The following is a 57,368-nucleotide window of genomic DNA, read 5'->3' as shown; positions in this document are numbered from 1 at the left end:
GCCTCGCCGTCTTCCCCGACCACGCGCTGGACGCGGAGGGCCTGCTGCGGCGCGCGGACGTGGCGATGTACCAGGCCAAGCGGGACCGCACGGGCGTGGAGGTGTACGAGTCCAAGCGCGACAGCAACACCCCCGACCGCCTGGGCCTCCTCGGCGACCTCCGCAGAGCCCTCGACGCGGGCGAAGTGGAACTCCACTACCAGCCGAAGGTCCGTTTCGACGGACAGGTCGCCGGACTCGAAGCACTGGTCCGATGGGTCCACCCGGAACGCGGCCGGGTGCCTCCCGACGAGTTCATCGCGATCGCCGAGACCTCCGGGCTGATGCCGCACCTGACGGAGTACGTGCTGGAGACCGCCCTGGCCCAGGTGGCCCGCTGGCGGGCGCAGGGCCTCAAGGTCCCCGTCGCCGTCAACGTCTCGCCGCGCGACGTCCACACCCCCGGCTTCGCCGGCGCGGTGGCCGCCCGGCTGGCCCGCCACGGGGTCCCGGCCAGCGGCCTGCAGCTGGAGATAACGGAACACGTCCTGCTGGAGGACCCCCAGCGGGCGGCGGACACCATGGCCGGCCTCACGGGGCACGGCGTGAAGATGTCCCTGGACGACTTCGGCACCGGCTACTCCTCCCTCGTCCACCTGCGCCGCCTGCCCGTCAGCGAGCTGAAGATCGACCGCTCGTTCGTGGGCCGGCTGGCCGTCGACACGCAGGACGCGGAGATCGTCCGCTGCACCGTGGACCTGGCGCACTCGCTCGGGCTCCTCGTCGTGGCGGAGGGCGTCGAGGACGACGAGACCTGGGAGCGGCTGCGGGACCTGGGCTGCGACGCCGTACAGGGATGGCTCGTGGCCGCCGCCATGCCCCCGCAGGAGGCCACGGCCTGGCTGCTGGCCCGCGGCGAACGCGGCTGGCGCCGCCCCGCGGACATCACGGCGGAACTGGCGGCGGCCGAGGCCGACGCGGTCTGACCGCCGGCGGGCCCGTCCGGCGCCCCGCCGACGGTCGGGAACGGGGTCGGGCACGAGCCCGGTGGGTGGGCGGCACCGGTGAACGGGGCGTGGGTCCGGGCGGAGCCGCGGGGCACCCGCGCGGCGGACCCGCGCGACCGCCCGCGCCAAACCGTTTCGCAGGGCGGGCGCCGTGCCCCATAGGATTGAGCCCGAAACTACACATCCACCCACCCCCAGAGGATCGCTGCATGCCTGGCATTACGCGCGAGGAGGTCGTCCACCTCGCACGGCTGGCGCGCCTTGAGCTGTCCAGCAACGAGCTGGATCACTTCGCCGGACAGCTCGACGACATCATCGGCGCGGTCGCCCGTGTCTCCGAGGTCGCCGACCAAGACGTCCCGCCGACCTCCCACCCGCTGCCGCTGACCAACGTCATGCGCGCGGACGAGGTCCGTCCGTCGCTCACCCCCGAGCAGGCGCTCTCCGGTGCTCCCGCCCAGGAGCAGCAGCGTTTCAAGGTGCCGCAGATCCTGGGGGAGGACTAACAGCCATGGTCGACATCATCAAGCTCACGGCCGCAGAGACCGCCGAGAAGATCGCCTCCGGCGAGCTCACGGCCGTCGAGGTGACCGAGGCCCACCTGGCCCGCATCGACGCCACCGACGAGAAGGTCCACGCCTTCCTGCACGTGGACCGCGACGGCGCGCTCGCCCAGGCCCGCGCCGTCGACGCCAAGCGCGCGGCCGGTGAGAAGCTCGGCCCGCTGGCCGGCGTCCCGCTCGCCCTCAAGGACATCTTCACCACCGTCGGGGTCCCCACCACCGTCGGCTCGAAGATCCTCGAAGGCTGGATCCCGCCCTACGACGCCACCCTGACGCGCAAGCTCAAGGAAGCCGACGTCGTCATCCTCGGCAAGACCAACATGGACGAGTTCGCCATGGGGTCCTCCACCGAGAACAGCGCCTACGGGCCCACCGGCAACCCGTGGGACCTCACCCGCATCCCCGGCGGTTCCGGCGGCGGCTCCGCCGCGGCCCTCGCCGCCTTCCAGGCCCCCCTCGCCATCGGCACGGACACCGGCGGCTCCATCCGCCAGCCCGCCGCCGTCACCGGCACGGTCGGCGTGAAGCCCACGTACGGCGGCGTCTCCCGCTACGGCATGGTCGCCTTCTCCTCCTCCCTCGACCAGGGCGGCCCCTGCGCCCGTACGGTCCTGGACGCGGCCCTGCTGCACGAGGTGATCGCCGGGCACGACCCGCTCGACTCCACCTCCATCGACGCCCCGGTCCCGCCGGTCGTCGAGGCCGCCCGCAACGGCTCGGTCGCCGGCATGCGCGTGGGCGTCGTCAAGCAGTTCGCCGGCGAGGGCTACCAGGCCGGCGTCGTCCAGCGCTTCAACGAGTCGGTGGAGCTCCTCAAGGAGCTGGGCGCCGAGATCGTCGAGCTGGACTGCCCGTCCTTCGACCTCGCGATGGCCGCGTACTACCTGATCGCGCCGTCCGAGTGCTCCTCCAACCTGGCCCGCTTCGACGCCATGCGCTACGGCCTGCGCGTCGGGGACGACGGCACCAAGTCCGCCGAGGACGTCACCGCCCTGACCCGCGAAGCCGGCTTCGGCGACGAGGTCAAGCGCCGCATCATCCTCGGTACGTACGCGCTCAGCTCCGGCTACTACGACGCGTACTACGGCTCCGCCCAGAAGGTCCGCACGCTCATCTCGCAGGACTTCGAGAAGTCCTTCGAGCAGGTCGACGTGATCGTCTCCCCGACGACCCCGACCACCGCCTTCGCCATCGGCGAGCGCACCGACGACCCGCTCGCCATGTACCTCGCGGACCTGTGCACCATCCCGACCAACCTGGCCGGCAACTCCGCCATGTCGCTGCCCTGCGGCCTGGCACCGGAGGACGGTCTCCCGGTCGGCCTGCAGATCATCGCCCCCGCCATGAAGGACGACCGCCTCTACAAGGTCGGTGCTGCGGTCGAGGCCGCCTTCGTCGCGCGCTGGGGTCACCCGCTGCTCGAGGAGGCACCGTCGCTGTGAGCACCAGTGCACTGTCCAAGGCCAAGGGCTTCAAGAAGTCCAAGACCGGCACCTACCTGTCGATCGGCACCACCGCCTTCGGCGCCATCAGCGTGCTGAAGCAGGTCAAGAAGGCCCGCAGCGAGCACGACATGCTGAAGCTGGTCGACGCCGCCGTGTCCGCCGCCGCCATCGTCACCGGCCTCGCGATCCTGTACCGCGAGCTCAAGCGTCTGGGCGACGACGACGTCCTGCTGGGCTGAGAGGGAAAGTTTCACCGTGACCACCTTCACCGAACTGCTGTCGTACGAGGACGCCCTGGCGTCGTACGACCCCGTCATGGGCCTCGAAGTCCATGTCGAGCTCGGCACCAGGACCAAGATGTTCTGCGGCTGCTCGACCGAGCTCGGCGCCGAGCCGAACTCGCAGACCTGCCCCACCTGCCTCGGCCTGCCCGGTTCCCTGCCGGTCGTCAACGCGATCGGCGTCGAGTCCGCCATCAAGATCGGTCTCGCGCTGAACTGCGAGATCGCCGAGTGGTGCCGCTTCGCCCGGAAGAACTACTTCTATCCGGACATGCCGAAGAACTTCCAGACCTCCCAGTACGACGAGCCCATCGCCTTCAACGGCTACCTGGACGTCCAGCTGGAGGACGGCGAGATCTTCCGCGTGGAGATCGAGCGCGCCCACATGGAAGAGGACACCGGCAAGTCGCTGCACGTCGGCGGCGCCACCGGCCGTATCCACGGCGCGTCCCACTCCCTGCTGGACTACAACCGCGCCGGCATCCCGCTCATCGAGATCGTCACCAAGCCGATCGAGGGCGCGGGCGAGCGGGCCCCCGAGGTCGCCAAGGCCTACGTCGCCGAGCTGCGCGAGGTCATCAAGGCCCTCGGCGTCTCCGAGGCCCGCATGGACAAGGGCCAGATGCGCTGCGACGTGAACCTGTCGCTGCGCCCGACCCCCGAGTCCGAGTTCGGCACCCGCAGCGAGACCAAGAACGTCAACTCGCTGCGCTCCGTCGAGCGCGCTGCCCGCTTCGAGATCCAGCGCCACGCCGCGGTGCTGTCGTCGGGCGGGTCGATCGTGCAGGAAACCCGGCACTTCCACGAGGAGGACGGCTCCACCACGGCCGGCCGCATCAAGGACAACGCCGAGGACTACCGCTACTTCCCGGAGCCCGACCTGGTGCCCGTCGCCCCGGCCCGCGAGTGGGTCGAGGAGCTGCGCGGCGCTCTGCCCGAGATGCCGCGCGTGCGCCGCAACCGCCTCCGCGAGGAGTGGGGCGTCAGCGAGCACGACATGCAGTCGATCCTCAACGCCGGCGCCGTGGACTCCATCGTCGCCACCATCGCGGAGGGCGCCGACTCGGCGGCCGCCCGCAAGTGGTGGATGGGCGAGCTGGCCCGCAACGCCAACGAGCAGGGCGTCGTCGTCGACGAGCTGCCGATCACCCCGGCGCAGGTCGCCCGCGTCGCGGCGCTCGTCGCCGACGGTTCGCTCAACGACAAGCTGGCCCGCAAGGTCATCGAGGGCGTCCTCGCAGGCGAGGGCACCCCGGACGAGGTCGTCGAGAAGCGCGGGCTGAAGGTCGTCTCGGACGAGGGCGCGCTCGGCGCGGCCGTCGACGAGGCCATCGCGGGCAACGCGGCCATCGCCGACAAGATCCGCGGCGGCAAGGTGGCCGCGGTGGGCGCCCTGGTCGGCGCGGTCATGAAGACCACCCGCGGCCAGGCCGACGCCGCGCGCGTCAAGGAACTCATCCTGGAACGCCTGGGCGTCTCCGAGGGCTGATCTCTTCACCGCCGTATGCCTGAACGCCCGAGGCCCCGCACCGAACGGTGCGGGGCCTCGGCCGTCTCCCGCACACTGGACGGGCAGACCGCCGACGGGCAGGGGGAGTTGAGGGTGGAGATCGGTGCGATGGTCATAGCGGTCGTGGGCGTCGCGGGCACGCTGGGGGCCGCGCTGCTCACCCAGCGCGGCGCGGAGCGGACCAAACGCCGGGAGATGGAGCTCGTCCGCGCGCACGAAGAGATCCGCGACTACCTGACGCTGCGGCGCAGTTGCTACGCGGACCTCAACCGGGACGCCCGGCAGTTCACCACCGCCCTCAACCGCCATCTGCACGTCATGCGGGAGCGCACGATCGAGGACGCGGACCGGGACGCGCTCGACCAGGCCAAGAACGCCCAGCGCGACCGCTACTCCGAGGCGCAGATGGTCGCCCCGGACTCCGTGCTCGGGCCCGCGAGTGCCGTCAACCACGCCTTGAGCACGGTCTACGGACAGGTCAAGCGTCTGGAGCGGGGCGCCCCCGAGGACGGCGAGACGATGGCCGCGGTCTCCCGGGACCAGCAGGAGATCTGGCGCCTGCTCCGGGAGATGCGCGCGGCCATGCGGGCCGACCTCGGGGTGTCGGACGGGTCCGGGCCCGTCAGCGTTTGAGGACGGGGGCCGCCAGGACGGCGTTGCCCCGGCCCTTGCAGCCCTCTTCCACCTTGATGCGCAGCCGCAGGGCGCCCTTGATGTCCAGCGACTTGGTGACCGGTTTGCCCAGGTGGACCAGTTCGGAGAACGTCGCGGGCTTGTCGTCCACCGAGATGGTCAGGCGGGCCTGTTCCACGGTCGAGCCGTCGTCGATCCCGGCGGTGAACTCCAGGGTGGACCAGGCCCGGTTGACGTCGTACTCGATGGCCGCGCCGTAGTAGCAGCTGCCGAGCAGCGCCGCCCCGTACTCCGTGGTGTTCAGCTTGGCGGAGCCGACCTCGAAGTTGTCGACGTCGCCCACCGAGGCCAGCACGGTCAGGTCGGCGACGTTGCTGTCCTTGACCGCGCCCGGGGCGTGCGGGCTGGAGGAGCCGTCCGGGCTCGCGGACGCCTCGGGCGTGGCTTCGTCGGAGGCGTCCGGCTGCGACGGGGTGGGGGAGGCGGGGGCCGTGGCCGCCGCGGCGCCGTCCCCGCCGGCCTTGCCGTCCTTGGCCGCGTCGGTCCTGTCCTTGTTCCCCAGGAGCTGTACGCCGATCACCGCGAGCACGGCCAGCACGACGACGGCGGCCGCCGAGCCCAGGATCACCGCGGTCCGCTTCTTCTTCGCCTTCCCGGCCGCCGGCGGCTCCGCCGCGGTCGCGGCGGCCGGGACGTCCGGGCCCGGGTGGTACGCCGCGGGACCGTAGCCCGCGGGGACCGAGTCGGGAACGGTGGCGGGCGCCGCCGGGGCCGGGTCGGGCGCCGTCACCGGCGCCGTCGCCGGGGCGGCCGCCGGCGAGGTCGCCCCGTACGGCGGCGGCTGGGACGGAGCCTCGGCGGGCCGGTCCGGCGGCGCGGCCGGCTGCGGGGGCACGAGGGGCGGCGGGGGCGCCGCGGGCCTCGGCGGGGAGTCCTGGAGAGCCCGCTGCGAGGTCGTCGACGTCGTCGTGGACACCACCGCGCGGCGCACGTCCTTCATCCACCCGGCCAGGTTCACCGGCCGCCGGGAGGGATCCTCCGCGTACAGGGCGGTGATCCGGGCGCGCTGCTCGGCGTCCAGTACCGCGATCTGCGGCAGCTCGGCCATCGCCCGGGCCAGCTGCTGCGGAGAGGCCGGCGGTGACTCCCCGCTGAGCAGGAAGTACGCGATCGCCCCGAAGGCGTACCGGTCGGTGCCCGGGGTCCGCTTGCCCTCGAACACCTCGGGCGCGGCGTAGCCCGGGGTGAACCAGACCTCCGCCGTCTGGTGGTCGGCGGTCAGCTTGCTGAGCCCGAAGTCCACCAGGGTGGCCTGGCCGTGCGCGTCGACCATGACGTTGCCGGGGGAGAGGTCGCCGTGGACGACCTGGCGCCCGGAGGGCGTGGCCTTCCCCGAGTGCAGCCAGTCCAGTACCTCGGCCAGCTGCTCCAGGGTCCGCATGACCTCGCGCCGCTCGGCGGCGGTGGTGAGCGTCCGCTCGGCCCGCCAGTCCCGCAGGTCGAGCCCGTCGATGTGGTTCATGACCAGGACGAGCGCCCGCCCGGTCAGGGTGGACGACTCCCCGGGCCGGTGGATCGGCGGGCCCTCGAAGTGCTCCCGCACCCCCACGACCCCGGGCCGGTGGACGAATCTCAGCAGTTCGGCCTGCTCGTTCCACTTCTGGCTGATGCGGTCGAACAGCTCGGGCGTCATGGTCGTCTTGGAGTCGAGCACCTTGACGACCACGGGCTCCGACCCGCCCGCCAGCTCGATCTCCGCGAGGTAGAGCACGGCCTCCCCGCCGCGTCCGATCGACCTGAGCAGGCGATAGCGGTCCGCTGCCGCGTCCGGACCGATGTGCAGATTCTGGCTGGTCAATTTCCCCCCAGCGCCGTGTTGGTGAAGGGGCATCAGTCTTTCGTGACCGGAATCACGCGGTCAATCGGAACGGGCGGTTTGCCCCGGACCCGCGGCGCCGGTCAGCGGCTTCCCGCGGCCGGCACCGGCGCGTCGAGGAAGGCGAGGCGGGCCGGCTTGGCCGGGAGGTGGACCTCGGGCAGGTCGACCTCGGGGAGCACGACCTGCGGGCCCAGCACGAACCCGGTGCGCTCCAGCCGCGCGAGGGCCTTGGCGTTGCGGGCGTCGGGCTCGGCGACCAGGCGCCGGGCGGCCGGGTCGGAGAACACGAACGAGAGGAACGCCGTCATCAGCGCCCCGCTGAAGCCGGGCCGGGGAGCGCCCTCGGCGGGGCCGGCGATCAGCAGGTGCACGCCGACGTCCCCGGGCCGGGCGTCGTAGCACTCGCTGACCCGGTCCGCCTCGCACTCGTACGTCTGGAACAGCGCGACCGGCGTGCCCTCCAGGGCCGCGATGAAGGCGTGGTGGGTGGTGCGGCGGTCGACGTCCTCGTAGATCTCCCGCACCAGTTCGAGACCGGCTTCGCCCATGCCCCAGAACCGGGCCCGCTCCTGCGTGACCCAGCCGTGGATCAGCGCGGCGTCGGCGGCCGGGTCGACGGGGGTGAGGGTGACCGTGCCGAAGCCCTCGACGTGGTGGCTGTGGACGGGCTGCCCGGGGGAGGCGGACGCGGCGGGGGTCATATCGCTTCCTTGGTGAGCCGGGCCCAGTCGGTGACGACGGGGACGAGTTCGCAGCGTGCCCACAGCGGGAGCTGGTCGTGGTGGTGCGGGGTGCCCGTGACGCCGTCGGCGCCCAGCGGGACGGCCCAGAGGCTGTCCTCGCGGCGGGCCAGGTCCCAGACGTAACGGGCGGCCGACGCGCGGGCGGTGAGGTCGGTGAAGCCGGGGACGGAGGAGGTGGCGTTCACGCAGTCGTGGTCGCCGCCCAGGCCGGGCCACTCCGGGGCGTCCGGGTCGGGTACCGCCTGCCAGGGGGTCAGGCGGTGGACCTCCGACCACGGGCTGTCGGGGGCGCCCGTCGCGGCCGTCTCCTCCAGGGCGGCGCGGACGTGCGCGGCGCGGTCCAGTTCCGGTACGAGGGAGGTGGTGAGCAGGCCTTCGAGCGCGTAACCGATCTTGGGGAGCAGGTACAGCCAGGGGTGGAACACCGCCGGTCCGGCCGGCGCCCCCGCGAGGTCCGCGAAGACGGGGTCGGCGGCGAGGCGCCGTACGGTCGCGGTCCGGAAAGCGGCGAAGACGGTGGCGTCGGTGCTGTCGGCCTCCATCCGCCGGTCCCAGGCGAGCAGTCGGGTGCGCAGCTCCCGCGCGGCCGGGGTCAGGTCCGCGAAGCCGGGCAGCAGGGCGAGCAGCGGCTCGGCCGAGGCCAGGTAGGTGTCCCGGTGCACGTCGGCCATCGCCTTCGGCGACCAGTCCGCGGAGCCGCTGAGCAGCTCCCGGATGCGGTCGGCGCGGTGCGGCGGCGCGAACTCCACGCCGAGCGGGGAGGCGATGCCGCGCGCGTTCGCCATCACGGCGAAGCCCTGCACCGGCTCGGCCGGGGTGGGCGCCCAGCCCTGCCAGGCGTGCCCGGGGTCCCAGGCGGGCACGGGGCGCAGCCGGTTGGCCGGGTGGCGCAGCGGCACGGCGCCCGCGACGCGGTGCAGCAGGCCGCCTTCGGTGTCGGCGGCGTGGACGACGTTGACCGGCTCGGCCCAGCCGTCGAGGGCGCGGTCGATGTCGGCGACGGTACGGGCGCGCAGCAGGGCGGGGAGGGCGGCGAAGCCGAGGTCGCGCCGGACGCGGGGCGGGTAGCGCAGCGAGAGGGTCTGCGTGCTGCCGTCGCCGGGGGCCGCGGCGGGGCCGGCTTCGGCGGCGCGGGCCGCTGCGGTGGCGTCGGTTCGCGCGGCGGGGTCGGCTGCCGCGGCGGGGTCGGCAGCCGCGGTGGCGTCGGTTCCTGCGGTGGTGTCGGCGTCCGCGTGCACGATCACCGGGCCGCGGGCGGTCTCCAGGACCTCCACCTCGACGTCGTCGCCGCCCGCCACGGTGATGGTCTCGGTGTGGCGCGCGACCGGCTCCCAGGTGCCGTCAGGGCCGAGCGCCTCGACGACGGCGCCGCCGTCCTCGCCCGCGACGCGGCGCAGCTGCTCCACGTACAGGTCCTGGTAGTCGGACATCGCGTTGGTGATGGCCCAGGCGGCGGAGCCGGTGTGCCCGAAGTGGGCGAGGCCCGGCACGCCGGGCACGGCCAGGCCGAGGACGTCGTAGTCCGGGCAGGACAGGCGGATCTGCTGGTAGACGCCCGGGTCCTCGATGAAGCGGTGCGGGTCGCCCGCGATGATCGCCGCACCCGAGGTGGTGCGGTCGCCCGGGACCATCCAGCCGTTGCTGCCGGCGATGCGGGGGCCGTCGGTCGCGAAGAGGGTGAGCGCCTCGTCGCCGAGGGCGCGGGCCACGCGCTCGCGCCACAGTTTGGTCGGGAAGCCGGCGAACAGGATGTGCGTCGCGATCCAGATCGCCAGCGGCACCCACGGCTCCCAGGGGGTGGGGGCGAGACCGGTGCGGGTGAAGCGCTCGTCGCGGGCGGCGCCGGCGGTCAGGCCCGCGTTGACGCCGTCGACGTAGGCGCGCACCCAGGCGGCGGTCGTGGGGTCGTCGGCCTCCAGGGCCGCGTGGCAGAGGCGGGCGGTGTCGGCGAGGCGGCTCTGGCGGGCGAACCGGTCCCACACGACGGAATCCGGCCCGAGGAAGGAGGCGCTGGAGCCCTCGGCGCGGTGCCGTTCTACCTCCAGCTGCCAGGCGCGGTCGAAGGCGGTGACCCGGCCCTGGGCGCGGGCGAGCGAGAGTTCGTCCGAAGCGCGCAGGTGGGGGATGCCCCAGGGGTCGCGGAAGACGTCGTAGGATTCCGGGGTCTGCCCGTGGGGTCCGCCCTGGGCGCCCGAGTTCGACTCCGGGTCGCTGCCGCTGCTCACACTGCTCACGCTGCTCTCTTCCCCGATGCGTATTTAGGTTAGGCTGCCCTAACTATAGAGGTGTCTGGGGAGGGTTCGAACATGGCGGTCGGCAAGGGTTGGGAAGGCGTGGTCCTCAAGCTCCTGCGGGGCAAGGACTTCACGTTCACGGTGACCGGGGCGGAAGACGTCACGGACCACTACCGCCGGGTGTACTTCACCGACGGCGGACTGCTGGCCGCGGCCGGCGCCTCGCTGCACCCCACGATGTGGGTGCGCGTCTGGTTCCAGAACGCCGGCCGGCCGCACCAGCGCGCTTACACGCTGGTCGACCCGGACCCCCGGACCGGCACCTTCTGCTTCGAGTTCGCGCTGCACGACGGCGTCGCCAGCGCCTGGGCGCGCGGCGCCCGCGCGGGCGACACCATCGAGGCCACCGTCCAGGGCACCGGCTTCACCGCCCCGGCACCGGCCCCGGAGCGCCTGCTCGTCATCGGCGACCCCGCGTCCCTCCCGGCGATCAACTCGCTGCTGGACTCCTTCCCCACCACGCCGGCCACCATCTGGTTCGAGACCCAGCACGCCTCGGACGCGGAGCTGCCCGTACGCCTGGACGCGGACCGGCACGACATCCGCCGGGTGCCGCGGGACGGTACCGCGCTGACCGACCGGGTCCGGGCCGAACTGCCGGAGCTGCTCGGCGACCCGGCCTCGGCGTACGTGTGGCTCGCCTGCGACACCGCCACGACGCGCGGCCTGACGGCCTACCTGCGCAAGGACCTCGGCCTGCCGAAGCAGCGGGTGAACGGCCTGGGCTACTGGCGGCCGGAGGCCCAGCAGGTCCAGCGGTAGGAGGGTCTTCGTCTCCGGCGGCCACCCCCCTAGGCGCCGGTCGCGCCGTCGATCGCCTCGCGCAGGAAGTCGGCGTGGCCGTTGTGCCGGGCGTACTCGTGGATGAGGTGCAGCATGACCAGGCGCAGCGAGGCCTCCTCCTTCCAGCTCGGCACGTACGCCGTCACCTCCAGGGACTCGGCCGCCGCCTCGATGCGCCGGGCGTGCGCGACCTCCTCCTCCCAGGCGGCGAAGGCCTCGGCACGGGTGGACCCCGAGGCGTCGTAGGCGGCCTGGAAGTCGTGGCTGTCGGACCACAGGTGCGGGAGCTCCTCGCCACCCAGGACGCGCCGGAACCAGTGCCGCTCGACCTCCCCCATGTGCCGGACCAGCCCCAGCAGGGACAACGTGGACGGCGGCATCGAGGCGCGCCGCAACTGCTCGTCGTCGAGGCCCTCGCACTTCCCGGCGAGGGTGGCGCGGTGGTAGTCGAGGAAGGCCCGGAGCGTCTCGCGCTCGTTGCCGGTGAGGGGCGGGCTGATGCGTTCCATACAGGTGATCATGCCGCGCCGCCCCCACCGGCGGAACCCCGTCGCGAGCAGCCCGGGCTACGCCCGGCCCGGCGCCGCCTCCTCCGGCCGCGTCCAGATGTACGGCACCGTCACGCCCATCACCCCGAAGCCCAGTCGCTCCAGGATCGGACGGCTGTCGTCCGAGGCGTCCACCTGGAGGTAGGGAATGCCGCGCTCCGCCGCGATACGGGCCCGGTGCGCGACCAGCAGGCGGTAGAGGCCCCGGCCGCGCCACTGCGGCAGCGTGCCGCCGCCCCACAGGCCCGCGAAGGCCGTACCCGGCACGATCTCCATCCGGGCCGCGCTCACCGGAGTGTCGCCGCCCGCCAGGGCGACGACCGCGGCGATGGTCTCCGGCTCGTCGGGCAGCCGGCTCAGCAGCGTCTCCCGCAGGCGGGGCCGCTCCGTGCCGAAGGCCCCCGCGTGGACCCGCATCATCAGGTCGACGCCGGCCCCGTCCGTCACCGCGCGCAGGGTGATGCCCTCCGGCGGCTCCACCGGAAGCTGCGCGAGCTCGGCCACCCGCCCCACCATCAGCGTCTCCGGCGGCTCCGGTACGAGGCCCGCCGCCCGCAGCCGGTCCCCGAGGTCCGCCGGCCGGTCGTGCGCGTACAGCTTCCACTCGAAGTCCGGGCAGCCGTGCTCCGCGAAGAACCCCACCTGCGCCGCGATCTGCGCGTCCGCCGTCTCCTCGTCGAGGTCCGACCAGAGGACGCCGTTCCACCCGGTACCGGGAGCGCTCTGCCGGACCACCCGGCCCGCCCGTTCCACGAGGGCGTCCGCACCGTCCGGTCGCGCGGCCTCGCGCACCTCGGCGTCGTACCGGGCGCGCACCCGCAGCAGCTCATCGAGATCCATCGTCATCGGGCCAGCTCACCAGTGGCGGGGCGGCCCGCACAACTGCATTAGCCTCACCCCGTGAACGACGACCTCACCATCTACACCGGCAAGGCCGCCCCCGACGCCGCCGCCGACCGCGGCTGGCTCCTCGGCCACTTCAAGGACCCGGCGGATCCCCGTCACAGCGAGGACGTGGAGATCAAATGGGGGGTCCACCCCAAGGGCGACGAACGGGAGCGCTGGGCCACCGCCGAGAAGCGCACCGCACTGCTGGTCCTGATCAGCGGCCGCTTCCGGCTGGAGTTCCCGGGGCGGACCGTCGTCCTCGAAGAGCAGGGCGACTACGTGCTCTGGGGCCGCGGCGTCGACCACTCCTGGTACGCGGAGGAGGACGCGGTCGTCCTCACCGTCCGCTGGCCCTCGATCCCCGGCTACCGGGTGGACGAGCCCCAGGGCGTGTCCTCCGGGGCTTGAGTTCCCGGAACCTTCCCGGTCCTGCTGTGACGATGCACACGAAAAGGGCCAACGATCACGAAACGCTGGGATCGTGGAGGTTGCAGACCATCTGGGCCGAACGCGGGGCGATCCCCCGCGCCTTCGGCCGGGCCTTCACGAGTTCACGCGTTCTTTGCGACGGGCTGTCTCCCGGTAAAGATCCGAACCCACCAGGGAGCACGTCCGTTGGCAGTCCTCGCGCGGTGGTGCATGCGCCACCGCCTCCTCGCCGTCCTGATCTGGCTGCTCGCCCTCGGCGGGACCGCGGCGGCCGCAGTGACCGCCGGAACGGCGTTCTCCAACGACTACGAGGTCCCCGGCACCGAGTCCGGCAAGGCCAACGACCTCCTGCGTGAAGGCTTCCACGGCCAGGGCGGTGACACCGACACCATCGTGTGGCGGGCCCCGGACCGGCAGACCGCGCGCACCCCCGACATCGAGCAGCGCATGACCCGGGCGCTGGAGAACGTCGCCGGGCTGCCCGGTGTCGGATCGGTCGCCGGACCCTACGGCCCCGGCCCCGAGAGCGCCGCACGCATCAGCCCCGACGGACGAACCGCCTACGCGGTGGTGACCTTCGACGAGCCGGCCGACGCCGTGCCCAAGGCCCAGGCGCGGGCCGTCGTCGACGCCGCGAAGAACCCCACCACCGAGGCCGGCGGACTCCAGGTCGAACTGGGCGGCCGCGCCATCCAGCTCACCGAGGCACCCACCGCACACCTCGCCGAAGTGATCGGCGTGGCCGTCGCGGCCCTCGTCCTCTTCCTCGCCTTCGGCTCCCTCGCCGCGAGCCTGCTGCCCATCGCGACCGCCCTCGTCAGCGTGGGCACCGCCTACTTCGGCATCACCCTGCTCGGACACGCGATGCCGGTCGCCGACTTCGCCCCCATGCTCGGCACCCTCATCGGCCTCGGCGTCGGCATCGACTACGCGCTTTTCATCGTCACCCGGCACCGCAAGGGCCTCGCCAGGGGCCTCCCGGTGGAGGAGGCCGCCGCCGGCGCCGTCGCCACCACCGGCAGGGCCGTCGTCTTCGCCGGCGCCACCGTCTGCATCGCCCTCCTGGGCATGCTGGTGCTGCGACTGAACTTTCTCAACGGCGTCGCGATAGCCGCCTGCGTGACCGTCGTCCTGACCGTCGCCGCCTCCGTCACCCTGCTGCCCGCCCTCCTCTCCTGTATCGGCATGCGGGCCCTCTCCCGCCGCGAGCGCCGCAGGCTCGCCGCCGAGGGCCCGCAGCCCGAGCACACCTCCGGCTTCGCCGCCCGCTGGTCCGCCTTCGTCGAACGGCACCCGAAACTGCTCGGCGCCGTCGCCACCACCGTCATGGTCGTCCTGGCCCTGCCCACCCTCTCCCTCCACCTGGGCACGTCCGACCAGGGCAACAACCCCGCCACCTCCACCACCCGGCAGGCCTACGACCTGCTCGCGGAAGGCTTCGGGCCCGGCGCGAACGGCCCGCTCGCCGTCGTCGCCCGCCTGGACGGCGCAGGGGACCGGCTCGCCGTGGACCAGCTGGCGCAGGCCCTCCGTACGACACCGGGCGTCGCCTCCACCGGCCCCGCCGTCCTCAACCGCAGCGGCGACACGGCCGTCCTGACCGTCGTACCGGACTCCTCCCCGCAGTCCCGGGCCACGAGCGACCTCGTCGACACGCTCCGCCAGGACGTCATCCCGCGCGCGGGCGAGGGCAACTCGATGCAGGTCCACGTCGGCGGCGTGACGGCCGCCTACGACGACTTCGCCGACGTCATCATCGGCAAGCTGCCGCTCTTCGTGGCCGTGGTCGTCGCCCTCGGCTGCCTCCTGCTGCTCCTGGCCTTCCGGTCCATCGGAATCCCGCTCAAGGCGGCGGCCATGAACGTCGCCGCCGTCGCCTCCTCCTTCGGGGTCGTCGTCGCGATCTTCCAGTGGGGCTGGGGCAGCGAACGGCTGGGCCTGGGCAGTGCCGGCCCCATCGAACCCTTCCTGCCCGTGATCATGGTGTCCGTCCTCTTCGGGCTGTCCATGGACTACCAGGTCTTCCTCGTCAGCCGGATGTACGAGGAGTGGCTGGAGACCGGCGACAACCGGCGGGCCGTGCGCGTCGGCCTCGCCGAGACCAGCCGGGTCATCAACTCGGCCGCCGTCATCATGATCTCGGTCTTCCTCGCCTTCGTGCTCAGCGGTGACCGGATCATCGCGATGTTCGGCATCGCGCTCGCCGCGGCCGTCGCCCTCGACGCCTTCGTGCTGCGCACCCTCCTCGTCCCCGCCCTGATGCACATGCTCGGAGGCGCCAACTGGTGGCTGCCCGCGTGGCTCGACCGGCGGCTCCCCAGGATCAGCATCGAGCCCCCCGAACACCGCCCGCATGCGAAACTTCCGGCACAGCGGTCCGGCGGCGTCCCCACCACGAGCGAGGACGGCGCCGAGCCCGCCACCGCCTCCCGGTGATCCGGCCCACCGCCGCACGAGACCCAAGGAAGAAGCCGCATGTTCTCGATAGACCTCGCCGAAGGCGCCCAGCTGTTCCCGCTGGAAGCACGGCACGCCGAGGAGTTCTTCGCGCACATCGAACGCGGACGCGAGTACATCGGCCAGTACGTCGGCTTCCCCGACCGGTCCCCGGACGTCGACTCCGCCAGGGCCTTCCTGGCCGCCTACGCCGTGAAGGCCGGTGAGGACGGCGCCCGCTTCTTCGGCATCCGCCTCGACGGCACCCTCGTGGGCGGCGTCCTCTTCCCCAACTTCGACGCCGACGGCGGGAACTGCGAGATCGGCTGCTGGCTGGAGCCCGCCGCAGCCGGCCGCGGCCTGGTGACCAAGGCCTGCCGCGTCCTGATCGACTACGCCTTCGGCGAGCGCGGCATGCACCGCGTCGAGTGGCACGCCGCCACCGGCAACAAGAAGAGCCTCGCCGTCGCCGAACGCCTCGGCATGACCCGCGAGGGCGTCATGCGGGAGAACTACCTCCACCGGGGCGTCCGCCAGGACACCGAGGTCTGGTCGGTCCTCGCCCCCGAGTGGGCCGCCGCCCGCACCTCCTGAGGCACGCCGCCCGGGCCCCGCCGACCCCGGGGCCCGATACGGCCACGACCACCGGATTCTCAGGGAACTCTCAGACGCTGCCCCTACGGTGCCCCGCATGGACACCACCAAGACCCCCGCCCCAAACGCCGCCGAGGCGGACACCACCCCGGTCGCCCTCGAGAAGACCGAGACCCCCCAGGACGCCGCGGCCGGGACCGGGGCCACGCCCGAGGCCGACCTGGACGCCGCGACCGACGCGGACCTCGACGACGACGCCTTCGGCGAGGACGCCGCCGACGAGCAGCCGCCGAGCCACGTCGGCTCCGCCGCCTTCGCGATCGTCTCCGCCGGTCTCTCGGTCGTCGCCCTCAGCGGGAGCTGGGTCGCCGGCATCGTGTCCGAGCGCGCCAGCGTCGCCGCCCGCCTGGAGCTGAGCCAGGCCGCCGACGCCAACGCCCAGATCGCCGCCCAGTTCGTCGACCCGTGGCACACCACGGCCATGGTGAACGGCGTTTTCTCCGCACTCGCCCTGATCATCGCCACCTTCGTCCTCGCCCTCCCCGCCTTCAGCACCCCCGAGCGCACCCTCCCCACCTGGGTGCGGTCCGTCTCGTGGGCCGGCATCGGCCTGGGCGCCCTCGGCGTACTGCTCTTCGTCCTCATGTACTTCGACCTCCTCCTGGCCATCCCGAAGGCAGCGGCCTGAGACGTGCCTTAGACAGCCGAGGCCCCTCCCGGGCGCACCGCCCCGGACTAAGGCCCCCGGCACTCGCCGGATGCGGCATGCGACCGATGTGCCGGTACCCCCTGGGACGCGAATCTTGGACCACACCGAACGAGGTCCCGAGAACCGCAACCAGGGAGTACGAGATGTTCGAGCACGAGATCGCCGCCGCCGCCCGCACCACCGACCTCCTCCGCGAGGCCGCCGCGTACCGGACGGCCCGGGAAGCCCGCACGGCGCGCCGCGCCTCCTTGCGCGGCCAGGACCCCCGGGAGCGGGTGACAGCACCCTCGACCCGCGCAACCCGCTCCGCACCCAGGCCCGCGTGACCCCGCGCGTGACCCGGAGCGCGCCGGTATCGGGTGCCGCCGGCCAGGGCCTCTGTGCGATGCTCGGCGACGTGGAGACCAGATCTGTCAGCCCGGTCTTCGTCGGCCGCGCCGACGAACTGGCCGTACTCACCGACGCCCTGACCCGCGCAGCGGGCCGGGAGCCGCAGGCCCTGCTCATCGGGGGAGAGGCCGGGGTCGGCAAGACCCGCCTCACCGAGGAGTTCCTCTGCGAGGCGGACCGGCGGGGCGCCGTCGTCGCCGTCGGAGGCTGCGTGGAGATCGGGGCGGAGGGGCTGCCCTTCGCCCCGTTCTCGACGGCACTGCGCACTCTGCACCGGCTGCTCCCGGAGGAGCTGGCCGCCGCGGCCGCGGGCCAGGAGGACGAACTCGCCCGGATCCTCCCCGAACTCGGCGACACCCCGCGCGGCCCGCACGACGAGGAGAGCACCGCCCGGCTCTTCGAACTGACGGCCCGCATGCTGGAGCGGCTCGCGGCCGACCGCACCGTCGTCCTCGTCCTGGAAGACCTGCACTGGGCGGACACCTCCACCCGGCACCTGCTCTCCTACCTCTTCCGCACCCTCGGCAGCGGACGGCTCGTCGTCGTCGCCACCTACCGGTCGGACGACGTCCACCGCCGCCACCCGCTGCGCCCGCTCCTCGCCGAACTCGACCGGCTCCGCACCGTCCGGAAGATCGAGCTGTCCCGCTTCAACCGCGCGGAGGTCCGCCGCCAGCTCGCCGGCATCCTCGCCGCGCAGCCCGACGAGGACTTCGTCGACACCGTCTTCGACCGGTCCGACGGCAACGCCTTCTTCGTCGAGGAACTCGTCGCCTCCCGGGAGAGCGGCTGCCGCACCGGACTCACGGAATCCCTGCGCGACCTCCTCCTCGTCCGCGTCGAGGTCCTCCCCGACGAGACCCAACGCCTGGTCCGCATCGTCGCCGAAGGCGGCTCCACCGTGGAGTACCCGCTGCTGCGCGCCGTCGCCGGGCTCACCGAGGACGAACTGATCGAGGCGCTCAGAGCCGCGGTCGGCGCCAACATCCTGCTCGCCACCCCCGACGGCGACGGCTACCGCTTCCGGCACTCGCTGGTCCGTGAGGCCGTCAGCGACGACCTGCTGCCCGGCGAACGCGCCCGCGTCAACCGCCGCTACGCGGAGGCGGTCGAGGGCGACGCCCACCTGATCCGCGCCGAGGAGCGGGTCATCCGGCTGGCCAGCTACTGGTACCACGCGAACGACCCCGCCAAGGCCTTGCCCGCCGTCCTGGCCGCCTCCGTCGCCGCCCGCCGCCGCCACGCCTACTCCGAGCAGCTGAACCTGCTGGAACGCGCACTGGACCTGTGGGAAAGCGCCCCCGAGGACGTCCGCGACGCCCTCCGCCCCGCCGACTACACCGACGTGTACCCGCCCTGCGGCTGCGACCCCGCCACCACCCCGCTGCAACGCCTCGACCTGCTGGCCGAGGCAACCGTCGCGGCGCGCTACGGAGGGGAACGCGAACGCGCCCTGAAGATCACTAAGACGGCGCTGCGCCTGCTGGAGGAGCACGGCGACCCGCTGCGCGCCGCCTGGTTCTGGACCGAACGCTCCCGCCTGGTCGCCGGACTCGGCCGCGGCGACGGCTGGGAGGAGATAGCCCGGGCGCAGGACCTCGTCCGGGGGCTGCCCCCGTCCCAGGTGCACGCCGAGGTCCTGGTCCGGGCCGCGAGCTGGGGCATGCTCCACAAGCCGGGCCCCGGCAACCTCGCCGCCGCCGAACGCGCCGTCGAGTACGCGCGGATGGTCGGCGCGGCCGAGACCGAGCTCAACGCCCGGATCACGGTCGGTGCGCTGCTCACCGATGCCGGCGACGGGCCGGGCGGCCTGGCCGAGATGCACGCGGTCAGGGAACGGGCCACAGAACTCGGTCTCGCGCTGCTCGCAGGACGTGCGCATATCAACCTCTCCTCTCAACTGGAAAGCCTGGGACGGTCCCGCGAGGCCGTGGAACTGTCCGAACAAGGGGCCGAGCTGGCCCGGCGGTCCCGGCTGCTGGACACCGAGGCCTGGGTCTTCGGAAACATGGCCGAGAGCCTCTACAGCCTCGGCCGCTGGGACGAGGCCGCCGAAGCGGCCCGGCGCACCCTGCTGGTCGGCCAGAGCGCCTCCCCGCGCGGCTCCGCCTCCGCACGGCTCGCCTACCTGGCTCTGGCCCGGGGTGAGTTGACCGAGGCGGCCCACCAGCTCGCGGCCGCCCACGCCCACTTCGGCACGCACGAGACCCAGCCCCAGCACCGGATCCCGCTGCACCGTCTGGCCATCGGCATCGCGGCCGGGGAGGGCCGCATCGCCGACGTCCGCACCGCGACCGCCGCCGCCGTGGACAGCGGCTTCCCGCTCGGGCAGCACCGCTACGCCTGGCCGCTGCTGCTCGCCTCCGCCTCGGCCGAGGCGGACGCCCGCGGGCTCCCCGCCGCCGAAGCCGGCCGCGCCGCCGCCGTGGACGTCCTGCGCGCCGCCGCCCGCACCCTCGCCACCCCGGCCCCGGTGTGGATCGCGCACGCCGAATGCGTGCGGGCCGAACTGCTGCGGGCCGAGGCCCGGGACACCGTCGCCGACTGGACCGCCGTGGAGCAGTCCGTCCGCCCGCTGGAGCGCCCGTACCTGCTGGCCCGGGTGCACCACCGGCTCGCCGAAGCCCTGCTGGCCGTCGGGGACCGCGAGCCCGCGGCCGCCCTGCTCCGCGAGGCCCATGCCACCGCCGAGCGCATCGGCTCACGCCGGCTGCGTGAGGACCTGGCCCTGCTCTCCCGGCGCGCCCGCATCCCCCTCACCGCCGACGACGCGGCGCCGCACACCGCCGACCCGGAGCCGGACCCTGCCGAGGAACTCGGCCTGACCAGCCGCGAGCGGGACGTACTGCGCCTGGTGGCGGCCGGCAGCACCAACCGCAGGATCGCCGAGGAGCTCTTCATCTCCCCGAAGACGGCCAGCGTGCACGTCTCCAACATCCTGGCCAAGCTGGGAGTCACCGGCCGCGGGGAGGCGGCCGCCCTGGCCCACCGGCTACGGCTCTTCACCCCACCCGGCCCGGTCGGCCCACCCGCTCAGCCCGGCAGGTCCTAGGGGGCGCCCTGCCGGTCAGGCCGGTCGGTGCTCGTCCGCGGGCTCCTCGTCGTCCAGGCGTATGAGCACCCTGCCGGAATCGAGGTCTATCGGGCCCCGTCCCGGATCGTTGTCACCCACGTCGGTCCGGGACAGCTCCAGCCGCTTCTTCTCGTCGTTCGTGTGCTTGCGTCCCGGGTTGAACAGCTCCTCGATCATGTTGAACACCGTGTCCACGCACCCTCCGCCCCCGCCGGGGGCATGCCGGTCATCGCACTGTCAGTGTCAGGATCCTGTCGTCGCCGGCTTCCGGCGACCCGCGCCCGTCCGTCTCGCTCGTGACCAGCAGCAGCCGGTCACCCCCGAGACCGACCACCGTCCGCAGCCGGCCGTACTTCTCCTGCAGGAACGCCTCGGGCTCGGCCACCGGCTCCGCCCCGGCCAGCGGGATCCGCCACAGCCGCTGCCCCTTCAGTCCGGCCATCCACACCGAGCCCTCCGCCCACGCGATCCCGCTCGGCGAGGCCTCGTCGGTCCGCCACACGGCCACCGGGTCCCGCATACCCGGTTTCCCGGCCTTCCCCTCGGCCTCGGGCCAGCCGTAGTTCGCGCCGGGCTCGATCAGATTCAGCTCGTCCCAGGTGTTCTGGCCGAACTCGGCCGCCCACAGCCGTTTGTCCTTGTCCCAGGCGAGGCCCTGCACGTTGCGGTGACCGTAGGAGTACACGACGGAATCGGCCTCCGGGTTGCCGTGCACCGGATCCCCGTCCGGCGTCATCCGCAGGATCTTGCCGCCCAGCGACTTCTTGTCCTGCGCGAGCCCGGTGACACCCGTCTCACCCGTCCCCGCATACAGCATCCGGTCCGGACCGAAGGCGATCCGCCCGCCGTTGTGGATCAGGCCCTTGGGAATGCCCCGGAACACGGTGTCCGGCGCGCCCAGTTGCTGCCCGGGAGGTCTCTGCTCGTCATAGCGCAGCCGTGCGATCCGGTTGTCCGACGCGGTCGTGAAGTAGACGTACACCAGCCGGTCCGAGGCGAAGTCCGGCGACAGCGCGAGGCCCAGCAGTCCGCCCTCGCCACCCGGATCCACGCCCGGGACCTCACCGATCGCGGTCACCGCGCCCGACCCGGCCGCGACCCTGCTGATCGTCCCCTTGTCCCGGGAGGCGACCAGCAGGTCACCTCCGGGCAGCGGGGCCACGCCCCAGGGCGACTCCAGATCCTTGGCGGCCTCGCCGGTGACCGTCACCGCCCCCTTGGCGGGCGGTCCCGACGCCGGTGGCGGGGCGGAGCCGCTTCCCGACGGGCCCGGCGACCCGGAGCCCGCCACCGTCGCGCCCGGTGGGGAACCACCCCGCCCGGTGTCCGGGCCGCCCGCCGGTGAACACCCCGCCACCAGCAGCGCGCCGCACCCGGCCAGCGCTACCGCCGCCAGCACGCCCCGGCGCCCAGTGCCCGGCCCCTCGCACCGCACCTGCCCGGGAGAACTTCCGTATCGCATCGCCCTGCTCCCTTCCGGTCCTCCGATCCTGCCCTTCACCCGTCTCAACAGCCGGGGCGGTTCCCGAAGTTCCACCACTCGTACACCCGATCGAGTGGTTGTGGGCGGTCAGTCCCAGGCTCCCACGTCGACCGGAAGGTCCGCGATCTCCGCGAGGTCCGCCGCCGTGAGCCGCAGCCGCGCCGCCCCGGCGTTCTCCACCGCCCAGTGCGCACGGTCCGCCCCGGGCACCGGTACCACCTGCGGTCCCTGGGCCAGTACCCAGGCCAGGGCCACCTGCGCGACCGTCACCCCGGGCCCGTGCCGCCGCGCCACCCGCCGCAGCCCCGCCACCAGGACCTGGTTGGAGGCCATGGCCTCGGCCGTGAAGCGCGGGTGCCGGGCCCGGACGTCCTGCGGCTCGAATCCCTCGCCCGGTGTGAGCGTCCCGGTCAGGAACCCGCTGCCCAGCGGCATCGCCGCCAGGAACCCCACCCCGCGCGCGGCGCACCACGGCAGCAACTGCGAAGCCGCCTCGGGTGACCACACCGACAGCTCCGCCTGCACGGCGCTCACCGGGAAGACCTGCTGCAGCCGCTCCAGGTGCCGCAGCGTCGTGCGGTACCCGCGGTCGCCGCGCCGTCCGGCCCCCGGTCCGGCGCCGGCGCCCAGCGCGCAGTAGCCGAGCGCCCGTACCTTCCCCGCGCCCACCAGCTCCGCCATGGCGCCCCAGGTCTCCTCCACCGGAACCTCCGGGTCCACCCGGTGCAGCTGATAGAGGTCTATGACGTCGGTGCGCAGCCGCCGCAGCGAGGCGTCGCACGCCCGCCGCAGGTAGCCGGGGCGGCCGTCGGCCACCACGTGCTGGTCGCCGGCCCGCAGTCCGACCTTGGCCGACACGAACGCGTCGGACCGCCGCTCCCGCAGCACCCGTCCCAGCAGCAGCTCGTTGGTGTACGGCCCGTAGACGTCGGCCGTGTCCAGCAGGTTCGACCCCAGGTCCAGCGCGGCGTGCACGGCGGCCAGCGACTCGTGCCCCCGCCGCCGCGAAGGCGTGTACGCCCAGCTCATCGGCATGCACCCGAGGCCGACGGCGCCCACGCTCAGCGCCCCCGCCCCGATCGACCTGCGCTCCACCGCTGCGTCCCCCTCCGCTCCGGCCACCAAACTAACGGCTTGATCAAGACGGCTTGGCATAGCCTCGTGATCATGACTGCAACGCCACGGGACGTCTGGCTCCCCTTCTCCGCCGAAGAGGTCGCCGGCCTCCCCGACTCCTTCCGGTACCGCCAGTGGGACGGCGAGGACGCCTTCCCGGCCGATCCGGCCGACTGCGTCTTCTACGTGGCCCCCTACATGAAATCCGCCGAGGTCACCGTGCGCCCGCTCGCCGCGATGCCCGCCGTACGCGTCGTGCAGACCCTGACGGCCGGCCTCGACGACGTGCTGAGCCGCCTCGGGGACCTGCGTCCGGGCGTCCGGCTGTGCAACGCCGCAGGGGTCCACACGGCCAGCACCGCCGAACTGGCCCTCGCGCTGACCCTCGCCTCCCTGCGCGGCATCCCCGGCATGGTCCGCGGACAGGACCGCGAGGACTGGCGCTCCGGCTTCTACGACGCCCTCGCCGACAAGTCAGTTCTGATCATCGGCTACGGATCCATCGGCTCCGCGATCGAGGACCGGCTCGTGCCCTTCGAGTGCGAGCGGATCGAACGCGTCGCCCGTTCCGCTCGCACCACCGCCCGGGGCCCGGTGCACGCCCTCACCGACCTGCCCCGGCTCCTGCCGCGGGCCGATGTGGTCATCGTCGTGACGCCCCTGACCGACGCCACCCGGGGTCTGGTGGGCGCCGGTTTCCTCGGCCGGATGAAGGACAGGGCGCTGCTCGTGAACGTGTCGCGCGGGCCCGTCGTCGACACCAAGTCCCTCCTGGCGGAAGTGGAGTCGGGGCGGCTGCGCGCGGCGCTCGACGTCACCGACCCGGAACCGCTGCCCGCCGGCCACCCGCTCTGGCACGCCCCGAACGTCCTGATCACACCGCACGTGGGCGGCAGCAGCTCCGCCTTCGCGCCGCGCGCCAAGCGCCTCGTGGCCCGCCAGCTCACCCGCTTCGCCGCCGGGGACCCCGTGGAGCACACGGTGCTGGTCACCGAGTGACCCGCCCACCGGTACGCTCCGCAGTCGTCCGAACGCGCGCGGTCGCCGCAACTCCCTTATCGGTAACAGAGCGTAGAGCAACTATGTCCCTGAGTGACGAAAGTGGTGTATCGTCCGGAAGAAGGGGCTGCGTCAGGAACGTCTGACGCTGGGGAGTGATCGGACACTTTGGGGGGCGACGGGCGATGCACGGCCAATGGACGAAGGATCCGACGCGGCACAGCCGCCGCAGGCGACGCTGCCGGGACTGGGCCGCGCCGGAACATGCCGGCGAGGGGGACCGGTGAGCACCCCGGGGGCGGCGCTCCTGGACCGGCCGTCCGTCTCGGGCGGAGGCAGGGGCCTGGCGATGCAGCTGATCCTCGCGGTCGTCAGCGGCGGGTACGCCGTGGGCGCCGCCCTCAACTGGGGGTCCGAGGAAGTCGCCGAGATCATGGGCGACTTCGGACTCAGCGCCGCCGGCCTGCTCGCCGCCGTCTCCTGCTACACCTACGCGCGCACGATCGACAGCCGGGAACGCCCCGCCTGGCTGCTCTTCGCCTTCTCCTCCCTCATGGGGGCCTGCGGCAACGCCGTCTGGGGCTGGTACGAGGTGATCCTCGGCGAAGCCGTGCCGAAGCCCTCGCTCGCCGACTTCGCCTTCCTCTGCTTCGCCCCGCCCGCCATCGTGGGCCTCCTCGTCCTCGCCAAACGCCCCGTCACCCGCGCCGGCTGGGTCTGCCTCGGCCTGGACTCCTGGCTCATCGGCGGCTCCCTGCTGACCCTGTCCTGGAGCCTGGCCCTCGCGCACGCCGCGCGGACCGCGCAGTCCGGGGCCCCCGGCAGCGTCCCGCGGGCCGCGCTCTCCCTCGCGTACCCCCTGCTGGACATCGCGCTCGTCTCGATGGTCCTCGTGCTGCACTTCCGGCGCAGCGAGACCAACCGCTCCGCCGTCAACACCGCCATCGCGGCGCTGGCCCTGACCGTCCTCAGCGACGCCCTGTTCACCTCGCCCCTGCTGAGCGCCGAGTACCAGTCCGGACAGCTGCTCGACGCCGGCTGGTTCGCCGGCTCGCTGCTGCTCGCGTACGCCCCTTGGGGCGCCCGGCGCATGCACCAGGGCCCGGTGCCGCCCGGCCCGCCGCGCAGGGACCGGCCGCACAGCCGCCCGATCACCGGTTCGCTGCCCGCCCTCACGCCGTACCTCGCGGCCGCCGTGTGCACCCTCGGCATCCTCTACAACGTCGTGGACGGCCGGAAGGTCGACCGGATGGTCGTGTTCACCGGGTGCACCGTCGTGCTCGCCCTCGTCATCCGGCAGGGCATCATGCTCCTCGACAACATCGCCCTGACCCAGGAACTGGCGCAGAAGGAGAACCACTTCCGTTCCCTCGTCCAGGGTTCCAGCGACGTCATCATGATCGCCGCACCCACCGGGACCCTGCGCTACGTCAGCCCGGCCGCCGCCGGGGTGTACGGCCGCGAGGCGGAGGAGCTCGTCGGCACCGAGCTGGCCACCCTGATCCACCCCGACGACCTCGGCCGGGTGGTCCACGAAGTGCGCCGGTTTTTGGCCGCACCACCCACCGAGGAGCCCACCACCCGCATCGAATGCCGCTTCAAGTCGGGCGGCGGCGAGTGGCTGAACGTGGAGTCCACCGTCAACCGCCACCAGGGCGGGCTCATCCTCAACAGCCGGGACGTCACCGAGCGCGTCCGGCTCCAGGCCCAGCTCCAGCACAGCGCGGAGCACGACCCGCTGACCGACCTCCCCAACCGGGCGCTCTTCACCCGGCGCGTGCGCCAGGCCCTGACCGGCCGCCGCGCGGGCGACCACAGCACCGCCGTGCTCTTCATCGACCTCGACGGCTTCAAGGCGGTCAACGACACCATCGGCCACCAGGCCGGCGACGAACTGCTCGTCGAGGCCGCCCGCCGGCTCCAGGACTCCGTCCGGGCCGGGGACACCGCCGCCCGGCTCGGCGGCGACGAGTTCGCCGCGCTGATCCTGGGCGACGGCAGCCGCGACCGCAGCGCCCGCGAGTACCAGGTCCGCGAGATCGCCGACCGGCTGCGCACCAGGCTCTCCCAGCCGTACCGCATCGGCGGCAGCGAGGTGCGGGTGGCCGCCAGCATCGGCGTGGCCTTCGCCGACCCCGGGATCAACCCTTCGGACCTGATGCGCAACGCGGACCTGGCGATGTACCGGGCCAAGGCGGGCGGCAAGGACCGCGTCGAGACCTACGTCCCGCAGATGCAGGCCGAGGTCGTCCGCAAGGCCGAGCTGGCGGGCAGGCTGCGCACCGCACTGCACGAGGGCGAGTTCGCCCTGCTGCACCAGCCCGTGGTCTCGCTGGCCACCGGCGAGATCGCGGCCGTCGCCGCGCAGGCGCGCTGGCGCTCGGCCCAGGGGATCCTCTTCACGCCGGCGGAGTTCCTCCGCGTGGCCGAGTACAGCGAGGGGGCCGCGGGCGGCGGCCCCGGCGGCGCTCCCGACGCCTCGCGCACCGCCGAGCTGGGCCGCTGGATGCTGGAGGAGGCCGTCGAGCAGGCCGCCGACCGGCACCGCGCCGGGCACGACGTGCCCGTCGCCGTACGGATGACCGCCCAGCGGCTCCTGGACAGCGCGATGCCGCTCAGCACCGTGGAAGCCCTGCTGACCCGGCACGGCCTGCCCTCCGGGGCCCTGGTGCTGGAGCTGGCGGTGTCCGACCCCAGGGTCCCCTTCGACGACCTGGAGCGCCGCCTGGCGGCCCTGCACCGGCTCGGGGTGGGGATCTCCCTGGACGGCTTCGGCAGTGGCTATGCCGCCATCAGCGCCCTGCGCCGGCTGCCCGTGGACATGCTCAAGCTGGACCGGGGCCTGGTGGAGGGAGTGGTCGAGTCCGCCCGCCTGCACAAGATCACAGCCGGGCTCTTGCGGATCGCAAACGACCTCGGCATGCGGTCCGTGGCCGACGGGGTGGACCTGCCGGAGCAGGTGGCCGCGCTGCGCGCGATGGGGTGCACGCACGGACAGGGGATGGCCTTTTCCGGCCCCCTCGACGAGTACAGGCTGCGCCGTGCGCTGGTGCGCGGTACGTTCCCAGTACCGGGCGGAGCGGCCCAGCCTGCGCTCGCGGGGGGCTCCTCCGGGGGCTCCATGGTCATCCACAGAGGCTCACATAATGAGACGCCCGTCCCACCTACTTGACATCACCCTCCCGCCAGAGGGAGGGTCAATGCCATGCGCACCCGAATTCTCGTACTTGGAAAGCGCGTCGGCTGAAGCTGGGACCTGCATGTCCCCGCTCAACACACCCGACGCGCTCCCCTCGCTTGCCTCCTGGCACGAGGGGTTTTTTGTTGCACTGGCACAGAGTCGAATCCGCGTAGAACCCTCAGCTTCGAGAAGAGAATGCCGATGACCGAGCAGGCCACCGGGGCCCACCATCCGCAGCCGCGGCCCCGTTCCGGCGGACAGCAGTCCGCCGCAGTTGAGCACGTCACGGGTGCGCAGTCCCTCATCCGCTCTCTCGAAGAGGTGGGGTGCGACACCGTCTTCGGGATTCCGGGAGGCGCCATCCTCCCCGCGTACGACCCGATGATGGACTCGAAGAAGGTCCGTCACATCCTGGTCCGCCACGAGCAGGGGGCCGGCCACGCCGCCACCGGCTACGCCCAGGCCACCGGCAAGGTCGGCGTCTGCATGGCCACGTCGGGCCCGGGCGCCACCAACCTGGTCACCCCCATCGCCGACGCGCACATGGACTCCGTCCCGCTCGTCGCGATCACCGGGCAGGTCTCCTCCAAGGCGATCGGCACCGACGCCTTCCAGGAGGCGGACATCGTCGGCATCACGATGCCGATCACCAAGCACAACTTCCTGGTCACCAGGGCCGAGGACATCCCCAAGACGATCGCCGAGGCGTTCCACATCGCCGCCACCGGCCGTCCCGGACCCGTCCTCGTCGACATCGCCAAGGACGCCCTGCAGGCCAAGACCACCTTCGCGTGGCCGCCCGCGCCGGACCTGCCCGGCTACCGGCCGGTCACCAAGCCGCACGCCAAGCAGATCCGCGAGGCCGCCAAGCTCATCTGCCAGGCCAAGCGCCCGGTGCTGTACGTCGGCGGCGGCGTCATGAAGTCCGGCGCCACCGCGGAGCTGAAGGTCCTGGCCGAGCTGACCGGCGTCCCGGTCTGCACCACCCTGATGGCCCTCGGCTCCTTCCCCGACAGCCACCCGCTGCACGTGGGCATGCCCGGCATGCACGGCAGCGTCACCGGCGTCACCTCGCTGCAGAAGTCGGACCTGCTGATCGCGCTCGGCACCCGCTTCGACGACCGCGTCACCGGCAAGCTGGACAGCTTCGCCCCCCACGCGAAGATCATCCACGCGGACATCGACCCGGCGGAGATCGGCAAGAACCGCGCCGTCGACGTCCCGATCGTCGGTGACGCCCGCGAGGTCATCGCCGACCTGATCCAGGCCGTCCAGGCCGAGCACACCGAGGGCAACGCCGGCGACTACACCGCCTGGTGGAACGACCTCAACCGCTGGCGCGAGACCTACCCGCTCGGCTACGACCTGCCCGCGGACGGCAGCCTCTCGCCGCAGCAGGTCATCGAGCGCATCGGTGCGCTCGCGCCGAAGGGCACGGTCTTCGCGGCCGGTGTCGGCCAGCACCAGATGTGGGCGTCGCACTTCGTCAAGTACGAGGAGCCCCGCACCTGGCTGAACTCCGGCGGCGCCGGAACCATGGGCTACGCGGTCCCGGCCGCGATGGGCGCCAAGGTCGGCATGCCCGAGCGCACGGTCTGGGCGATCGACGGCGACGGCTGCTTCCAGATGACCAATCAGGAACTGGTCACCTGCGCCCTGAACAACATCCCGATCAAGGTCGCGATCATCAACAACGGTGCGCTGGGCATGGTGCGCCAGTGGCAGACGCTGTTCTACAACCAGCGGTACTCCAACACCGTCCTGCACGCCGACGAGACCGGTCACGACACGGTCGGCTCCCAGCTCGGCGAGTCCATCGCGCCCCGCAAGGGCACGCGCGTCCCGGACTTCGTCAAGCTCTCCGAGGCCATGGGCTGCGTGGCGCTGCGCTGTGAGGACCCGGCCGACCTGGACAAGGTCATCGCCGAGGCCAACGCGATCAACGACCGTACCGTCGTCATCGACTTCATCGTCCACGAGGACGCCATGGTGTGGCCGATGGTCGCCGCCGGCACCTCCAACGACGAGGTCATGGCGGCCCGGGGCGTCCGTCCCGACTTCGGCGACAACGAAGACGACTGAGCCGAGAGAGCCTGAGAGAGAGAACGCCTCACATGTCCAAGCACACGCTCTCCGTCCTGGTCGAGAACACGCCCGGCATCCTCGCCCGGATCGCCGCCCTGTTCTCCCGCCGCGGGTTCAACATCGACTCCCTCGCGGTCGGAGTCACCGAGCACCCCGACATCTCCCGCATCACCATCGTCGTCAACGTCGAGGACCTCCCGCTGGAGCAGGTGACCAAGCAGCTGAACAAGCTGGTCAACGTGCTCAAGATCGTCGAGCTGGAGCCGCACAACGCCATCGAGCGCGAACTCGTCCTGGTGAAGGTCCGCGCCGACAACGAGACCCGCTCGCAGATCGTCGAGATCGTCCAGCTGTTCCGCGCCAAGACGGTCGACGTCTCCCCGGAGGCCGTCACCATCGAGGCGACCGGCGGCTCCGACAAGCTCGGCGCGATGCTCAAGATGCTGGAGCCCTTCGGCATCAAGGAACTCGTGCAGTCCGGCACGATCGCCATAGGGCGCGGCGGACGGTCCATCACGGACCGCAGCCTGCGCGCGCTCGACCGCAGCGCCTGACCCGGCCGGCGGGGGGCGCCCACGCCACGACGGCCGCCCCCCGGCCCCGGCAGACACGCTCGGCCCGCATAGCGAGACCGACAAACTCAGATTCCGTTCCCCGCCGTACGGTGGGAGCAACACCAGCGCACCAAGGAGATATCCCAGTGGCCGAGCTGTTCTACGAGAACGACGCCGACCTGTCCATCATCCAGGGCCGCAAGGTCGCGGTCATCGGTTACGGCAGCCAGGGCCACGCCCACGCGCTGTCGCTCCGTGACTCCGGCGTCGACGTCGTCGTCGGCCTGAAGGAGGGCTCGAAGTCCAAGGCCAAGGCCGAGGAGCAGGGCCTGAAGGTCGTCCCCGTGGCCGAGGCCGCCGAGTGGGCGAACGTCATCATGATCCTCACGCCGGACCCGCTGCAGGCCGAGATCTACGAGGAGTCCATCAAGGACCACCTCAAGGAGGGCGACGCGCTCTTCTTCGGCCACGGCTTCAACGTCCGCTACGGCTTCATCAAGCCCCCCACCAACGTGGACGTCGCCCTGGTCGCGCCGAAGGGTCCGGGCCACCTGGTCCGCCGCCAGTACGAGGAGGGCCGCGGCGTCCCGTGCATCGCCGCCGTCGAGCAGGACGCCACCGGCAAGGCCTTCGACCTGGCGCTCTCCTACGCCGCCGGCATCGGCGGCACCCGCGCCGGTGTCATCAAGACCACCTTCACCGAGGAGACCGAGACCGACCTGTTCGGTGAGCAGGCCGTCCTCTGCGGTGGTGCGTCCGCGCTGGTCAAGGCCGGTTTCGAGACCCTGACCGAGGCGGGCTACCAGCCGGAGATCGCCTACTTCGAGTGCCTGCACGAGCTGAAGCTCATCGTCGACCTCATGTACGAGGGCGGCTTGGAGAAGATGCGCTGGTCGGTCTCCGAGACCGCCGAGTGGGGCGACTACATCACCGGCCCGCGCGTCATCACCGACGCCACCAAGGCCGAGATGAAGAAGGTCCTGGAGGAGATCCAGAGCGGCAAGTTCGCCGAGGAGTGGATGGCCGAGTACAAGGCCGGTCTGCCGAAGTACAACGAGTACAAGAAGGCCGACTCCGAGCACCTGCTGGAGACCACCGGCAAGAAGCTGCGCAAGCTGATGAGCTGGGTCGACAACGACGAGAGCTGATCCCGCGACGGTGGGGCCGGGACGGACGGGTCCCGGCCCCACCGCGCATCACCGGGCGGTACGGCACATGCCGCACCGGTGGCCGGAGCGCCGGGAACGGGGCCCGCTGGGCCACGGCTTGTCCACCCCGGCCAACCACGGAAGAGTGATCCTTCCGGACAGGCGGAAAACCGGTCCGTCCGCGCCACTACACTGCTCAACACATACGCGTCAGGCCCACAGTGTCGTGCGTCTTCCACGCGGCTACCCCCTCCACCGCCTGCGGCCGTCGGGACGGCCGTCCGCACTGGACTTGTGAGGATGACCCACGTGAGCTCGAAACCTGTCGTACTCATCGCCGAAGAGCTGTCGCCCGCCACCGTCGAGGCGCTCGGCCCGGACTTCGAGATCCGCCACTGCAACGGCGCCGACCGCGGCGAGCTGCTCCCCGCGATCGCCGACGTCGACGCGATCCTGGTCCGCTCCGCCACCAAGGTCGACGCCGAGGCCATCTCCGCGGCGAAGAAGTTGAAGGTCGTCGCCCGCGCCGGCGTCGGTCTGGACAACGTCGACGTCTCCGCCGCCACCAAGGCCGGCGTCATGGTCGTCAACGCCCCGACCTCGAACATCGTGACCGCGGCCGAACTCGCCTGCGGCCTGCTCGTCGCCACCGCCCGCAACATCCCGCAGGCCAACACCGCCCTGAAGAACGGCGAGTGGAAGCGGAACAAGTACACGGGCGTCGAGCTCAGCGAGAAGACCCTCGGCGTCGTCGGCCTCGGCCGCATCGGCGTCCTCGTCGCGCAGCGCATGTCGGCCTTCGGTATGAAGATCGTCGCGTACGACCCCTACGTCCAGCCCGCGCGCGCCGCCCAGATGGGCGTCAAGATGCTGACGCTGGACGAGCTCCTGGAGGTCGCCGATTTCATCACGGTGCACCTGCCCAAGACCCCCGAGACCCTCGGCCTCATCGGGGACGAGGCCCTGCACAAGGTCAAGCCGTCCGTACGCATCGTCAACGCCGCGCGCGGCGGCATCGTCGACGAGGCCGCCCTGTTCTCCGCCATCAAGGAGGGCCGCGTCGCCGGCGCCGGTCTCGACGTGTACGCGAAGGAGCCCTGCACGGACTCCCCGCTCTTCGAGCTCGACCAGGTCGTCTGCACCCCGCACCTCGGCGCGTCCACGGACGAGGCCCAGGAGAAGGCCGGTGTGTCGGTCGCCAAGTCGGTGCGCCTCGCCCTCGCCGGTGAGCTCGTACCGGACGCGGTCAACGTCCAGGGCGGTGTCATCGCCGAGGACGTCCGTCCGGGCCTGCCGCTCGCCGAGAAGCTCGGCCGGATCTTCACCGCCCTCGCGGGCGAGGTCGCGGTCCGCCTCGACGTCGAGGTCTGCGGCGAGATCACCCAGCACGACGTCAAGGTGCTCGAACTGTCCGCGCTCAAGGGTGTCTTCGAGGACGTCGTCGACGAGACGGTCTCCTACGTCAACGCCCCGCTCTTCGCGCAGGAGCGCGGCGTCGAGGTCCGCCTGACCACCAGCTCGGAGTCCCCGGACCACCGCAACGTGGTGACCGTCCGCGGCACCCTGTCGGACGGTCAGGAGGTGTCGGTCTCCGGCACCCTCGCGGGCCCGAAGCACCTGCAGAAGATCGTGGGCATCGGCGAGTACGACGTGGACCTGACGCTCGCCGACTACATGGTCGTGCTGCGCTACACCGACCGCCCCGGCGTGGTCGGCACGGTCGGCCGCGTCCTCGGCGAGGGCGGGCTGAACATTGCGGGCATGCAGGTCGCCCGCGCGGAGGAGCACGGCGAGGCCCTCGCGGTCCTCACCGTCGACGCCGAGGTGCCGGCGGGTGTCCTCGCGGACATCGCCGCCGAGATCGGTGCCGCCTCGGCGCGCACCGTCAGCCTCGCCTGACGCCGTCGCGGCAGTGACATGAGGAAGGGCCCGGGGGAGACCCCGGGCCCTTCCGCGTTCCGCCGGCCGCGCCGCGCCGGTCAGTGGTACGCGGCCTCGTGCTCCCGCGCCGCGACGGCCGGGGCGGGGGCGCCGATGCCCCGCAGCAGGGCGGCGGCGAGCACGGCCGCGCCGAGCAGCAGTGCCGTGCCGCCCCAGGCCGCGTACTGCATGCCGTGGACGAAGGCCTCGCGGGCCAGGGCCAGGAGGTGCTCGCCGGCCGCCCCGCCGGTCCGGTGGGCGGTGGCGACGGCGCCGCCGAGGGTCTCGCGTGCCGCGGGCTCGGCGCCCGCCAGGTCGCCGCGGTAGACCGCGGTGCCCACGCTGCCGAGCACCGCCATGCCCAGGGCGCCGCCGAACTCCGTACCCGTCTCCAGCAGCGAGGCGGCGGAGCCCGCCTTCTCGGCGGGGACCGCGCCCAGGGCCATGTCGGAGACCAGGGACATCACGGTGACGATCCCCGAGGCCAGGACGCCCGCGCCGGTCAGGATCAGCCACAGCGAGTCGGTGCCCACCAGGCCGATCAGCGCGAAACCGGCGGCGGCGAGGACGAATCCGCCGGCGACGACGTACGCCCGGTCCGTCTTCTGCGCCAGGATCGCGGAGACCGGGGCCGCCGCACCGATGACGACCGAGGGCGCGAGGCTCCACAGGGCGGCTTCCAGGGTGCCCATGCCGAGCACCGACTGGAGGTACTGGGTGGTGAAGTAGGCCGAGCCGAGCATGGCGAAGGCGGCGAGGGTGTTCAGCGCGATGCCCGCGCCGAAGCCCCGGCCCCGGAACAGCGCCCGGCTGACCATGGCGTCCTCACGGCCCCGCTGGCGGCGCACGAAGGCGTACCCGAACAGCGCACCGACGGCGAGGCAGGCCTGGGGGAGGGGCTCGAAGCCCTCGGCGGCGATCTCCTTGAGGCCGTACACGACCGGCAGGACGGCGGCCATGGACAACGGGACGGACCACAGGTCGAAGCGGCCTGGCGCGGGATCCTTGAACTCCGGGACCAGGACCGGGACCAGGGCCAGCAGGAGCACCATCGCGGGCACGTTGATCAGGAAGACGGAGCCCCACCAGAAGTGGTTCAGCATCACGCCGCTCAGGACGGAGCCGAGGGCGATGCCGCCGGTCATGGCTCCGGACCAGATGGCGATGGCCCTGCCGCGCTGCCCGGCGTCATGGAAGAGGTTGCGGACGAGGGCCAGCGTGGACGGCATCAGGGTCGCGCCGCCGATGCCGAGCAGGACACGGGCCGCGATGAGCATCTCGGCGCTGGTGGCGTAGGCCGCGCCCACCGACGCGAGCCCGAAGGCGCCCGCGCCGATCAGCAGCAGCCGGCGGCGGCCGATCCGGTCGCCGAGCGAGCCCATCGTGATGAGCAGGCCGGAGAGGGCGAAGGCGTAGCTGTCGAAGATCCAGAGCTGCTGGGTGGCGCTCGGGTCGAGCTGTTCGGTGATCGCCGGGATGGCGAAGTAGAGCACCGAGACGTCCATCGAGACCAGGAGCAGCGGCAGCAACAGGACGGTGAAAGCAGTCCATTCGCGGCGGCCGGCGGGGCGCGCTGTGGCGGCGGGGTTCGTCATGCCGAGAAACATACACACGTCTTAAACGACTGTCTATGACGCTTGTATGGAACCTTCGTCTAGGACTGCCGTCTAGGACATCTGTCTTGCTACGGTGGGGCCATGGGACATCGCGAAGATCTGCTCGAAGGTGCCAAGAAGTGCCTGGTGGACAAGGGGTTCGTGCGCACCACCGCGCGCGACATCGTCAGTGCGTCGGGAACGAACCTGGCCTCCATCGGCTACCACTACGGCTCGAAGGACGCGCTGCTCACCGAGGCCTTCATCGGCCTGATGGAGGAGTGGGGTGCGGTCTTCCAGGACGGCCTGGCCGGTGAGGGCGGGTCGCTGGAACGCTTCCGCGCGCTCTGGGAGGGCGTCCTCCAGCAGCACGAGAAGTCCGCGCCGGTCTGGTCGGCCAGCCTGGAGGTGGCGCTCGGCCGGGACCAGCGGCCCGAGCTGCGGGCCATGCTCGCGGCCTCGCAGGCCGAGGGCCGCCGCGGCCTGATCTCGATGCTGACCGGCACGCCGGAGGACCAGCTCGACGAGCGGGACGTGCGGACCCTGGGCTCCTTCTACCAGGCGCTGCTCAACGGCCTCATGATCCAGTGGCTCTTCGACCCGGAGTCGGCGGCCACGGCCGAGGAGTTCACCGAGGGCATGCGCCGGGCGGCCGAGACGATGACCCGCCCGCGGGCGTAGCCCGGGCCGGTGCGGATCCGGCTGCCGAGCCGCAGCCGGGGCCGGGGCCGGGGCCGGGGCCGGAGCCGATGAGCCGGCTACAGCGTGATGACCACCTTCGCGCGGGCGTGCTCCACCTCCAGGTACCCGATCGCCTCGGGCACTTCGTGCAGGGGGTAGGTGCGGTCGACGGCCGGGGTGAGGCGGCCGGACTCGACCAGTTCGCGCAGGTCGGCCAGGTTCCGGTGGTCCGGCGTCGCCGTGAGGACGCGCAACCGGTGGCGTACGAAGGGCGAGAGCGCCCAGCCCTTCAGCAGCAGGGCCATCGGCCCCACCAGGCTGCCCCCCTCGGACACGCCGCCACCGGAGAGGACCAGCGTGCCTCCGGGGGCCAGTGCCCGGCGGCACGCGGTGAGCGAGCGGTTGCCCACCAGGTCGAGGACGAGGTCGTAGCACGGGTCGCCGCGGGTGAAGTCCTCGCGGGAGTAGTCGACGACGTGGTCGGCGCCCAGCGCGCGCACCAGCTCCGTGTTCCTCTGCCCGCACACGCCGGTCACCTCCGCCCCGAACGCCTTCGCGATCTGAACGGCGAAGGTCCCCACACCGCCTGACGCGCCGTTGACCAGGACCCGGTGCCCCGGCCGCACGCCACCCAGGTCACGCAGCCCCATGAGGGCGGTGTTCCCCGCCAGTGGGATCGCGGCCGCCTGCTCGTACGAAAGGTTCGCGGGCATCGGCCCCACCGCGTCGGCCGGGGCGCACACGTACTCGGCGAAGGCGCCGTCGGCCTCGCCGAACACCTCGTCGCCGGGGCGCAGCCGGGTCACTTCCCGGCCCACCTCCTCCACCCGGCCCGCGAAGTCGGTGCCGCGTACGCGCGCTTTCGGACCGCGCAGGCCCAGCGCCGGCCGGGCCAGGTAGGGGTCGCCCCGCATGAGGTGCCAGTCGCGCGCGTTGACCGAGGCCGCGTGCACCCGTACGAGCACCTCCCGGTCGCCGACCGGGGGCCGCCCGACCTCCCTCAACTCCAGTACGGCGGGGGAGCCGTACCGGTCCTGGACGATCGCCTTCATCCGGGCCTCCGTGGCGCACCGGCCGGTGCGGAAAGGGTCCGCGGGCAACCGGCAGGCGCTGTTCGCGACGGTAGGGCGCCGGACACCGCGCGGGCATCGGGGACAGCCCTGACAGCTGCCCCGGGGTTACCCTCAGGCCAGGCGGGAGGCTTTCAGGGCCATGTGCAGCAGCAGGCGGTCCTCGCCCGCGTCCAGGTCGAGGCCGGTGAGCTGTTCCACGCGGCCCAGCCGGTAGTAGAGGGTCTGGCGGTGGATGCCGAGGGCGGCCGCGGCGCGGCCCGCCTGACCGGCGCAGTCGAGGAACACCTCGGCCGTGCGGGCCAGTTCGCGGTGGGCGGGGGCGAGCAGGGGCCGGGCCGCCGGATCGTCCACCGGGTCGGCGGCCAGACTCGCCAGCAGCCGGTACGGACCGATCTGCGACCACTGGGCGACCGGGCCGAGCCGTGGCTCGGCGACCGCCGCGCGGGCCGCGGCGACGGCCTGCTCCCAGGCGGCGGGCAGGTCGGCGAGGCCGCGGACGGGGTCGGCGACCCCGGCGGTCATCCGGCGCGCGCCGCCGGCCGGGAGGCCGCCGGCCGCGGGGCCCGCCGTACCGCCCGGTTCCGTTGCCGGGCCGGCCGCCGCCTTCGCCCTCGGTCCGGCGGCCCCTGCTCCGGCCGCCGCCTTGGCCCGTGATCCGACGGTGTCCGCTCCGGCCGCCGCCTTCGCCCGTGCTCCCGCGGTGCCCGCCGCGGCCGCCGGTTCCGCCGTGCGCGGCAGCAGCCGTGCCACCGCCGTCAGTGCCGGAGCCAGCCCGTCCGTGGAGCGCAGCCGGAGCAGTACGGCCAGGGCCGGGCCCCCGCCCGCCGGTCCGGTGCCCGCCGCGTCGCCGGGCTCGCCCGCGCCGTCGCCCCGCCGGGGTACGACGCACACCGCCGCCGCGCCCGGTACGGACGCCGGAGCCTCGCCGGACCACGGCGCCACGCACACCGCCGCGTGCAGGCCGTCCCCGCCCGGCCCGAGGGCGGCCCGCAGCGCGGCCACCGCCATGTCCTGCTGCCATCCCCGGCCGGCCGTGAGCACCGCCTGGAACTCCCGCGACAGGTCCGCCCCCGCCTTCGCCTCCTCGGCCAGCAGCACCCCGATCCGCTGGGCCACCTCCATGGCCGCGGTCAGCGCCGCCGGGTCGGGGCCCGGCGTGCCGGGTTCCTGGTCGAGCAGCCACACGTAGCCCTGCACGATGCCCCGGTGCCGCACCGGCAGGCAGATCCGGCCCCGGTACACCCCCGCCTCGGGCGCCGCCGGGATGCGGACGGGGCCGGTGGCGCGGGCGATGCCGAAGCCCTCGAACCAGGACCGGACGGCCGCCGTCGACTGCCGGGTCAGGATCGAGCGGGTCCGTACCGGGTCCATCGCGAGATCGTCGTCGCTGTCGTGGGCGCCGAAGGCGATGAGGCGGAAGTCCCGGTTCTCCAGGGTCGCCGGGGCGCCGAGCAGCGCCGAGATCTCGTCCACCAGGTCCTGGTAATCGCCCTTCACCCGGCCATTCTCCCACTCCTGCCCCTCCTCTTCAGACAGATGTATGAGTTCGCGGACACGGATGCGTGACAGCTGTCGATGGCAGAGGATCAAAGCGATCCTTAGGTTTCACGGTGGTTTCACTTGCGCTTTTCTTCTGCCACCCGCTGGAGGTGCCCCGTGCTGGGTCCCGTGATCCTCGCCGCTTCGCGCAGCGACAAGATGCGTCGTATCGTCTCTGCCGCCCCGGTGACCAAGCCCGTGGTGAACCGGTTCATCCCCGGCGAGACCGTCGATCAGGTCATCCCGATCGTCGAGGACCTCACGCGGGCCGGCCTGGAGGTCACCCTCGACGTCGTCGGCGAGGACATCACCGAGGTGGAGCAGTCCCACGCCGCCCGCGACGCCTACCTCCAGCTCATCGAACGGCTCGCGGAGCTCGGCCTCGGCGAGAAGGCCGAGATGTCCGTGAAGCTGTCCATGTTCGGCCAGGCGCTGGAGGGCGGCCACGAGCTGGCGCTCGCCAACGTCCGCCCGGTCGTCGAGGCGGCCGCCGCCATCGGCACCACCGTGACGCTGGACGCCGAGGACCACACCACCCTCGACTCGATGTTCGCCATCCACGAGGAGCTGCGGAAGGACTTCCCGCAGACCGGCTGCGTGATCCAGGCGTACCTCTTCCGCACCGAGGCCGACGCCCGCCGGCTGGCCGCCAACGGCAGCCGCGTGCGGATCGTCAAGGGCGCCTACAAGGAGCCCGCCGAGGTCGCGTACCAGGACAAGGCGGAGATCGACAAGGCGTACGTCCGCATCCTGAAGACCCTGATGGACGGCGAGGGCTACCCGATGATCGGGTCCCACGACCCGCGCCTCATCGCCATCGGCCAGGAGCTCGCGCGCAAGGCCGGGCGCAAGCTGGACGAGTACGAATTCCAGATGCTGTACGGCATCCGCAGCGAGGAGCACCTGCGGCTCGCCGCCGAGGGCCACCGCATGCGCGTCTACACCGCGTACGGGACGGACTGGTACGGCTACTTCATGCGCCGTCTCGCGGAGAAGCCGGCCAACCTGCTCTTCTTCGTCCGCTCGATGATCACCAAGAACTAGCCACGAACCAGGTCAAGGAGTTACCAGCCCCATGGATGCTGTGACCCAGGTCCCCGCTCCGGTCAACGAGCCGGTCCACTCGTACGCCCCCGGCACCCCGGAGCGCACGCGCCTCGAAGAGCAGCTCAAGCAGCTGTCCGAGAACCCGATCGACCTTCCGATGACGATCAACGGCGTCAAGCGGATGGGCGGCGGTGAGCGCTTCGACGTGGTCCAGCCGCACGACCACAAGTCGGTGCTCGGCACCTACGCCAACGCCACGGAGGCCGACGCCCAGGAGGCGATCGACGCCGCCCTGGCCGCCGCCCCGGCCTGGCGCGCGATGTCCTTCGACGACCGCGCCGCGATCATCCTGCGCGCCGCCGAGCTGCTGTCCGGTCCGTGGCGCGAGAAGCTCGCCGCATCCACCATGCTGGGCCAGTCGAAGACCGCACAGCAGGCGGAGATCGACACCCCGTGCGAGCTCGTCGACTTCTGGCGCTTCAACGTCCACTTCGCCCGCCAGATCCTGGCCGAGCAGCCGGTCGCGAACTCCGCCGGCGTGTGGAACCGCAGCGACCACCGCCCGCTCGAAGGCTTCGTCTACGCGATCACGCCGTTCAACTTCACGGCCATCGCCGGCAACCTGCCGACCGCTCCCGCCCTGATGGGCAACGTGGTCCTGTGGAAGCCCTCCCCGACGCAGACCCACTCCGCGGTCCTGCTCATGGAGCTCCTGGAGGAGGCCGGTCTGCCCAAGGGCGTCATCAACCTGGTGACGGGCGACGGCATCGCCGTGTCCGAGGTGGCCCTGAACCACCCGGAGCTGGCCGGTATCCACTTCACCGGCTCGACCAAGACCTTCCAGTACCTGTGGAAGACGGTCGGCAACAACATCGAGAAGTACAAGTCCTACCCGCGCCTGGTCGGCGAGACCGGCGGCAAGGACTTCGTCGTCGCGCACCCGTCCGCCGACCGCGCGATCCTGAAGACCGCCCTCACCCGCGGCTCCTTCGAGTTCCAGGGCCAGAAGTGCTCGGCGTCCTCGCGCGCCTACGTTCCGGCCTCCATCTGGAACGACGGCTTCAAGGAGGCCTTCGCGGCCGAGGTCGACGGCATCACCATGGGCCCGGTCACCGATCTGACCAACTTCATCGGCGCCGTCATCGACGCGCGCTCCTTCGCGAAGAACAAGGCCGCGATCGACCGCGCCAAGGCCGACCCGACCTGCGAGATCGTCGCCGGCGGCAGCTACGACGACTCGGAGGGCTACTTCGTCCGCCCGACCGTCATCGTGTGCACCGACCCGGAGAACGAGGTCTTCACGACCGAGTACTTCGGCCCGATCCTGGCGATCCACGTCTACGAGGACGAGAACTACGACGCCATGCTGGCGCAGATGGAGTCCGTCTCGGCCTACGCCCTGACCGGCTCGATCATCGCCGCGGACCGCTACGCGGCGGCGGACGCGATGGAGAAGCTCCGCTTCGCGGCGGGCAACTTCTACATCAACGACAAGTCCACCGGCGCCGTCGTCGGCCAGCAGCCCTTCGGCGGCGGCCGCGCCTCGGGCACCAACGACAAGGCCGGCGCCGCGTCCAACCTGCTGCGCTGGACCTCGACCCGCTCCATCAAGGAGACCCTGGTCCCGCCGACCGAGTACGGCTACCCCCACATGGGCTGACCTCCGGCCCCCGCTGAACCCCGCCCCCGCTCCGGTACCCCCAAGTCCGGAGCGGGGGCGGTCCCCATTCCGGCCCCGGCCGACTCCCGCCGGCGGGGTCACACCTCCACGATGACCTGGTCCAGGGATTTGCGGACCAGGTCCGGGACCACGCAGTCGGCCGCCGGGTAGCCCACCGGGACGACCGCGAAGGCCTTCTCGTTCGCCGGGCGGTCCAGGACGTCGCCCAGGAAGCGCATCGGGCTCGGTGTGTGGACCAGCGCGGCGAGGCCGCTCAGGTGCAGGGCGGACAGCAGCATGCCGACCGCGATGCCGACCGACTCGTCCACGTAGTAGTGCTTGCGCTTCGTGCCGTCCGGGCCGAGCCAGTACCGCTGCTGGAAGACCACGATCAGCGCGGGGGCGTCCGTCAGGTGGGTCTTCACGGCGTCCGTGCCGAGCGGGCGCAGGGCCGCCAGCCACTCCTCGCCCAGGCGGCCGTCGTAGGACAGCTCCTCCTCCTCTTCCGCGGCCGCGCGGATCCGGGCGCGGACGGCCGGGTCCTTGACCAGGACGAAGGTCCACGGCTGCTGGTGCGCCCCGGACGGCGCGGTCGCCGCGCAGGCGACGGCGTCCCGCACGACCTGCTCGGGCACGGGGTCGGGCGAGAAGTGGCGTACGGTCCGCCGCTCGTCCATCCTGGCCCGCAGTTCGGCCGCCCGCGCCAGGGATTCGCCCTGCGGCATCCGCGCGGGCCGGTACGGGGCGGGGCGGTACGGCTGGCCGTGGGTGGGGGTCCACTGCTGGGTGTCGGACGACATGGGCCCAGTCTGCGAGCCGTTGGTCCAGACCGCTAGGCGCGGTTCGGCCGACGACGGCCGGACTGCGGCACTCTGCGTCCGCAATGCGGAACTTGGTACGGTCGCGGGACACCGACGGGCTGGAGCCGTGATGGACACGCTGACCGCGCACACCTCGCAGCTGAGCGCCGACGAGCTCCGGGCGATCAGGTCCCTCCTCGACGACGCCTTCGACGGGGACTTCGCCGACGAGGACTTCGAGCACGCGCTCGGCGGGATGCACGTCGTGATCGGCGTCGACGGCCGGCTCGTCGCCCACGGCAGCGTCGTGCAGCGGCGGGTCGTGCACCGCGGACGCGCCCTGCGCACCGGATACGTCGAGGCCGTGGCCGTGCGGGCGGATCTGCGGCGCCGGGGTCTCGGCGGGCAGGTGATGGCCCGGCTGGAGGAGGTCGTCGCGGGGGCCTACGAGTTCGGTGCGCTCTCCGCGTCCGAGGAGGGGGCCGGGCTCTACCTCGCCCGCGGCTGGTCGGTGTGGCCGGGCCGCCTCGGGGCGCTCTCGCCGGAGGGGCCCGTGCGGCTGCCCGAGGAGGAGGGCTCGACCTACGTGTGGACACCGCCCGGCGGCATCCGCCCGGACCCCGCCGCGCCGCTCGACTTCGACTGGCGCGACGGGGACGTCCTGTAGGGACGCTCCCCCCGGCCGGACACCCCTAGGGGGTGTCCGGCGGATCATGGCCGGGCCCGGCCCGCGCGGCGCCGCGCCCCGCCGCGTTGTCGTCGGTCGCCGACGCTCCGCGTCGACTCCCTCCTCCGCCTTGCAATCCACAGCACCGGACAGCCCGGACTGTCCGACCTTGATCCGCCGGACACCCCCTAGCCCGAGACGCTCGCCGTGCCCGTCTCGATGTGGCCCGTGTAGCGGCGCGACCAGGTGCCGTCGGAGTCGGCCAGGACCGTGAAGTCGTACCAGCCCTTGTGGTAGGCCACCGCGTTGAAGAAGTCCTCGCGGGAGGAGTTCGCCGGGACGGTGTACGTCCACGGGCCGTCCGAACGGTAGGCGTTGGAGCGGATGGTGAAGGTGACGGGGGAGGCGGAGGAGTTCGTCATCCTGAACCAGATCGCCGTCTTGCCGGTGCCGGGCTCCACCGCGTACCGCGCCGCCACCTCGATCGCCCGGCCCGCCTTGGACGCGTCGCCGATGAAGCGGCGCAGGAAGCGGTTCGGCCCGTACATCGAGATGTCGTACGCGCCGGAGCCGTGGCCCAGCCCGATGTGGAAGTAGTCCGTGGCCGTGCCGCCCGGGTCCACCGTGTACTGCCAGGCCGTCGTGTCCCGGTGCTGGTGCGGGTGGATCGAGAAGTGCGCCGGCCGTTGGGCGCGGGCGCCCTGGTTGGTCATCGAGAACCAGGCGGTGATCTGCCCGACCGGCCCGAACTCGAAGCGGTCCAGGTTGCCGTTGACCTGGTAGGGCAGGGCCCGCGCCGGGCGGGTTCCGGGCTCCTGGGCCGGGAGCGCGTTGTCCTGGGGCACCGGGTTGGGCAGCGGCCCGCAGGTCGCCTGCCCGATCACCTTCGCGGTCGACGGCAGGCCCGCGGGGACCCCGTACACCGGGCGGGTGAAGTCGAAGACCCCGGTCAGGTCGCCCACCACCCTGCGGCGCCAGGCGCTGATGTTCGGGCAGACGGCGGGGGTGCCGAGGGCGGCCGTCCAGGTCTCCATGAAGCGCAGCACGGAGGTGTGGTCGAAGACCTCCGAGCTGACCCAGCCGCCGCGCGTCCACGGGGACATGACCAGCATGGGGACGCGGAAACCGAGCCCGACCGGAAGGCCGTCCAGGTACTCGCCGGGGGTGCCGGGCGGGGCGACCGGAGGCGGCACGTGGTCGAAGAAGCCGTCGTTCTCGTCGTAGTTGAGGAACAGGACGGTGGAATCGAACACCTCCCGGTTCGCGGCGAGCGCCCGGTACACCAGGTCCACGAAGTGCGCGCCGTCGCCGGGCGGGGCGTACGGGTGCTCCGAGAAGGCCTCGTTCGCGACGACCCAGGACACCTGGGGGAGGGTGCCCGCGACGACGTCGGCGCGGATCGCGGCCGCGATGTCGTCCGGGGTGGAGCCGGTGACCCTGGGGACCGAGCCCATGCCCCGGTCCCACAGCGGGTTCCCGGGGGCTGCGTCGGTGAAGTTCTTGAAGTAGGCGAGGCCGTTGTCGCCGTAGTTGTCCTGGGCGTTCTGGTAGACCTTCCACGTCATGCCGGCACGCTGGAGGGCCTCCGCGTACGTCTCCCAGGTCAGCCCCGATTCGTCGCCGCCGTCCTTGCTGGCCGCGTCGATCTTCCCGCTCCACAGGAACGTGCGGTTCGGGCCGGTCGCGCTGAGCGCGGAGCAGAAGTACGCGTCGCAGATCGTGTAGTGGTCGGCGAGGGCGTAGTGGAAGGGGATGTCGCCCCGGTCCAGGTGCCCGAGGGTGCGGGTGCTGCCGACGCCCAGGACCCAGTTGTCCATGCGGCCCTTGTTCCAGGCCGCGTGCTGCGAGGTCCAGCTGTGCGGGAGGTCGCCGGCGCACTGGGCCAGGGTCTCGCCGTCCGCGCCGCCCGCCGGCGGGGTGGCGGAGAGCTTCCACGGGTACTGCCGGCCGCCCCAGTTGGGCTGGTTGAAGGTGCTCCAGCCGCCCGGGATGTTGCCGGCGGCGCGGTCGCCGAAGCCGCGGACGCCCTTCAGCCTGCCGAAGTAGTGGTCGAAGCTGCGGTTCTCCTGCATCAGGACCACCACGTGCCTGACGTCGCCGATGGTCCCGGTCGCGGCGGCCGCGGCCGCCGACGACGGGGCCGCGACGGGCAGAGCCGCCCCCGCCACCAGCCCCGCGCCGATCCCCACGAAACCTCTTCGGCTGATCGGTGTCACTGGCCCCTCGCCTCCCACTGCGGTGCCCCGTCGGCACGTCGACGGCAAGGGTGGCGGCGGTGGCCGCAAAGGTCTACATCCGCGCGGTAAGAGTTCGGTGAACTTCGCGTCGGCCGGAATCAGCCGCCGATCCGCACGAGCATCTTGCCCACGTTATCCCCGCGGAGCATGCCCCGGAAGGCGTCCACCGTGTGCTCGAACCCCTGCACAACGGTGGTATCGGTGCCGATCCGGCCATTGCGTAGATGTGGGACGAGGAGATCCTCCAACTCGTCCTGGTGATTGGTGTGATGGCGGACCAATACGCCTTCCAGGCGCAGCGACTTGTGCACGACCTCGAAGAGGTTGCGGGGCGCGGCGGGAGAGCGGTCGCCGTTGTACGTCGAGACGGCGCCGACCCAGGCGATCCGCCCGAACTCGCGCAGCGCCCCGATCGCCCCCTCGAGGTGCTCGCCGCCCACATTGTCCACGTAGACGTCGATGCCCTCGGGGGCGGCCTGCGCGAGCTGCTCGCCCACGGGGCCGTCGTGGTAGTCGAACGCCGCGTCGAAGCCGAGGACTTCGGTGAGGTGGCGGACCTTCGCCGCCGAGCCGGCGCTGCCGATGATCCGCCGGGCGCCCAGCAGCCGCGCGATGTGCCCGGTGGCGGTGCCGACCCCGCCGGCGGCGGCGGAGACGAAGAGGTCCTCGCCCTCCCGGAGCGCCGCCGTCCGCGTCAGCGCGGCGTACGCCGTCAGTCCGGTCCCGCCGAGGATCGAGAGGTACGCCTCCAGCGGGACGCCCGCGTGGCCGCGCAGCCGGCGGGTACCGGCCTCGCCGAGGGTGACGAGGGCGTGCGTGCGCCATCCTTCGCGGTGGAAGACCAGGTCGCCCTCGCGCAGTCCCGGGTCGCGGGAGGCGATCACCCGCCCCACCGAGCGGCCCTCCAGCGGGGTGTTCAGCTCGAAGCCGCCTTCGCCGCCGTCCATCAGGCCGCGGTGGTAGGGGTCGACGGAGAGCAGGAGGTTCTCCACCAGGGCGGTGCCGGGCCGCGGCTCCGGGACCGGCGAGGTGACGTAGGCGAAGTCGGAGGCGGCGGGGAAGCCGTTCGGACGGGCGATCTGGTGGACGGCATGAGCGGTGTGCGTGGTCATGGCCCCGACGCTAGGAAGGAATCCCCGGGCCGGGCAGGGGGTTGGGCTCATGGAAGCGCCGTATCCATGAACGGCACTCATACGACGAGGTGGGGGCCCCGGTGTCCGATCTCCTTCCGCAGGAACTGCGGATCCTGGTCGCCGTCGCGGACCACGGCGGCTTCTCCGCCGCGGCCGCGGCGCTCGGCCTGACCCAGTCGGCCGTCTCCCATTCGGTGCGCGGCAGCGAGGCCAAGCTCGGCGCGGTGCTCTTCGAGCGCGGGCGGTCCGGGGCCTCCCCCACACCGGCGGGGGAGGCAGCGGTGGGCCACGCCCGCCGCATCCTGCGGCTGTACGCGGCCATGCGCGAGGAGGTCCGCGGCGCGGGCCGGGACGGGAGCAGCGACACGCTCCGCGGCGTACTGAGGATCGCGGCGTTCCGCAGCGCCGCCCTGCACCTGCTGCCACCCGCCCTGGAACGGCTGACCACCCGCCACCCCGGGATCCGCCCCGAAGTCCGTGTGGTGCGCGAGATCGGCGCCGGCGCGGCCGGGGAGGTGGCGGCGGGCCGGGCGGACCTGGGCATCGCCACCCTCGGCGGCGGGCCGGACGCGCAGTCGCCCGGCCTGCTGACCGGGGTCCTCGCCCGGGAGTCCTACCGCCTGGTCCATCCAACCGGGCATCCGGACCCGCGGTCGCTGCCCCTCATGGACTGGGACGAGAACTGCGGCTCGTACACGCGCGCCTGGTGGCGGGCCCAGGACTGGATCCCACGGGCCACGGTCAAGGCGGAGGACGACGCGATGGTGCTGACCATGGTCGGTCGCGGGCTGGGCATGGCGATCATGCCCGAGCTGTCCCTGCGGGAGGCGACCGAGGCCGTGGAAATCACCGGCCTGGGCCCGCAGGGGCCGGTGAGACAGGTGGGATACGTCACTACGGCGGAAGCCGCCGCGACGCACACCGTGAGGGCTCTGATCAGGGAACTCCGTTCCGAGAGGGGCTGAAACGGAGCCTTCCGGCGAGGCATTTCGAGGGGATTCGCGTCTCAGATAGTAGGAAGCCCAAGTAATTGCCGAGACATACAGCGGGACCTGGCCTAGCTTTGTAGAAGCCGAACGTCTCGCCGATCGGGCGAATGGCGGTCGAGAGCGCGCGCCCCTGGCAGGCAATCCCTGCGGCGCACTGCTCCCCGCCTCTTCCGGCGCCTTGAAGGAACCCCTCATCCGTGGCCCCGCCACGCCGTGATCTCAAGGAGTCGATCACCATGACCGCAACCACCACCACCCGCCGCGTCCGCCACGCCTCCGCCTCGGCCGACGAGCGCAAGAACGCCGCCGCGGCTCTGCAGCGAGCCCTCGACCGCCGCGACAACGGCGGCTCGACCGGCCACTGAGGCAGCGCAGGTCCGGGACATTTCGCGTCCACATGGTGGACGTGAAATGTCTGAGGGCTGGACACGGAGTACGGTTTCGCCATGTCGACCAGCATCAATCTCGCAGTGATCCCCGGTGATGGCATCGGCCAGGAAGTCGTGGCTCAGGGACTCAAGGTCCTTACCGCGGTCCTGCCCCAGGATGTGAAGCTGGAGACCAAGCCGTACGACCTCGGCGCCCAGCGCTGGCACCGCACCGGAGAGACGCTCCCGGACGCGGAGCTCGAAGCCCTCAAGCACCACGACGCGATCCTGCTCGGCGCCATCGGCGACCCCTCGGTCCCGTCCGGTGTACTGGAGCGCGGCCTGCTGCTGAAGCTGCGCTTCGCCTTCGACCACTTCATCAACCTGCGGCCGTCGAAGCTGTTCCCCAACACCGCCACCCCGCTGGCGGGCCGCCCGGACATCGACTTCGTCGTCGTCCGCGAGGGCACCGAGGGCCCGTACACCGGCAACGGCGGCAGCCTGCGCACCGGCACCCCCGCCGAGGTGGCCACCGAGGTCAGCGTCAACACCGCGTACGGCGTCGAGCGCGTCGTCCGTGACGCGTACGAGCGGGCCAACTCCCGCCCCCGCAAGAAGCTGACGCTGGTCCACAAGAACAACGTCCTGGTGTACGCGGGCCACATGTGGAAGAACATCTTCGACACGGTCGGCCAGGAGTACCCCGAGGTCACCACCGACTACCTGCACGTCGACGCGGCGACGATCTTCTTCGTCACCCAGCCGGAACGCTTCGACGTCATCGTCACGGACAACCTCTTCGGTGACATCCTCACCGACCTGGCCGCCGCCGTCACCGGCGGAATCGGCCTGGCCGCCTCCGGGAACATCAACCCGACCGGCGCCTTCCCGTCCATGTTCGAGCCCGTCCACGGCTCGGCCCCGGACATCGCCGGCACCGGCAAGGCCGACCCGACCGCGACGATCCTCTCCGTCGCCCTCCTGCTGCGCCACCTGGGCTACGAGGCCGAGGCCGTCCGCATCGAGGACGCGGTCTCCGCCGACCTCGCCGAACGCGACGGAACCTTCCGCTCCACCGACGTGATCGGCGACGCCCTCGCCGCGCGAGTAGCCGGCTGACCCGGCAGCTCCAGCTCAGGAAGCCGCCGGGTCACAATGGGACCCGGCGGCTTTTCCTGTGCGGCCCCGGGTGCCACCATCTCCCCTGGGCCGCAATCCCCCGCTTCTCCGAAGCCTGCCCGCGCGCGATAATCGAACGCGAGGCCGCGGAATGCGGGGAAGCTCGGACGTCCTGGTACGCCGTGAGCGCGGTCCGCCATACACAACCGGTGAAGGACAAGCACTCATGACGACGCCCACGATCGAGCTCAAGCCCTCCTCGAACCCGCTGTCCGACGCGGAGCGCGAGGCGATCCTGGCCAGCCCCGGCTTCGGCCGCCACTTCACCGACCACATGGTGACGATCAAGTGGACCGAGGGACGCGGCTGGCACGATGCCGAACTGGTCCCGTACGCGCCGCTCTCGATCGACCCGGCGAACATGACCCTGCACTACGCGCAGACGATCTTCGAGGGCCTGAAGGCCTACCGCCAGCCCGACGGCACCGTCGCCACCTTCCGCCCCGAGGCCAACGCCGAGCGCTTCCAGGCCTCGGCGCGCCGCATGGCGATGCCCGAGCTGCCGGTCGAGCTCTTCATCGAGGCGTGCGACGCCCTGATCAAGCAGGACCGCGCCTGGGTGCCGGACTCCGGCGAGGCCTCCCTCTACCTGCGCCCGTTCATGTTCGCCTCCGAGGTCGGCCTCGGCGTCCGCCCGGCCAACGAGTTCCTCTTCATCGTCATCGCCTCGCCCGCCGGCGCGTACTTCCCCGGTGGCGTCAAGCCCGTCTCCGTCTGGCTCTCCGAGGACTACGTCCGCGCCGTCAAGGGCGGCACCGGCGCCGCCAAGACCGGCGGCAACTACGCGGCCTCGCTGGTCGCGCAGGCCCAGGCCGCCTCGCACGGCTGCGACCAGGTGGTCTGGCTCGACGCCGTCGAGCACCGCTGGATCGAGGAAATGGGCGGCATGAACCTGTACTTCGTGTACGGCGACCGCATCGTCACCCCGGAGCTCACCGGCTCGCTGCTCCCCGGCATCACCCGCGACTCCCTCCTCACGATCGCCCGCGACCTCGGCTACACCGCCGAGGAGGGCCGCCTGACCACCGAGGACTGGCAGCGCGACAACGCCAACGGCACCCTCACCGAGGTGTTCGCCTGCGGTACCGCCGCGGTCATCACGCCGGTCGGCTCGGTCAAGTCCGAGCGCGCCAACTGGATCCAGGGCGACGGCGAGCCTGGCTCCGTCACCATGCGGCTGCGCAAGGCGCTGCTGGAGCTCCAGACCGGCCGGGCCGCCGACACCCACGGCTGGATGCACCCGCTCGGCTGACACCGCCCACGCCACGGGCCCGCACTCCGGTTCTCCGGGGTGCGGGCCCGTCGGCGTACGTACGGGGGAGCGGCTCAGGCGTTCGCGGGCTCCTCGGCGGCGGCCGCCGGGGCCGGGACGGGAGCGCGGCGGACGGTGAGCACGGTGTGCACGAGCCCGCCGGTGAGGCCGGAGAGGACGAAGGAGCAGTCCACGCCGCCGGTGAGGGCGAGCAACGGGCCCTCGTAGAAGGGCGTGGTCACGGCGAGCAGGCCGACGGCGGCGCCGACCGCCCAGGAGGCGGTGGCCGCGACGTTCCAGCCGGAGCGGTACCAGTAGATCCCGCCCACCGAACGGCGGTTGAAGACCTGGAGCGCGTCGGCGTCGTAGATCCCCCGGCAGCGCACGTGGCCGATCAGGGTGATCACGGCCCACGGCGTGCCGATCGCGGTCAGGACCAGCACGAAAGAGGTCATCGCGGACTGCACGTCCCACTCGAAGGACCCGAAGAAGACGAAGGCGGTGGCCACGACCGCCGCGATCACGGTCGCCGTGGTGCGGGTCGCGCGGGGAACGATCGCGTCGAGGTCCAGGCCCATGGAGTAGAGCATCAGCCCGGCGTTGCCGACCGAGCCGGCCGCGGCGGCGGCCAGCAGCGGGAGCAGGTACCAGAAGGGTGCCGCCTCGACGAGGGGGCCGGCGTAGTCCAGGCCCGCCCGGGCGGCCAGTGCCGTGTAGGTGCCGAAGAGCTGCGGGATCAGCAGGCCGATCAGCAGGCCGAAGGCGGTGGCCCACAGGACCTTGCGCGAGCCGTGGCGGCGCGGGGAGATGTAGCGCGTGTAGTCGCCCAGCAGGGTGATGAAGGCGACGGGGCCGCTGAGGCCGGCGGCGACGGCGGCCAGCAGCCACGTCGGCCAGAAGGAGCCGAGCAGGTACGAGGTCCCGGGCGGCGCGGCGGCGGTGAAGTCCGGGGCGTAGGCGACGAAGCCGACCGCCAGCAGCAGCACCATCCCGATGGACAGCACCTTGCTCATGCGCAGGAGCAGTCGGTAGCCGAAGACGGCGGCGACGACCGTGCACGCGGCGAGCAGGCCGTACATCCCGGCCCGGGAGAGGCCGGAGTCCGGGAGCCCGGTGAGCCGCGCGAGGGTGCCGACCATGACGTCGCCGCCGATCCACAGGGTGAGCGCCGTGTAGCCGAGCGAGAGCAGCAGGCCCACCACCGACCCCACGAGCCGCCCGCGCACGCCGAACTGGGCGCCGCTGGAGGTGGAGAGGTTGGTGGCGGTGCGCAGGGAGACGAGCGCCAGCGGTGCGGTGAAGGCGATGCCGACGAGGGTGCCGGTCACGATGGCCGTGACCGAGGGCCACAGGCCCAGCCCGAAGGACGGGGGCAGCCAGCCGAAGACGATGACACCGAGGCAGAGGTTGGAGCCGAGGAGGATCGAGATCAGGTCGCGGGGACCGCTGGTCCGTTCCTCCTCGGGGATGGTGTCGACTCCGCGCTGTTCGATGGGCATGGGGGACTCCCTTGGCAGGGCGGGGGGTGGTTGCGCTGTGTTTGAGCGACACTCAATGTGACTCAAGCCCGGTGTCCAGGTCAATGATTCCCAGCAAGGAAATGAAGAGTTAGAGTGATGCTCTAATCCAGTGACTCAAGAGGTGGTGGATCGGCGTGCGGCCGACCCTGCGGAGCGCGACCGGCCGCTGCTCCGCAGCTGCCGCGGAACCGGACCGGGGCCCGGAGCCCGGGGCCCGACGTCCCGAAGGCCACCGCGCCGATCCCACCGCCCGTAAGGACCTGCCTGCCATGACCACCAAGCCCGTGCACAACGGATTCCGGATGCCCGCCGAGTGGACGCCCCACGAGCGCACCTGGATGGCCTGGCCCAGCCCGAACCCGACCTTCACCAACGAACAGGAAGCTCGCCGAGGCCCGCGAGGCCTGGGGCGCCGTCGCCCGGGCTGTCCGCGCGTACGAGCCCGTCACCCTCGTCGTCTCCCCGGGAGACGCGGAGCACGCCCGCGCCGTCGCCGGCGCCGGGGAGGGCCACGCGCTCGACGTGGTCGAGCGCGCCCTCGACGACGCCTGGATGCGCGACATCGGCCCGACCTTCGTCACCGACGGCCGGGGCGGCCTGGCCGCGGTCGACTGGACCTTCAACGGCTGGGGCGCCCAGGAATGGGCCCGCTGGGACCACGACTCCAAGATCGCCCGAGAGGTGTCGGAGGTGCTCGGCACCCCCACGTACAGCACCCCGCTGGTCAACGAGGGCGGCGCGATCCACGTCGACGGCGAGGGCACCGTGCTCCTCACCGACACCGTGCAGCTGGGCAAGGGCCGCAACCCCGACTGGACCCGCGAGCAGGTCGAGGCCGAGATCCACGCCCACCTGGGTACCACCAAGGCGATCTGGTTGCCGTACGGCCTGGCCGGCGACTACGGCACCTACGGCACCCAGGGCCACGTCGACATCGTCGCCGCCTTCGCCCGCCCGGGCGTGGTCATGGTGCACAGCCAGCCCGACCCGTCCCACCCCGACCACGAACGCTGCAAGACCATCGCCGCGATCCTGCGCGCGTCCACCGACGCCCGGGGCCGGCAGCTGGAGGTCGTGGAGATCCCGGCGCCGACCGTGCTGGAGGAGGACGGCGAGTGGGTGGACTACTCGTACATCAACCACTACCTGTGCAACGACGGCGTCGTGCTCTGCTCCTTCGACGACCCGCGCGACGAGGAGGCCGCGGAGATCTTCCGCGGTCTGTTCCCCGAACGGACCGTGACCCTCGTTGACGCACGTACGATTTTCGCCGGGGGTGGCGGCATCCACTGCATCACCCAGCAGCAGCCGAAGGTCTGACCTGCGGCGGACCTCACGAAGGAGTGGCCCCATGGCGGCGGGCGGAGCACCGGTACGGGCGGCGCGCAAGAACGCCCCCCCGCGCGAGGACGTACTCGTCGCCGCCATGGCCACGATCGCCGAACGCGGGCTGGAAGGCCTGACCATGGCCGGCCTGGGCCGCGAGGTCGGCATGAGCAGCGGCCACCTCCTCTACTACTTCCGCAGCAAGGACGAGCTCCTGCTGCAGACGCTGGAGTGGAGCGAGGCCGAACTGGGCAGTGCGCGCCGGGCCCTTCTCGCCCGCCGCGGCCCGGTCGCCGAGCGCCTGCGCGCCTACGTGGACCTGTACGTGCCCACGCAGGCCCGCGACCCGCACTGGACGCTGTGGCTGGAGGTGTGGAACCGCTCCCAGAACGCCGGACCCCAGGAACGCGACCGGCAGGCCGCCATCGAGGGGGCCTGGCACCGCGACCTGGTGGCACTGCTCGCCGAGGGCATCTCCCGCGGGGAGTTCCGCCCCGTGGACGCCGAACGCGTGGCGACCCGCATCCGGGCGCTCCTCGACGGCTTCAGCATCCAGCTGGCCGTGGGCCTGCCGACCCTCGACCGGGCCGACATCCTGGCCCACGTGCGCGAATTCCTCACCGACACCCTCAGCCCCGGCGGCGCCTGAGACGCCGGGCCCGCCCCCGACCGACGGCGGCGCCCGCATCGTGAGACGCCTGTCCACGGACGGCGAGGGGTGTGCCAGACTGCGACCGTGCCTGCTCAGCTCATGATTATCGCCAGCAGCGCGCCGGTCCCCAGTGGCCGCTGAACCGCGGAAGAACTTCGCGGACGCGGCCACCGTGCCTCGGACCCGCGTGCAGACCTCTCGCTACCCGCGAGAGGTTTTTTCGTTTCCCGGCCCATCCCTGCCGGGAGCGGACTGCGCGCGATGATGGGGGCAGTGACGGCGGCCTTCCCCACGGCGGGTTTCCGGAACCACTCATCCGACAGGAGTCAGATCAGCATGACGACGACACCAGAGGCGACAGCAGCGGTCCTCGACGACAGCTTCCACGTCTTCGACACCACCCTGCGCGACGGCGCCCAGCGTGAGGGCATCAACCTCACGGTCGCCGACAAGCTGACGATCGCGCGCCATCTGGACGACTTCGGAGTGGGCTTCATCGAGGGCGGCTGGCCCGGCGCCAACCCCCGCGACACCGAGTTCTTCGCCCGCGCCCGCGCGGAGATCGACTTCAGGAACGCCCAACTGGTCGCCTTCGGCGCCACCCGCCGGGCCGGCGGCTCGGCCGCCCAGGACCCCCAGGTGCGGGCCCTCCTGGAGTCAGGCGCCCCCGTCATCACCCTCGTCGCCAAGTCCCACGACCGCCACGTCGAGCTCGCCCTGCGCACCACCCTGGAGGAGAACCTGGAGATGGTCCGGGACACCGTCTCCCACCTGGTGGCCGAGGGTCGCCGGGTCTTCGTCGACTGCGAGCACTTCTTCGACGGCTACCGGGCCAACGCCGCGTACGCCAAGTCCGTCGTGCGCACCGCCCACGAGGCCGGAGCCGACGTCGTCATCCTGTGCGACACCAACGGCGGCATGCTGCCCGCCCAGGTGTCGGCGACCGTCGCCACCGTCCTCGCCGACACGGGCGCCCGCCTCGGCATCCACGCCCAGGACGACACCGGCTGCGCCGTCGCCAACACCCTGGCCGCCGTCGACGCGGGCGCCACCCACGTCCAGTGCACCGCGAACGGCTACGGCGAGCGCGTCGGCAACGCCAACCTGTTCCCCGTCGTCGCCGCACTGGAGATCAAGTACGGGCGCACGGTGCTCCCCGAGGGTGCCCTCGCCGAGATGACCCGCATCTCGCACGCCATCGCCGAGGTCGTCAACCTCACCCCCTCCACCCACCAGCCGTACGTCGGCGTCTCCGCCTTCGCGCACAAGGCGGGCCTGCACGCCTCGGCCATCAAGGTCGACCCGGACCTCTACCAGCACATCGACCCCGAGCGGGTCGGCAACACCATGCGGATGCTGGTCTCCGACATGGCCGGGCGCGCCTCCATCGAACTCAAGGGCAAGGAGCTCGGCGTCGACCTCGGCGAGGACCGCGCGCTGATCTCCCGGGTCGTGGAGCGGGTCAAGGAGCGGGAGCTCCAGGGCTACACCTACGAGGCGGCCGACGCCTCCTTCGAGCTGCTGCTGCGCGCCGAGGCCGAGGGACGGGCCCGCAAGTACTTCCGCATCGAGTCCTGGCGGGCGATCGTCGAGGACCGTCCGGACGGCACCCACGCCAACGAGGCCACGGTCAAGCTGTGGGCCAAGGGCGAGCGGATCGTCGCGACGGCCGAGGGCAACGGTCCGGTCAACGCGCTGGACCGGGCCCTGCGGGTGGCGCTGGAGCGGTTCTACCCGCAGCTCGCCAAGTTCGAGCTGGTCGACTACAAGGTCCGCATCCTGGAGGGCACGCACGGCACGGAGTCCACGACCCGGGTGCTCGTCGCCACGACGGACGGGGTCCGTGAGTGGTCGACGGTCGGCGTCGCCCCGAACGTGATCGCCGCCTCCTGGCAGGCCCTGGAGGACGCGTTCACCTACGGCCTCCTCCACGCGGGCGTCGAACCGGCCGAGTAGGTACGCCACCGGGCGGACCGTTCACCGTCGGGCCCTTATGTCCCGCTCACACGGGAAAGTACTGGTTCGGGTAGCGTCATGGATATGAGGACCAGGCTGATATCCGTGCGTGGAGGATCGCTGCTGTCCGGTCTGCTGCTGGCCCTGTCGGCGACCGCCCTGGCGGCCGCTCCGCAGGCCGCGGCCGACACCGGCGTGGCCGCCGTGGGGGAGGCCCTCAAGAAGGGGCCCGTGTACGTCGACCCGCGGGCCGCGGCGCAGCTGCCCGAGGCCGAGGCCGACGCGCTCGCCGCGAAGATCAAGGACGCGGGCAAGCCGGTCTTCGTCGCCGTGCTCCCGGCCACCGCAGAGTTCCCGCAGGACAAGGTGCTCGCCGCCGTCCGCGCGGAGACCGGGATCACCGGGCTCTACGCGATCCGGCTCGGCGACGGCTTCAACGCCGGCGCCGACCGCGCGGTCATGCCGGCCAACGCCGTGCGCAACCTCACCGAGGCGGTCAAGACCGGAGCCCCGGTCGACGCGGGCACCCAGCTCGACAACTTCGTGGACCAGGCCCTGACCCAGACCCGGGGCAAGGCGCCCGCCTCCTGGGGCACCACCTCCGCCGAAGGCGGCGTCCCGGTCCGCGGGCTCGTCACGCTCGGCGCGGTCGCCGTGATCGGCGGCGGCGGCGCGTACGCGCTGGCCCGGCGCAGCCGCAGGAAGAAGGAAGAGGCCCGGCGCGAGGCCGTGGAACGGCTCGGCGTGGTCGTCGACGAGGACATCACGGCCTTCGGCGAGGAGCTGGAGCGCCTGGACTTCCACCCCGGCGAGCCCGGCGCCGACGACGCGATGCGCGCGGACTACGAGCGGGGCCTCGACTCGTACGACAAGGCCAAGCAGATCATGGGCTCGGTGCGGTACCCGGAAGAGGTCACCGGGGTGACCCAGGCCCTGGAGGACGGCCGGTACGCCCTCGCCTGTCTGGACGCGCGCCGGCAGGGCCGGCCGGTGCCGGAGCGCCGCGCGCCCTGCTTCTTCGACCCGCGCCACGGGCCCAGCACCGAGGACGCGACCTGGGCCCCGGCCGCGGGTGCGGCGCGTACGGTCCCGGTCTGCACGGCGGACGCGGTACGGCTGCGCGACGGGCTCGACCCGGCGGTCCGAACGGTCGACACCGAGCGCGGACCGCGGCCCTACTACGACGCCGGCCCGGCGTACGGTCCCTGGGCCGGCGGCTACTTCGGCGGCGGCATCCTGCCCGGCCTGCTGATGGGCACGATGCTCGGCTCGATGATGTCGACCCCCGCCTACGCCGCGGACTACGGCGGCGGTTACGACGGCGGCTTCGACGGCGGGGACGTCTCCGGGGCCGACTTCAACCCGTCCGACTTCGGGGGCGGGGACTTCGGCGGCGGAGGCGGCTTCGACGGCGGTGGCTTCGACGGGGGCGGCTTCTAGGGCGGCCGAGCCGCCCCCCGGTCGCCGGGGCTGGTCAGGCCTGCTTGATCGCGGAGATGTCGAAGGTCAGCTTCACCTTGTCGCTGACCACGACGCCGCCGGTCTCCAGGGCCGCGTTCCAGGTCAGGCCCCAGTCCGAGCGCAGGATGTCGGCGCTGCCCTCGAAACCGACGCGCTGGTTGCCGTACGGGTCGGTCGCGGAGCCGTTGAACTCCAGGTCGATGGAGAGCGGCCGGGTGACGTCCTTGATGGTGAGGTCGCCGGTGATCCGGTAGGTGTCCCCGCCGAGGAACGCGGCCTCCGTGGAGCGGAAGGTCATCAGCGGGAAGGCCTCGGCGTCGAAGAAGTCGGCGCTGCGCAGGTGGCCGTCGCGGTCGGCGATACCGGTGTCCACGGAGGCGATCTTCACGTCGATCGAGGCCGTCGAGCGGGCCGGGTCCGAGCCGTCCAGGTGCAGGGTGCCCTCGTGGTCCTCGAAGGCGCCGCGGACGTTGGTGACCATGGCGTGGCGCACGGTGAAGCCGATCCGGCTGTGGGAGGCGTCGATGACGTAGTCGCCCGTGAGCGCGGCGAGGGCCGGGTCCACGTCCAGGGTGGCGACGGCGGTGGTGTTCTCCTGGCGGCGGTTGAAGAGGCCCATGACTTACTCCTCGGTAGTGGGTCCTGTGCGGGGGGCGCCGAAGCGGTTTAAGTTTCAACGACTTCGACACCACTGACACTAGAACCATTCCGTTCAAATTTCAACCACTGGGCCGCGTGTCTCCGGTTTCTGTGAAGGTCCTACAAACCGGGATGACGCCATCTGGCGGAGTCCTTACTTCCACAGGTGGTTCTGTGCGGGCCGGACAGCGGAAGACTCCCGAGACTGTGCGGAATGAACGGAGGTTTTTCATCACGATCTTCGTAAGGTCGGTACATGACCGTTGTGGACCAGATCCCGAGCGAGCCGACGGACGCCCGTGGGCGCGTGGCCGAGCTGCACTCCCTGCGCGAGCAGGCGCGGCGTGGACCGAGTGACCGTGCGACCGAGGCCCAGCACGCGAAGGGCAAGCTGACCGCGCGCGAGCGCATCGCCCTGCTCCTCGACGAGGGTTCCTTCAAGGAGGTCGAGCAGCTGCGCCGCCACCGTGCGACCGGCTTCGGCCTGGAGAGCAAGAAGCCGTACACCGACGGTGTCATCACCGGCTGGGGCACGGTCGAGGGCCGCACGGTCTTCGTCTACGCGCATGACTTCCGGATCTTCGGCGGCGCCCTGGGCGAGGCCCACGCCACGAAGATCCACAAGATCATGGACATGGCCATCGCGGCCGGTGCCCCGCTGGTCTCCCTCAACGACGGCGCCGGCGCCCGTATCCAGGAGGGCGTCTCCGCCCTGGCCGGCTACGGCGGCATCTTCCAGCGCAACACCAAGGCCTCGGGCGTCATCCCGCAGATCTCCGTGATGCTCGGCCCGTGCGCCGGCGGCGCCGCGTACTCCCCGGCCCTCACGGACTTCGTCTTCATGGTCCGCGACACCTCGCAGATGTTCATCACCGGCCCGGACGTGGTCCGCGCGGTGACCGGCGAGGAGATCACCCAGAACGG

General features: G+C 72.2%; 47 protein-coding genes and 1 pseudogene (2 of these 48 only partly in view). 32 read left to right on the top strand and 16 right to left on the bottom strand.

What is annotated here, in order from left to right; all coding sequences use genetic code 11:
* The 6 genes from AC2RP6_RS13815 to AC2RP6_RS13790 all read left to right on the top strand — a co-directional run.
* On the top strand, positions 1-965 hold the end of the coding sequence (locus AC2RP6_RS13815; protein ID WP_486446491.1) for a putative bifunctional diguanylate cyclase/phosphodiesterase. 1,216 nt of this gene lie to the left of the window's left edge; the window shows 965 of its 2,181 coding nt (coding positions 1,217-2,181); the start codon falls outside the window, past its left edge; the stop codon is at positions 963-965.
* A 230-nt stretch (positions 966-1,195) separates the two neighbouring features.
* The gene (gatC, locus tag AC2RP6_RS13810; RefSeq protein WP_030030671.1) at positions 1,196-1,492 is read left to right on the top strand and encodes an Asp-tRNA(Asn)/Glu-tRNA(Gln) amidotransferase subunit GatC; all 297 of its coding nucleotides are present in this window, start codon (positions 1,196-1,198) and stop codon (positions 1,490-1,492) included.
* Between the two features lie 5 nt (positions 1,493-1,497).
* Complete coding sequence (gatA, locus tag AC2RP6_RS13805; RefSeq protein WP_381880692.1) at positions 1,498-2,991, top strand: Asp-tRNA(Asn)/Glu-tRNA(Gln) amidotransferase subunit GatA; 1,494 nt, start codon at positions 1,498-1,500, stop codon at positions 2,989-2,991.
* A complete protein-coding gene (locus AC2RP6_RS13800; protein WP_078095125.1) occupies positions 2,988-3,233 on the top strand; it encodes a hypothetical protein in 246 nt (81 codons plus the stop codon). The genes gatA and AC2RP6_RS13800 overlap by 4 nt, the downstream gene beginning before the upstream one ends.
* A 16-nt stretch (positions 3,234-3,249) precedes the next feature.
* Complete coding sequence (gene gatB / locus AC2RP6_RS13795) at positions 3,250-4,764, top strand: Asp-tRNA(Asn)/Glu-tRNA(Gln) amidotransferase subunit GatB (protein WP_486446490.1); 1,515 nt, start codon at positions 3,250-3,252, stop codon at positions 4,762-4,764.
* 15 nt (positions 4,765-4,779) lie between these two features.
* A complete protein-coding gene (locus AC2RP6_RS13790; RefSeq protein ID WP_486446489.1) occupies positions 4,780-5,418 on the top strand; it encodes a hypothetical protein in 639 nt (212 codons plus the stop codon).
* Here AC2RP6_RS13790 and AC2RP6_RS13785 read toward each other — a convergent pair.
* The 3 genes from AC2RP6_RS13785 to AC2RP6_RS13775 form a co-directional block, all read right to left on the bottom strand.
* A complete protein-coding gene (locus AC2RP6_RS13785) occupies positions 5,408-7,276 on the bottom strand; it encodes a protein kinase domain-containing protein (RefSeq protein ID WP_486446488.1) in 1,869 nt (622 codons plus the stop codon). The genes AC2RP6_RS13790 and AC2RP6_RS13785 overlap by 11 nt on opposite strands.
* A gap of 101 nt (positions 7,277-7,377) precedes the next feature.
* Positions 7,378-7,998, bottom strand: coding sequence for a GNAT family N-acetyltransferase (locus tag AC2RP6_RS13780; RefSeq protein WP_486446487.1), 621 nt, complete (start codon positions 7,996-7,998; stop codon positions 7,378-7,380).
* Complete coding sequence (locus AC2RP6_RS13775; RefSeq protein WP_486450327.1) at positions 7,995-10,166, bottom strand: penicillin acylase family protein; 2,172 nt, start codon at positions 10,164-10,166, stop codon at positions 7,995-7,997. Before AC2RP6_RS13775 ends, AC2RP6_RS13780 begins: the two co-directional genes overlap by 4 nt.
* A 180-nt stretch (positions 10,167-10,346) precedes the next feature.
* Here AC2RP6_RS13775 and AC2RP6_RS13770 point away from each other — a divergent pair, with 180 nt between their 5' ends.
* On the top strand, positions 10,347-11,096 hold the full coding sequence (locus AC2RP6_RS13770; protein ID WP_486446486.1) for a siderophore-interacting protein: 750 nt from the start codon (positions 10,347-10,349) through the stop codon (positions 11,094-11,096).
* A gap of 29 nt (positions 11,097-11,125) precedes the next feature.
* Here the strand turns inward: AC2RP6_RS13770 and AC2RP6_RS13765 are convergent, their stop codons facing one another.
* A complete protein-coding gene (locus tag AC2RP6_RS13765) occupies positions 11,126-11,626 on the bottom strand; it encodes a DinB family protein (RefSeq protein WP_486446485.1) in 501 nt (166 codons plus the stop codon).
* 57 nt (positions 11,627-11,683) lie between these two features.
* Positions 11,684-12,505 (bottom strand): GNAT family N-acetyltransferase, encoded by an 822-nt coding sequence (locus AC2RP6_RS13760; RefSeq protein WP_486450326.1) that lies wholly within the window; start codon positions 12,503-12,505, stop codon positions 11,684-11,686.
* A gap of 60 nt (positions 12,506-12,565) precedes the next feature.
* Between AC2RP6_RS13760 and AC2RP6_RS13755 the strand changes: the two genes are divergently transcribed.
* From AC2RP6_RS13755 to AC2RP6_RS13730, 6 genes are all read left to right on the top strand, one after another.
* A complete protein-coding gene (locus tag AC2RP6_RS13755; protein WP_486446484.1) occupies positions 12,566-12,961 on the top strand; it encodes a cupin domain-containing protein in 396 nt (131 codons plus the stop codon).
* Between the two features lie 207 nt (positions 12,962-13,168).
* Positions 13,169-15,418 carry an MMPL family transporter gene (locus AC2RP6_RS13750; protein WP_486446483.1) on the top strand — a complete coding sequence of 750 codons (2,250 nt, stop codon included), beginning with the start codon at positions 13,169-13,171 and terminating at the stop codon, positions 15,416-15,418.
* Positions 15,419-15,457: 39 nt separating this feature from the next.
* Positions 15,458-16,012: a GNAT family N-acetyltransferase gene (locus AC2RP6_RS13745; RefSeq protein WP_486446482.1), complete on the top strand. Its 555-nt coding sequence runs from the start codon at positions 15,458-15,460 to the stop codon at positions 16,010-16,012.
* Positions 16,013-16,109: 97 nt separating this feature from the next.
* Complete coding sequence (locus AC2RP6_RS13740; RefSeq protein ID WP_486446481.1) at positions 16,110-16,700, top strand: hypothetical protein; 591 nt, start codon at positions 16,110-16,112, stop codon at positions 16,698-16,700.
* A gap of 164 nt (positions 16,701-16,864) precedes the next feature.
* Positions 16,865-17,047: a hypothetical protein gene (locus AC2RP6_RS13735; protein WP_486446480.1), complete on the top strand. Its 183-nt coding sequence runs from the start codon at positions 16,865-16,867 to the stop codon at positions 17,045-17,047.
* 59 nt (positions 17,048-17,106) lie between these two features.
* A complete protein-coding gene (locus tag AC2RP6_RS13730; protein ID WP_486450325.1) occupies positions 17,107-20,163 on the top strand; it encodes a helix-turn-helix transcriptional regulator in 3,057 nt (1,018 codons plus the stop codon).
* A gap of 15 nt (positions 20,164-20,178) precedes the next feature.
* Here AC2RP6_RS13730 and AC2RP6_RS13725 read toward each other — a convergent pair whose 3' ends face one another.
* The 3 genes from AC2RP6_RS13725 to AC2RP6_RS13715 all read right to left on the bottom strand — a co-directional run bounded on the left by AC2RP6_RS13725 (position 20,179) and on the right by AC2RP6_RS13715 (position 22,762).
* A complete protein-coding gene (locus AC2RP6_RS13725; RefSeq protein WP_486446479.1) occupies positions 20,179-20,379 on the bottom strand; it encodes a DUF6191 domain-containing protein in 201 nt (66 codons plus the stop codon).
* A 31-nt stretch (positions 20,380-20,410) separates the two neighbouring features.
* A complete protein-coding gene (locus AC2RP6_RS13720; RefSeq protein WP_486446478.1) occupies positions 20,411-21,646 on the bottom strand; it encodes a PQQ-dependent sugar dehydrogenase in 1,236 nt (411 codons plus the stop codon).
* Between the two features lie 108 nt (positions 21,647-21,754).
* Positions 21,755-22,762: an aldo/keto reductase gene (locus AC2RP6_RS13715; protein WP_486446477.1), complete on the bottom strand. Its 1,008-nt coding sequence runs from the start codon at positions 22,760-22,762 to the stop codon at positions 21,755-21,757.
* Positions 22,763-22,834: 72 nt separating this feature from the next.
* Between AC2RP6_RS13715 and AC2RP6_RS13710 the strand changes: the two genes are divergently transcribed.
* The 6 genes from AC2RP6_RS13710 (at position 22,835) to serA (ending at position 32,649) form a co-directional block, all read left to right on the top strand.
* Entirely contained in the window at positions 22,835-23,782 is a 948-nt protein-coding gene (locus AC2RP6_RS13710) for a 2-hydroxyacid dehydrogenase (protein WP_486446476.1), read from the top strand.
* A 283-nt stretch (positions 23,783-24,065) separates the two neighbouring features.
* Entirely contained in the window at positions 24,066-26,954 is a 2,889-nt protein-coding gene (locus AC2RP6_RS13705; protein ID WP_486446475.1) for a putative bifunctional diguanylate cyclase/phosphodiesterase, read from the top strand.
* 204 nt (positions 26,955-27,158) lie between these two features.
* Positions 27,159-29,045: an acetolactate synthase large subunit gene (locus AC2RP6_RS13700; RefSeq protein WP_486446474.1), complete on the top strand. Its 1,887-nt coding sequence runs from the start codon at positions 27,159-27,161 to the stop codon at positions 29,043-29,045.
* 32 nt (positions 29,046-29,077) lie between these two features.
* Complete coding sequence (gene ilvN, locus AC2RP6_RS13695) at positions 29,078-29,602, top strand: acetolactate synthase small subunit (protein ID WP_030027475.1); 525 nt, start codon at positions 29,078-29,080, stop codon at positions 29,600-29,602.
* Positions 29,603-29,748: 146 nt separating this feature from the next.
* Positions 29,749-30,750, top strand: a complete 1,002-nt coding sequence (gene ilvC / locus AC2RP6_RS13690; RefSeq protein WP_030664757.1) for a ketol-acid reductoisomerase — start codon at positions 29,749-29,751, stop codon at positions 30,748-30,750.
* A gap of 309 nt (positions 30,751-31,059) precedes the next feature.
* Complete coding sequence (gene serA / locus AC2RP6_RS13685) at positions 31,060-32,649, top strand: phosphoglycerate dehydrogenase (RefSeq protein WP_486446473.1); 1,590 nt, start codon at positions 31,060-31,062, stop codon at positions 32,647-32,649.
* Between the two features lie 80 nt (positions 32,650-32,729).
* On the opposite strand, the gene AC2RP6_RS13680 is transcribed toward serA, so the two are convergent.
* A complete protein-coding gene (locus AC2RP6_RS13680; protein ID WP_486446472.1) occupies positions 32,730-34,265 on the bottom strand; it encodes an MFS transporter in 1,536 nt (511 codons plus the stop codon).
* A 102-nt stretch (positions 34,266-34,367) separates the two neighbouring features.
* Between AC2RP6_RS13680 and AC2RP6_RS13675 the strand changes: the two genes are divergently transcribed.
* The gene (locus tag AC2RP6_RS13675) at positions 34,368-34,946 is read left to right on the top strand and encodes a TetR/AcrR family transcriptional regulator (protein WP_486446471.1); all 579 of its coding nucleotides are present in this window, start codon (positions 34,368-34,370) and stop codon (positions 34,944-34,946) included.
* A 77-nt stretch (positions 34,947-35,023) separates the two neighbouring features.
* Here AC2RP6_RS13675 and AC2RP6_RS13670 read toward each other — a convergent pair whose 3' ends face one another.
* Both AC2RP6_RS13670 and AC2RP6_RS13665 read right to left on the bottom strand, forming a co-directional pair.
* A complete protein-coding gene (locus tag AC2RP6_RS13670) occupies positions 35,024-35,998 on the bottom strand; it encodes an NAD(P)-dependent alcohol dehydrogenase (protein WP_486446470.1) in 975 nt (324 codons plus the stop codon).
* A gap of 132 nt (positions 35,999-36,130) precedes the next feature.
* Positions 36,131-37,516, bottom strand: coding sequence for a PucR family transcriptional regulator (locus AC2RP6_RS13665; protein ID WP_486446469.1), 1,386 nt, complete (start codon positions 37,514-37,516; stop codon positions 36,131-36,133).
* Between the two features lie 159 nt (positions 37,517-37,675).
* Here AC2RP6_RS13665 and AC2RP6_RS13660 point away from each other — a divergent pair, with 159 nt between their 5' ends.
* On the top strand, positions 37,676-38,602 hold the full coding sequence (locus AC2RP6_RS13660) for a proline dehydrogenase family protein (protein WP_486446468.1): 927 nt from the start codon (positions 37,676-37,678) through the stop codon (positions 38,600-38,602).
* Positions 38,603-38,633: 31 nt separating this feature from the next.
* Positions 38,634-40,265, top strand: coding sequence for an L-glutamate gamma-semialdehyde dehydrogenase (gene pruA, locus AC2RP6_RS13655; RefSeq protein ID WP_486446467.1), 1,632 nt, complete (start codon positions 38,634-38,636; stop codon positions 40,263-40,265).
* Between the two features lie 98 nt (positions 40,266-40,363).
* Here the strand turns inward: pruA and AC2RP6_RS13650 are convergent, their stop codons facing one another.
* The gene (locus tag AC2RP6_RS13650) at positions 40,364-41,065 is read right to left on the bottom strand and encodes a nitroreductase family protein (protein WP_486446466.1); all 702 of its coding nucleotides are present in this window, start codon (positions 41,063-41,065) and stop codon (positions 40,364-40,366) included.
* Between the two features lie 130 nt (positions 41,066-41,195).
* Here AC2RP6_RS13650 and AC2RP6_RS13645 point away from each other — a divergent pair, with 130 nt between their 5' ends.
* A complete protein-coding gene (locus tag AC2RP6_RS13645; protein ID WP_486446465.1) occupies positions 41,196-41,732 on the top strand; it encodes a GNAT family N-acetyltransferase in 537 nt (178 codons plus the stop codon).
* 188 nt (positions 41,733-41,920) lie between these two features.
* On the opposite strand, the gene AC2RP6_RS13640 is transcribed toward AC2RP6_RS13645, so the two are convergent.
* Both AC2RP6_RS13640 and AC2RP6_RS13635 read right to left on the bottom strand, forming a co-directional pair.
* Positions 41,921-43,948 carry a phosphocholine-specific phospholipase C gene (locus AC2RP6_RS13640; RefSeq protein WP_486446464.1) on the bottom strand — a complete coding sequence of 676 codons (2,028 nt, stop codon included), beginning with the start codon at positions 43,946-43,948 and terminating at the stop codon, positions 41,921-41,923.
* A 119-nt stretch (positions 43,949-44,067) separates the two neighbouring features.
* A complete protein-coding gene (locus AC2RP6_RS13635) occupies positions 44,068-45,081 on the bottom strand; it encodes an NADP-dependent oxidoreductase (RefSeq protein ID WP_486446463.1) in 1,014 nt (337 codons plus the stop codon).
* A gap of 101 nt (positions 45,082-45,182) precedes the next feature.
* Between AC2RP6_RS13635 and AC2RP6_RS13630 the strand changes: the two genes are divergently transcribed.
* The 4 genes from AC2RP6_RS13630 to AC2RP6_RS13615 all read left to right on the top strand — a co-directional run bounded on the left by AC2RP6_RS13630 (position 45,183) and on the right by AC2RP6_RS13615 (position 48,890).
* The gene (locus tag AC2RP6_RS13630) at positions 45,183-46,067 is read left to right on the top strand and encodes a LysR family transcriptional regulator (RefSeq protein ID WP_486446462.1); all 885 of its coding nucleotides are present in this window, start codon (positions 45,183-45,185) and stop codon (positions 46,065-46,067) included.
* A gap of 260 nt (positions 46,068-46,327) precedes the next feature.
* A complete protein-coding gene (locus tag AC2RP6_RS13625) occupies positions 46,328-46,456 on the top strand; it encodes a hypothetical protein (protein WP_276615817.1) in 129 nt (42 codons plus the stop codon).
* Between the two features lie 81 nt (positions 46,457-46,537).
* Positions 46,538-47,578 (top strand): 3-isopropylmalate dehydrogenase, encoded by a 1,041-nt coding sequence (locus AC2RP6_RS13620; RefSeq protein WP_486446461.1) that lies wholly within the window; start codon positions 46,538-46,540, stop codon positions 47,576-47,578.
* Between the two features lie 226 nt (positions 47,579-47,804).
* A complete protein-coding gene (locus tag AC2RP6_RS13615; RefSeq protein ID WP_486446460.1) occupies positions 47,805-48,890 on the top strand; it encodes a branched-chain amino acid aminotransferase in 1,086 nt (361 codons plus the stop codon).
* A 74-nt stretch (positions 48,891-48,964) separates the two neighbouring features.
* Here AC2RP6_RS13615 and AC2RP6_RS13610 read toward each other — a convergent pair whose 3' ends face one another.
* Positions 48,965-50,389: a cytosine permease gene (locus AC2RP6_RS13610; RefSeq protein WP_486446459.1), complete on the bottom strand. Its 1,425-nt coding sequence runs from the start codon at positions 50,387-50,389 to the stop codon at positions 48,965-48,967.
* 290 nt (positions 50,390-50,679) lie between these two features.
* On the opposite strand from AC2RP6_RS13610, the pseudogene AC2RP6_RS13605 reads away from it, so the two are divergent.
* The 4 genes and pseudogenes from AC2RP6_RS13605 to AC2RP6_RS13590 all read left to right on the top strand — a co-directional run bounded on the left by AC2RP6_RS13605 (position 50,680) and on the right by AC2RP6_RS13590 (position 55,784).
* Positions 50,680-51,730: pseudogene (locus AC2RP6_RS13605) on the top strand (agmatine deiminase family protein).
* A 31-nt stretch (positions 51,731-51,761) separates the two neighbouring features.
* Positions 51,762-52,385, top strand: coding sequence for a TetR/AcrR family transcriptional regulator (locus AC2RP6_RS13600; RefSeq protein ID WP_486446458.1), 624 nt, complete (start codon positions 51,762-51,764; stop codon positions 52,383-52,385).
* A gap of 339 nt (positions 52,386-52,724) precedes the next feature.
* Positions 52,725-54,344 (top strand): citramalate synthase, encoded by a 1,620-nt coding sequence (cimA, locus tag AC2RP6_RS13595; protein ID WP_486446457.1) that lies wholly within the window; start codon positions 52,725-52,727, stop codon positions 54,342-54,344.
* Positions 54,345-54,428: 84 nt separating this feature from the next.
* Entirely contained in the window at positions 54,429-55,784 is a 1,356-nt protein-coding gene (locus AC2RP6_RS13590) for a hypothetical protein (protein ID WP_486446456.1), read from the top strand.
* Between the two features lie 34 nt (positions 55,785-55,818).
* Here the strand turns inward: AC2RP6_RS13590 and AC2RP6_RS13585 are convergent, their stop codons facing one another.
* On the bottom strand, positions 55,819-56,424 hold the full coding sequence (locus AC2RP6_RS13585; RefSeq protein ID WP_486446455.1) for a YceI family protein: 606 nt from the start codon (positions 56,422-56,424) through the stop codon (positions 55,819-55,821).
* Positions 56,425-56,700: 276 nt separating this feature from the next.
* On the opposite strand from AC2RP6_RS13585, the gene AC2RP6_RS13580 reads away from it, so the two are divergent.
* Positions 56,701-57,368 carry the start of an acyl-CoA carboxylase subunit beta gene (locus AC2RP6_RS13580; protein ID WP_486446454.1) on the top strand. Its footprint extends 916 nt past the window's final position, so the window shows 668 of its 1,584 coding nt (coding positions 1-668); the start codon lies at positions 56,701-56,703; the stop codon falls past the right edge of the window.

This window comes from Streptomyces sp. WAC03905, assembly GCF_057371075.1.
The sequence above is the reverse complement of the archived record's forward strand: the minus strand, read 5'-3'. Positions and strand labels throughout refer to the sequence as shown.

What these genes read in the sequence shown, in the direction of transcription:
- gatC (WP_030030671.1), top strand. Translation starts at nt 1,196, where the DNA reads ATGCCTGGCATTACGCGCGAGGAGGTCGTCCACCTCGCACGGCTGGCG.
- gatA (WP_381880692.1), top strand. Translation starts at nt 1,498, where the DNA reads ATGGTCGACATCATCAAGCTCACGGCCGCAGAGACCGCCGAGAAGATC.
- AC2RP6_RS13790 (WP_486446489.1), top strand. Translation starts at nt 4,780, where the DNA reads ATGCCTGAACGCCCGAGGCCCCGCACCGAACGGTGCGGGGCCTCGGCC.
- AC2RP6_RS13780 (WP_486446487.1), bottom strand. Translation starts at nt 7,998, where the DNA reads ATGACCCCCGCCGCGTCCGCCTCCCCCGGGCAGCCCGTCCACAGCCAC.
- AC2RP6_RS13770 (WP_486446486.1), top strand. Translation starts at nt 10,347, where the DNA reads ATGGCGGTCGGCAAGGGTTGGGAAGGCGTGGTCCTCAAGCTCCTGCGG.
- AC2RP6_RS13765 (WP_486446485.1), bottom strand. Translation starts at nt 11,626, where the DNA reads ATGGAACGCATCAGCCCGCCCCTCACCGGCAACGAGCGCGAGACGCTC.
- AC2RP6_RS13760 (WP_486450326.1), bottom strand. Translation starts at nt 12,505, where the DNA reads ATGGATCTCGATGAGCTGCTGCGGGTGCGCGCCCGGTACGACGCCGAG.
- AC2RP6_RS13745 (WP_486446482.1), top strand. Translation starts at nt 15,458, where the DNA reads ATGTTCTCGATAGACCTCGCCGAAGGCGCCCAGCTGTTCCCGCTGGAA.
- AC2RP6_RS13740 (WP_486446481.1), top strand. Translation starts at nt 16,110, where the DNA reads ATGGACACCACCAAGACCCCCGCCCCAAACGCCGCCGAGGCGGACACC.
- AC2RP6_RS13735 (WP_486446480.1), top strand. Translation starts at nt 16,865, where the DNA reads ATGTTCGAGCACGAGATCGCCGCCGCCGCCCGCACCACCGACCTCCTC.
- AC2RP6_RS13730 (WP_486450325.1), top strand. Translation starts at nt 17,107, where the DNA reads ATGCTCGGCGACGTGGAGACCAGATCTGTCAGCCCGGTCTTCGTCGGC.
- AC2RP6_RS13720 (WP_486446478.1), bottom strand. Translation starts at nt 21,646, where the DNA reads ATGCGATACGGAAGTTCTCCCGGGCAGGTGCGGTGCGAGGGGCCGGGC.
- AC2RP6_RS13710 (WP_486446476.1), top strand. Translation starts at nt 22,835, where the DNA reads ATGACTGCAACGCCACGGGACGTCTGGCTCCCCTTCTCCGCCGAAGAG.
- AC2RP6_RS13700 (WP_486446474.1), top strand. Translation starts at nt 27,159, where the DNA reads ATGCCGATGACCGAGCAGGCCACCGGGGCCCACCATCCGCAGCCGCGG.
- ilvN (WP_030027475.1), top strand. Translation starts at nt 29,078, where the DNA reads ATGTCCAAGCACACGCTCTCCGTCCTGGTCGAGAACACGCCCGGCATC.
- AC2RP6_RS13680 (WP_486446472.1), bottom strand. Translation starts at nt 34,265, where the DNA reads ATGACGAACCCCGCCGCCACAGCGCGCCCCGCCGGCCGCCGCGAATGG.
- AC2RP6_RS13675 (WP_486446471.1), top strand. Translation starts at nt 34,368, where the DNA reads ATGGGACATCGCGAAGATCTGCTCGAAGGTGCCAAGAAGTGCCTGGTG.
- AC2RP6_RS13670 (WP_486446470.1), bottom strand. Translation starts at nt 35,998, where the DNA reads ATGAAGGCGATCGTCCAGGACCGGTACGGCTCCCCCGCCGTACTGGAG.
- pruA (WP_486446467.1), top strand. Translation starts at nt 38,634, where the DNA reads ATGGATGCTGTGACCCAGGTCCCCGCTCCGGTCAACGAGCCGGTCCAC.
- AC2RP6_RS13650 (WP_486446466.1), bottom strand. Translation starts at nt 41,065, where the DNA reads ATGTCGTCCGACACCCAGCAGTGGACCCCCACCCACGGCCAGCCGTAC.
- AC2RP6_RS13645 (WP_486446465.1), top strand. Translation starts at nt 41,196, where the DNA reads ATGGACACGCTGACCGCGCACACCTCGCAGCTGAGCGCCGACGAGCTC.
- AC2RP6_RS13635 (WP_486446463.1), bottom strand. Translation starts at nt 45,081, where the DNA reads ATGACCACGCACACCGCTCATGCCGTCCACCAGATCGCCCGTCCGAAC.
- AC2RP6_RS13625 (WP_276615817.1), top strand. Translation starts at nt 46,328, where the DNA reads ATGACCGCAACCACCACCACCCGCCGCGTCCGCCACGCCTCCGCCTCG.
- AC2RP6_RS13620 (WP_486446461.1), top strand. Translation starts at nt 46,538, where the DNA reads ATGTCGACCAGCATCAATCTCGCAGTGATCCCCGGTGATGGCATCGGC.
- AC2RP6_RS13615 (WP_486446460.1), top strand. Translation starts at nt 47,805, where the DNA reads ATGACGACGCCCACGATCGAGCTCAAGCCCTCCTCGAACCCGCTGTCC.
- AC2RP6_RS13610 (WP_486446459.1), bottom strand. Translation starts at nt 50,389, where the DNA reads ATGCCCATCGAACAGCGCGGAGTCGACACCATCCCCGAGGAGGAACGG.
- AC2RP6_RS13600 (WP_486446458.1), top strand. Translation starts at nt 51,762, where the DNA reads ATGGCGGCGGGCGGAGCACCGGTACGGGCGGCGCGCAAGAACGCCCCC.
- cimA (WP_486446457.1), top strand. Translation starts at nt 52,725, where the DNA reads ATGACGACGACACCAGAGGCGACAGCAGCGGTCCTCGACGACAGCTTC.
- AC2RP6_RS13590 (WP_486446456.1), top strand. Translation starts at nt 54,429, where the DNA reads ATGAGGACCAGGCTGATATCCGTGCGTGGAGGATCGCTGCTGTCCGGT.
- AC2RP6_RS13585 (WP_486446455.1), bottom strand. Translation starts at nt 56,424, where the DNA reads ATGGGCCTCTTCAACCGCCGCCAGGAGAACACCACCGCCGTCGCCACC.